Source organism: Halogranum amylolyticum, assembly GCF_900110465.1.
Classification (GTDB): Archaea; Halobacteriota; Halobacteria; order Halobacteriales; family Haloferacaceae; genus Halogranum; species Halogranum amylolyticum.
The window spans coordinates 1-43,611 of the sequence record NZ_FODV01000027.1; the positions used below are offsets into that span (position 1 = coordinate 1).

A 43,611-nucleotide genomic window follows, 5' to 3' on the forward strand; every position below is an offset into this window, starting at 1 on the left:
TGCTGTGTTGAATAGGGGTACGGCGTCGGGATAGACCGTCAAATCAGTAAGGATGAAGCCGAGGAGGTCGGGTATGGTGGAAGTCGATCTCCTCGACTTCGTTGAGTGGTTCAAGCGCCTAGCCAAACAAGCCTTGGGAAAGCACGCGGGCGAGCCCGCCACCGGCGGGTTCGCCCGCTGGAAGCACGTCGTTATTCATGGGTTTCGGCTCGAAGAGGAGCATAGCTTCCGAGAAACCGTAAATCGGCTGAAGTACATGGGTGACATACGGGACGTCCTTGAGTTGAACAGGAGCGACGTCCCAGATTACACGACGCTGAACAAGTCGTTCGATCGGTTCAAGATGTGGGTGTGGCGGGCGTTGCTGCGCGTTTCAGCGCAGCAACACCCGCAGTCTGGATTCGCCGCTCTCGACAGCACGTTTTTCGATCGAGGCCACGCCTCTGCGCATTATCTCGATCGGTCGAACCAGACGGTTGAGACGATGAAAGTAACGACATTGACCGATACAGTGTCACTCGCTGTTCTTGACGTGCAGTGCCACGCGCAGTGGCCGCATGATACGAAATCAGGGCCGCAGGTCGTCCGCCGGAACGCGGACGACCTGCAGACGGTCGCTGCCGATAACGGTTTCCAGGATTGGCACTCTGAATACGAGTTCTACAGCCTCAGCGTGGAACCGTTGATTCACTACCGTGGATCGTCTGCGAACGCGGTCAGCAACAACGCGCTCATTCGAGAACGTGGCTACACCCAGCGTTGGATGGCTGAAACGTCGTATTCGTCCGTGAAGCGCTCGCTCGGCGATGCCGTGCGAGCGCAAACCTGGTATCGAGAGTTCCGTGAAATCGTCCTGATGTTCGCCATCATCAACATCGAACAACTCTGTGATCCGCTCTGATCCCGACGCCGTACCCCTATTCAACACAGCACTTGATCCAGCTATGGGGTCGGGACATTTCCTCACAAAAGCTACGGGCTATCTGACTGAGCAAGTGATGGAGGTGGTCCGTGAACAGGAAATCCAGAGTTACGACGAGCAGGATCTTCGTCGACAAATCGCCAAGGAGTGTATCTACGGCGTAGACGTGAACGGCATGGCCGTTGAGTTAGCGAAGCTCTCGATGTGGCTCGAGACGTTGGCGGCGGACAAGCCGCTGGCGTTCTTGGACCACCACCTCAAGGCTGGGAACTCGCTGGTCGGGTCGGAGATCACCGAGGTGCTTTCCGACGACGTCGACGACGACGGCGGACAGCTAACGCTCATGCAGGCAGCGGCTCGAGTGCGCCAGCGTACGCTGGAGCACGTAATGGACTTGATGGAAGATCTGCTTGCCATCGATAACGACGGGTTGGAGGATATCAAGTCGATGGAAGAGTTGTATGAAGAGATCCGCGATGATCCGCTCTATGGGCGTCTGTTTGAATTGGCAAACGTGCACACAGCGGAGCGGTTTGGTGTGAACATACCGGATGGGTCGTACGAGAAGATGGCTGGTGCAATCGAGGACCCAGATGAATGGAATGAAATTCGCAAACGAAACTGGTTCGCGACAGCGCAGACGGTAGCTACCAAGGAGGACTTCTTCCATTGGGAGCTAGAGTTCCCGGAAGTCTTTTTCGGGGATGAAGGTGGAAAACAACCGGATGCCGGCTTCGATGCAGTAATCGGAAACCCACCGTACGTGCGTATCTATGGCGATACGCTTCCCGAGGACTACGTTGAGTATCTTCGTGGAGTGTATGAAACCGCACACATGAAGTTCGATTTGTATGTCGTCTTTTCCCAATTAGGAATCGAACTAACACGCGAAGGTGGTACATTCTCGTATATCATCCCAGACAAGTTCACAAGTACACCGTACGGTGAGCCCTTGCGCAATCTGATCTTGGAAGAGACCGAGATGCTCTCAATCTTGGATCTTCGAGACCGTGACGTGTTCAAAGGTGTTTCTGTCTCGAACCTTATTCCGGTATTACAGCGGAGTGAAGCGACTAGTGAAGCGATTGAGATTCGGTCGCTCGACACAGCAAATACCGTTGAGGCAGCTGAGCTCAGTCACGATGCCATCGTTGGTAATGGAGACAATTCGTTCCGACTCGGTCGTTCAGTGGCCGACTTCCGACTGACGGAACGTGTTCGAGACCAGTCTATCAGATTCGACGACATTTTCTATACAAATTGGGGACTCAGGACGGGAACAAAGGAGAAAACAGAGCAATTTGTCGTTGAGGAGTCCTCAGATCCACGCGCGGAGCCGATGATTCGAGGAAAAGATATTATGGGTCGTTATCAGTTGCGAGACCCACAAGAATACATCATCTATGAAAAATCGGAGCTGTACAATTCGATGTTCGAAGAGCTCTTTGAGAGTGATAAGCTCGTCTTCCGGAAGATTAGTGGAAGCGGGTTAATGGCAGTAAGCGATGAAGAAGGCTACTACTGCTTCTCCACACTAATCCCATGCGTTAACATCCAAGATGTGGCTCACGTGGACCGAGCGGGGATTCCCGAAATCACCGACGAGTCAAAAGCCTACGATGATATGTACTACCCGCTTTCGGTAGTCAATTCAACCCTTATGGAGTGGTTCTACGGGGTCAATCTTTCTGACGATCTAAGCGTCGTTCCTGGCCACATTAACGAACTCCCCATACCAACGATCGAGGACATCGATTCAGAAGTGGACGACGAGACCTACGACAGCCTCCACCAGACCGGACTCGCAGGCATCCGCGCAGAGATGCAGATGAATGAGGTTGTTGAATCGGTTCGCGAGAGAATCGAAGCCTCAGATCGATTTGGGCACGATTTACTCGCTGACCTCGGTCGTGAGATGATGAAGTTGAACACGAAACATACCAATCTCAATCTCTCACTCCCTGACCATCTTGGGAACTACGAAGATGGTGCTACCCTTGCGGATATCGGGTTCACACAGCCGCCAAAGAACGCTGCAGACTCGATTCTCCAAGAGACAACAGAACAGAAGCCAAACCTCCGCGTTGGTCGCGCTGCGGTCGCTCGAGAATCTGATTCGACCGTCGAAATACAGCTGACTGCACGCTACAAGCCAGATAACGAGACTGCTTACGTAACCGACCAATGGGGCTACACTGAAACTGATGCCTTACCAGCACTCCGGATTACAGATCTCACAGCTGCCGAGGCAGACCTGATTGAGGCATTCGTCCCTGTCGCCGTCGACGAGGCAGGAGGATTCGCTGGCTTCCGCGAGACTGCGACAAAGACCAACTCATTGATTGACCGACTTCGGAAGCTCACCTTGCCGAAGATCGCCGATGTCGAGGCAGGCCTAGCGGATTACATGGCGACCGTTGAGCGAGCCGAGGAACTAGAGGCGAAGATTGAGCGCACCGACGCCCTCATCGACGAAATCGTCTATGAGCTGTACGAGCTGAGTGAGGAGGAAATCAAGATAGTCGAAGAGACAGTGGGGGAATGAACGAGAAGAGAGGGCTTTCCAGCCTTGAGCCGGATTCCGTCATCGCCGAACGAGTGCGCCAACAACTCTCGCCGTTCCCGGAGAAGTTTCGAGACCTCGGTGAGCCCGGCGAACTCCGACGTATGTTGACGGGGACGAAGACGCTGAGTGGGCCGCGAGTTCGGCAACAGCCGGAGGATTTTACCGAGCAGTATCTCATCGAACCAGTGTTACATGGCCTCGGATACTGGAATCCGATGTCCAAAGAGTACGAGAGTGGGAACCCGCATTTCGTCAGGCAGCCCTCGGAATACCGCAACGTCGAACCAAAGCGCCCCGACTACAAACTAGAACACGTCGGCGACTCCGTAGTATGTCTGGTGGAGGCGAAGGCAGCAAACAACGAGCAGGTCGACGGCGCAAAGCAACACGCCACAGCGGACGTGAAACAGTACCTCCAGTCAGACACGTTCTGTCGGGTACTGCGCGACCAAGAGCACGAGTATCTGGTCGGCATCGGAACCGATGGACTCCGGTGGACACTCTGGTCGAAGCATCTCGCCACCGGGGAGATCATCGGTGAGCGTCCGAAAATCGACCTTGCCGCGGTTTTGAAAGCCAATGCACAGCGACAGGGGACCATCGAAGGCAACCCAAGGATGTCCAGACCTGAGCAGCGACGGAAGCTATCCGATACGCTGGTTCCTGCTTTTGCCGCGCGAAATCTTGAGCAGCACGTGCGTTGATTGTGGGACGACGAGTGAGGCGATTTAGTACGGCTGTTCGCCCGCTTCAGTCACATAGACCTCGTTTTCCCAATCGTCGTTCGCGAGGAGCCACTCACCGTCAGCAACCAGCGCTTCGAATTCGTCGCGGTCGTACTGGTAGCTTTGTCCTGGCGACGGTCCAACGAGGCGAACGGTTTTGGCGTCGACTTTGAGTTCGTAGAACAGCGGTTCGGCGTCGCTTTGCGGCCCAAGGGCTCCGTCCCAGTCTGTGAGTTGTGTTGGTGTCTCAGTCATGAATTCGTTGAGTGAAGTTGTGGTAGTCTCTTGGATAAAGTATCCGGGTCTGTCAGGTTGCGCTCGAGTGAACGAATTGTCGGAGAGAACTATCTTGGTCACTTACGAGTCGGTCGATGACGTACCTTTGTGTGGACTAATTACACCATCTCCATTCGGGAGTTCTACCTCGTTCATCTCGCTGGAGTTGGCGAGTAATTCTTTCAAGGTAGCTTCCCAGAGTGCTTCAAGCTTCTTGATATTATCATGGAAGTGTGAAAAGTCCAAATGTTCAGGATGGTTCGCTTCAAACAGTAATGACCGCGAATAGTCAAGTTGGGTACGGACAAGATGCGCGTAGCTATAGAACTGAATAAGCGCTTCAGTTTCCGACTCCGTTAGCAGCCCGATCTTGTCCGAGTTATTCTCGAAGACAACCGTCGACACAATATGACTTGTTGGGAGTTCTTTGGGCGAGATCTTGTCTCGGTCTCGAGTCAGCCCTGTCATGGTCGCCATCTCTGCGATGAGCGCCCGTCGGAGCCTCGCTTGCTGTGTTCGTTCTCGTTGCCGATGGCGGAGTAATCGCACAGCGTATGTCCCGAAGGCCCCAACGATACCACCCAATCCAGCAGCCAAGAGCGTTTGTGATACCACTACTCGAAACGCTTTCCCGCAGAACCATATATCGGACTCACTCATAGCAATCTTCGGAGTAAGTCAGCGGACTGCACGCTTCTATACAAACGTGCAACTAGTCATCGATAACCTCGTCTTGGCACGAAATCTATATGTTGGTATAGATATGATTATTTGGTATGGGACAGGACAGTCCAGAATCCGAGGAGACTGTGACTAAGTTTCTGGACGAGCAGATGGAAGACGCTCGTCTGATGATTCGCAAACAATCAGATTACGCTACCGAGTATGCCAAGCAGGTGAAGAAGACTCGGAGCGAGATACCCAAGCGGCCGTGAAACTGTCTAGCCATCCAGTTTTCTGACAAGCAAATCTCGTTGTTCTCAAACGTTGATTCGCCCATTCTGTGCGAGTATGGACGTGTACGCACAGAGGACCCTCCATCCAACGTGCTCCTACACAAACACACGCAATTGAAAGAGTGGTGGCTGTCCCCCCTCTGTTCGGTTGACATCGCTTCTGACACTTCGAATAACACAAACAGCGACACGCTGAGATGTCTAAGTGGGTTTTAGCCGAAAGTATCCTTACTTCGACCCCGGTAAACTGGATTCCGACTCTCCCAGGATTTCTGCGCCAATATCGAGGCAGAAGTCTCAGACAAGCTGACCCAGAAGGCCAACCACAAAGCCTGCCACCAACAATACCATTCCCCAAGTATGCACTATACTCGTTTGTATTCACGCACTGCCTCTGGAAAGCGCCCATTCGGAATCTCTGTTCGAATTACAGGGTCCTGACCTTCGTCAACGTCGAGAACCGATTCAAGCGACTCCATCCTCTTCTTTGGCACCATCCAAACCGAAAAGTCAGAATCACTCAGGAATTCATCCCCCTGTTTCTCAATTCTAAACACCTTGCATTCCTCAAAATCAACGTGCACCGTCCCATTCGAAGACGAAAAATCTGCTCCGTATTCACGAAATGAGCCATATTCGCTCGTACTGTCATACGGCTGGGAACTCTCCATGATTGTGGTCACCATCTTCCCGAAACCTACGTCCCCTTCAGTGAGTTCTTCACCCTGATCGTATAGTCGCTTCTCGGCCTTCTCGACCGTACAGAAAGGCGGGACATGATGCAGTAGATTGTACAGCTGAGGCATGTCGGGGAGAAGCACTACTGCACCACCCAGAAATGTTAGAACTAACCCAATCAGCGTAAGCATGAGTTTCATCAGACCATTGAATCAATGAGCTATTGTATGTACCGAAATCGAGATTAACAACACAATTAACACTCCAAAGAGGCTAATTTCCAAATATTCTATCCGTTTTCTCTCGTCGACCGCGAGGAAAGTCGCGGTTGATTCGTCCAGCCCGTGCAAATAGGGACGTTAGTTCCCAGGGAGTTGCTCTCCTATTGGCAAAGAGCTTATTATAACTGAATTGAATGTTCGGTCATGGTATCTGGCAAGGGAGTAGGAGGGGCAGTACTGTCTCTCGTACTGATACTGGTTGTGGTGGGGACAGCCTTTGATTACCCGATTCTGGCAGAGATAGCCTTAGAATCTGCGCCCCTATTCGGGGTTGAAATCATTCGGCCAACAGGGATGCTGGCCGACTTTGCGGATCTTGCTCAGACTAAAGGACCTGCCGGCTTCGTCGGCACATTTGCGTTTTCATTCGGTGCGACACTCGCAATAGGAAAAAGTAGCCAACGTGTCTGGAACCGCATCTCGTGATCTGTTTCAGCGTTCCGGCTCTCTTCTTCTATACAAACGTGAAACCGGAGATGCACAGGTCATCGAGCACTTAGTCGGGACCAGTTTCGCCCACGCGTGCGAGAAGGGACGATCCCGCACAGAAAGGTATCTTACTTTGCAGACAATTCTCTCGTCAGATCGAGTCAGAGATAAGACAAATAATCATCTTTTGTCGCTATCACTGGGACGCGTATCTCTAGTCATCATGTGTATGAATTATCCTATATCGCAGATTCTGCAACTTCCCGACAACCACATATGTATGGCAAGATTAACACACAAGAACGTGTATTTTGTGTATTGAATGTGGGCGGAAAGATGCAACATATTGGCTAAATTGACAGGCATCAAAGCTTAATAGTTTGCACGTTTAACGGTTTATGCGATGAAAGGGTTTGATGGCTACGACACGAATGAACGCAGCCTTAGTGAACTGCTGGAAGCAGATGCACGTGGTGAGTTCGATCTACCAGATCGCTCTGGTCAAGAGCCGGCTAAACAGCCATCTAAGGAGACTGCTCCTGAGGATCGATTATTCTAAATCAATTCTTTCGTTTAACTCCGCAGGTGCAGACACATCTATTTCATTCTCGTCATAGACTTTTTCTAATTTCGCCAGCGTTTCATCTGAGATTCTAGTAGAGCGTAGACCACCTGATTCTGCAGCGCTCGAGCCAGTATGAATCTTAGCGATATCGAACTCCCGTCCGACACCGGGTGCTTGTGACGCGTTTCTTAGAGCTGCATAGACGACATACAGAGCTTCGCTGATTTGTAGTCCTTCTGAATATCTCCCAGTAAGCGTATCACGAGCCAAGCTCGCACCAGTTCCCACAGCATCAAATCCAAGTCCATCGAACGATTCTACCAACCCACCAATCTCGTCGCTATCACTTACTCGAAATGTTCTTGCACCGCTTGGACCCACGCCTGTAATCATGATATCCAAGTTCAAACTGTGCTGTGAGAATAATCGGTCCCACTCTTTGCCTCGGCCAGAATTGTGTAGTCCCTCTCGGTAGAACTGGCTGAGGCTGATTCCTCTCGGTCTCAGAATCGCGTCTTCAAACTTTTCTTGCTTGATTCTGACGTACTTGTCCCTCACAACAGTCGCCGCATGTTGTACCGAGCGGAGGTCCTCTTGATTTGTCTTCAGGTGCTTCTCTATTCTATCTGGGATTAGTGCATCTCCAGCAGAACTGAATAACACCTGCACATCCTCGTTGCCGTAGCCACTAAACTTCGGTCGACTGGACTCAAATTCAATAGGAATCTCAGTGTCTGTGACCATCCTATCAGAACCAATCACAGCACTTTGCCGGTCTTCGCATAATAAGGCAATACAGACTGTCACTACTTTCCTATTGGAACATGTCGAACATGTAGCTTTTGTTTACAGCTTCGCTTGATGCTTTGGGTGCAGCAAATGCGGATACAAAGTATTCACCAAAGGATAAGAAAACCAAGGCAACGATAGCGACTAAAATCAGAATGAGTGAAGTTTGATACATCTCGTATCGTGTGTCGTTAACACTACGGTTGTGCTTGACGCTTACCAAATACAATTTGAATATCTCATAGCTGAACATTTTTGAGTTCAACGAGAAGTATGAGAAGATATTTTCAGGCTTCTCAAGTGGACGTTCATACTCAAATGCCCGTAGCGTTCGTAGCCCTTGAGCAGCGGATCCAAGTGAGATTCCGACAATTAAAAGCTTGGACCAGATAGAGAACCATGTCGCCGTACTCACCACAGAGATGATAATTGCGTTGAGGGCCAGTAGGCCGCTCAGTTTTCTTTCGAGAGCTGTTGTCCTCGATTGCTCTCGTTCGAAGACATGCTTAATTTCGTCGAGACCATCCTCAACGGACTCAAAACTAAGGACAGTTTCTTCATCGACATCGGGAAGATTCATACTATTCGTCAGCTAAGTACGTGTTGCCGCATTCATCACAGACCTTTAGTTTCAAATCATTTGACCCACCTGTTTGTGTACTCTTTAAGAACCGCTCAGTGTCCATCCCTGGTTTACAACGAGGACAAGTTGGCATAGAGACTGAAAAGAGGTTCACGTATATAGTATTTTCAGAATTCAGTCAGGACTCACCAATTACCAACTTATGAGTCTCATCACGTCAGTGTTCGGTTGTGATATTCGCACCAGAAATACTCGAAGCCGACCCCACCGGAAGACGAGCCTATCCGACCCCCGTACCGCGATTTCTAACCCCTTTCTTAGCCCCGACAGATATGCCGCAGCGACAACGCTGGGCGAGGGGGTATCGAGACGCGGCCTCGAGTTGAAACGACGACCGGCCCATCAGCCGCTCTCTCGCGGTCACACCAGCGTTCCGGCGAACGACGACGCTCGGTCTACACAAGGGGCTGGCCCGTTCTGGGCCAGCCCGCATTTCCCCTGCCCCTTAGGGGCTTCTACTATATTCCCTATCCTGATATCAATGGTTGGTGTATAGAGGCTATCCGAGCTGACACTCGTGCATCGCAATCCGCTCCGGCAACCCGACTTTCCCACACACAGGACACTCAACGAGCGGCGTCGGCGGCAATGCCTCCGTGGACTCCAGCGCTGCGTGCAGATGCGCCTGCACCGCCGCATCCTCCGTTCGCGACAGCGCCTGTGACAGATGCATCTCTAATTCTTCGCGTGCGCTCATGCGTGGGCCTCCTTGCGCTCTGCATCAACCTGCAGGCCGAGCTGTGCGAGCTGCCCGGTCGAGTCCCACCCACGCTCCTGGGCGACGAACTCCCGCCAGTCGCGAAGCGGGCGGCCATCGAGCGGCTGGTAGTGATCAAGCGTGCGCCCGTCGAAGATGACGACGGCGTCGGCGGGACGGTAATAGTGATGCGTCGACCCCGTGGCGTCGACGCCGAGGGTGAACGAATGGGCGAGGGCAGTGGTGAGATGGCTAGCTAACGATGCGGTACGCTCTTGTGGGACGGCTTTCGTAGTTGACATTGGTCTTCTCCAATCCATCAGAAGACCGGTCCCGCGTGTTACAGCACGCGGGCATTCTCACGCCCAAGAGGGACCCGTCTTCCTTACCAATTGTTACGAACCAATAGGTGAAAAAGGTTTCCACTTGCCACCAGACAATAGGGTTATCCGACACGGGTTCAAGTGTACTGTATGGACCGTGAACGGGACAACCAAGGACGCTACTCGACGCAGATTACACCACAGCGAGTTCTCGAAGTGCTCTCCGAGGCTGACACTCCGGTCTTGACGGCAAAGCAGGTTGCCGAGTCAATCGGATGCTCTGGGGAGGCCGCCCGGCAGAAGCTCCAAGCACTCCACGAAGAGGACAGAGTTGGGAAAATGAATGTCGGGGCTCGCGCTGTCGTGTGGTGGCGAGAGGAGTAGCTAGATTTCGACGAACCTTCAGTAGGAGAAGTAAGGTTGCTTCTTCTGACTATGGGTTCTCATCCCGTTCCAGAACCTCAGCATCAAGCTCGCCGGCAAGGAATGCCCGACCAGAGTCACTCAGGCCATATAGCTCAGATTCGTCTTTTTCCAAGATACCTGCGTCCATCAGCACGCGGCATCGTTTACTCGTGTACTGTCGGTCATACCCGATGTTTACTGAGAGAACCTTTGGAGACACGAGGATATCGTGGGTCTCGAAAAACAGTAGAATCTCGTAATCAATTGGAGACATCCACGATACACGCTCAACCATCTCCTTGATGTGGCCTGTCATTCGTAAAAAGTGACCTCGGTGTGTCTTGGTTCTAACCACATTCGTAGTCTCTACAAAACTACGTTCGTCGTCAAGACTTATTACCGCCCTCCTTCTAATGAGATCCAACGGAAGCTACAGACGGATCTGACTGATTGTCGGATCCAGAATCAAGCGGACCCAGGTGCTGGAACACCGGCCCGCTGTGGCCTCCGTAAACCAGGTACGGAAGCATGTCAGCAATCATTTCGCGGGGTATTGAATGCCCCGACCGACAGATCGCATCGGCTGCCAAATTTGAGAAGTTCACGGAACGCCACAAATGAGCGCGACCACGAGTCCGGCCTTCGCCGACGAACTCGAGACGCTCAAGTCCCGCCTCGACGCCCTCGAAACGAAAAACGACGAACTCGAAGCCCGCGTCGACGAACTCGAAACCGAGAATCAACAACTCGAAGAGCGCGTCGACACCCTCGAAGCCGAAACCGACCAGCTCGAAGCGACCGTCGACGACCAGGCCGAGACGATTGAGTCCCACCACGTAGACCTCGCCGAGTACACCGCCCGCGTGCGCAAACTCGAAACGAACTACGAGTCGGCCCACGAACACCGCAAGCGACTCCAACAGCAGTTCCACGAGTTGACCACCGACGACATCGCCACGAGCGAGGACGACGTGACGTCACTCTCGCCGCTCCAGCAGGTCGTCGCCTTCTCGAAAGACGCCGTCCAGGAACTCACGTCCAACGAAAAGCGGGCTCGCTACATCGCGAAGGGCATCAGCGACTACGCGACAAAGGTCCCGGCGGGCTACACAATCGATTCGAGTACCATCAGCACCGTCCTGCGCTCGAAGGACGGCGAGAGTCCCCACACGGAGACCGTCTCAAGAGTGATGGAGTTCCTCAACCGCTTTGGCAAAGACGAGACGAAGCTCGTGAAACGCCGCGGCACCAAACGCGTCGTCTTCACCGAGCAAGCGGTCGCGGACCTCGAGTCGGCGACGAACGAGGACACACGCAGTATCACAGACGTTGTGATGTGGTGGCGACAGTGAGGGCGTGATACCCGCCGAATCACCACTACCAACACGATAGGTCACTGACACACCACGCGGGGATGCACGGTACTACTAGCAGCAGCACTCGGGAACCCCTCGGTTGTTGTAGGAGTAGTAGTGGTGGATGAAACGAGTTTGAGCCGTTCGGTCGGTCGGAGGCTATCACAACGGGTGTGATGAGACGACGGCCGAGTATCACCGAGAATCTCGACCACGTGAGATCGAACGCACCGACAGCCCTGCAAAGCACTCGACGTAACCACGAGTCGTTTCAATCATGTCGATAATGAACCAATCAGTAAATATGCCTACGAGCAATAACTTCACGTCGGGGACCAAGCCAACCCGTCAGAGGCACTCACCCACTCATCCCTTCCCTCCCCCGTTTTGCAACACGGTTCGACCCACTAACGGAGTTAGAGACCAGTGAACCCCTTCGTCAATGCGCGATGCGTTTCAGGGTTAGAAGTCATCGCCGTCGTGCGATTAAGGGCTGAAAAGCATCTGGAACAGAGTGAAACGATTCGAGACGGAGTTCTCTCTTTATTCGGTCTCCGCGACTCCAACAGAATGCTATGGCAACCAAACCATCCGACCTCGATGGAGTCACAGAAGCATGCTCGGAATGCGCACGCGAGACGCTCCACAAGGTCCGGGTGGAGCTCCGCAAAGAGAGCTCAAAGCCGAACAACGCAGAGTACTCCCGCGAGCCGTATCGCGTGGCGACCTGCATGGAATGTCAAACCGAGACGACGCTGCGGATGAACAACGCCTAAGACAGGCACTGACGCACAGCGTACCCTTTTTGAATCACATTCATGGAGAGGGCGGCGACCCAGCACTTCTGGACCGACGGCTGTATCTAACCCCAACAGTCACAGCAGCTGAGACACGATAGACTCGTCATGCGGCATTCGTCGACCCGATTGACCCCAACACAACAAACAGCCTTCGAACAGATTGAACAGGCGGTTACAACAGACGAGCCATTCACGCACGACACAGCGATTGACTGGATCAGTGCCGGCGACGTCGAGCACTCCGAGGCCGAAGCGCTCCTTGAACAGCTGCTGTTGAAGGGGTATCTCTACGAGACCGGCACCGGCCTCCGGATTACGAAGTGACAGCCGTAGCCGCCACGTGTCGTGAGCGCCTAACGCGAACGAGTGCGACCCCAACGAAGAGTGACGAATCCACTGTGCAGCGTCGCTAGACACAGTAGCGTGCCACCGTCACTACTGCGACTCGTCTCCCACTGTTCCACTCCAGAGTTGCAACCGCTGGCGCAACCACTCGGGGTCGGTCGTCTCGCCCTGTAGCGGGAGCTCGTCGAGCATCCACCGGAGGATACTCCCCATCGTCCACAGCAGCGCGAGTGTCTCGTCGTCGATGTCTGCAGGCGCTGTGTCCTCGAAGTGTTCAACGAGGGTTGCGACCTGCTCGGTCGTCGGGTCGTCTGCGTTGGCGACGTACTCACGACCGACGTCGATGAACCAGTCTCGAATGTACTCACTATCGGCGAATGAGTGGTCGCCGTCGCCGACGACCTCATTAAGCAGTTGCTCGGTCATAGTGGAACGTCTTCGAGATGGAACCTAAAAGAGTCGGTGACGGCATCGCTCTGGGATCCGCAGTGGTCGCGCGACCGAGCGACCCGTGCCCACCCCTCCGTTCAGCATGCGGTCTCTGCAGTGGACGTACTGGGTCACAGCCACCACATCGGACGAACCCTTCCACGTGGGAGAAAACACGCTGGCAGTCCTGGAAGCGCGCGATGTAATCGATATCAAGAATATTTCGGGCGGTAATAAACCAGTAGTCTCATATACATGAAGACAATACGTCATGACGGGGCAAAACAGCAACTGTCAGAGGCACTCACCCCATTTCTCCCGTCCCATCACTCCATCGCTGGTAGTTCAGTGTACGAGATGCGGGACAACGGCGCGTAAGTCGCCTGGGGGAACAATAAACCAATTAACCACCGTGCCTCGAGAGTCGCGCTGACCATCATCGTGAGAGGCCTCATCACTGCCGGAGACAACCACAACGGACACCGGGACAGCAGATCTTGTCGAAAAGTGGCGTGGAACAGATTGATAACGTACAGGCTATCACATCCGTCTGTGCGTCCATCGACGCACACCAGGTCTCTCGGCCCTGGAATCACGACACGATCGGCGCTTTTCTCGTCGGTCGTGGCCACTCCGAACCATCGCCGGCCGCCAGCCACTCCCCCTGGCGGCCGGCACTTCGTCTCGACCCCACGCAGTGAGCCTTCAGTGCGAGTACACATCGAGTCACCACACAGAATTGTTGTATTTGGGCAATCTTTCGAGTGGTGTCAGAAACAAAGAACACAAATAACCACAGTATTGCTGGTTTTAAACCGATAAGAACATATTTGAGTCACCCTATATTTTCAGATGCGGCCCACAACTGCGCACACTTGTCGCGTGGGAGAAGCCGCACGTCAGAGGCGCTCACCCATCCCAATTCGTGGCGATAATTCCGGAGTTGGCGAGTGACCGGGCACGCAGAACGACGACGAAACCGGCGTATTGACACGGTGGGGCGGGGTGATTCCATCACCCTCTCAATCAAACCTTCAGGCAGAGATTTTCACGCACCTAGAGGCTTGTCTGCTCGGAGGGTCACGTGGACGTGAAAATTGACTCCGTCGACCGAGCGCTACGAGTCGTCGGCGACGATCTCGGCGAAGGCAACGTTCTCGCGGACAGCATGAATGTCCACCTCGACTGTCTCGCCAAGCTGACCGCCGTCGACGATGACGATGTATCCGCGTTCGACCTTCGCGATGCCGTCGCCTTCCTCGCCGAGCGTTTCGATTGTTACCTCGCGGACCTCACCCTCGTCAACAGGCGGCGCCTGCGGCTCCTGTGGCGCCGCGTTCGGGGCTGCGTCCGGAGACTCGCTCGGCGACGACGCGGCGGTGTGCGTGAGCACGCCAACACGATAGAACTCGCCGACATCGAGTTCGCCGTGCTCGACCTCCTCGCGTGGAATCTCGATGCGGTACGATTCCGCTTGTTCGGTCACAGACGCAGCAAACAGACACTGCAGTGAGTCAGCAATATCGACCATCGGTGTAGTGCTCACCCGTTTGAGAGACTCGCGTATAACGGTGTGCGTCGAAGACGTCGCGAACTGCCACTCGAGAGAGAGACGTCTACAACCGGGAACGGGGGCTGTAAGAACCGAGATGACCACTTCGGCTGTGTGATCGACACCCATTAACCAACGAAATCGAGTGTGTTGGTTAATCGGCATCACGTCGATGCACAGCGACGGCAGCCAACGAGCCACTGCTGGAATCCAAGTAAACGTGACAAGGTCTCGGGCCAGTCGAACGTAGCGACCGCAGACGGGTAGATACGCTACAACCGGGAGTGTGCGCCAAAAACGACGCCGGAGAACCACGCTCTGGTTACCGGCGGATCGACTGACCGGCAACAACACGGATACCGTCACAGACACGTTCGAGGTGTGTCTCCTCGGCGACGTTGCGGCGTGCGATCGGCGTAAGACAGAGGACCTCGTTGTCTTCTGTTTCGACCCACTCTCTCCCGGTCTCGGTGTTCCAACACTGTGGTGTCCACACCCCGGATTCGAATCACTCCCAGAGGTCTACATCCCCGTAGTACTCTCCATCACTGCCGCGATAGATCGTCCCATCTCCCATGAGAAGTAGTCACGCACTTCCAGACAATAATACTTGTCACTATATTTATTTATTCGAATGGTTGAAAAGTAATAAAAAAATGAATGTCTGTGAAAATCTGTATTTGGGTTATTGTGATCAACGGCAACGACTACGAGTACCGGCAGTGGCGAGAAGACGGCAGTACCAAATCGAAGTATCACGGGCCAGCCGACGACGGGTAAGCATGGAGCGTCGGATCTTCGATGGCCCACACGAACCCTCAGGACGGGTAGATTGTGGAAAATCGAGAACCAGACTACACCCCATGTTGCCGTTGTAAACCCGGTTCTGACAGGATCTGTAGGGCAGTACGCGGCAGTACGATAATCGGGCATATTCTCAACACGGGTGTAGAACGGCGTTCAATTCGGCTAGACCACGGTAGGACCCACTCGCCGCCGAGTATGGCTGGGGAGAGGAGAGAGTTAGCCACTTGAGCAGTCGGCGACGATCTGAAGGCAGGCACGTCAAGTATAATCGCTTGGATTACTTGACAGAGAGTGAGTGCCCCAACCTTGTTATGAGACATTCTTGTAATTAATATCAATCCACACAACATACTTGCCGACGAGCCCTCTCCACGATTACTCGTGGAACATCTATACTCCTCACTTATTACACGTTCAGAAAGTCTCACCACTTCCGTGAATCCTTATCACATGTTGGGGTCGGTTCCACTCTTGGTGGGTAGCACCTCGCGCTGTAGTGTTTGTCCGCCCCTGAGGGCTGCGAGACGGCCAGTTATCACAGGTGATCCTGTTGTCTATTCACGAGTTCTCCGGGACAAGTAGCGACAGTGCGATAGACTGGCTCTAGCGTGTAACGGTGACCTGGCTAAGAGAGATTCGTTCAGACCGATAGTAGCGCTTTTATTCGTCGTTAGCCAAAGCGCGGTAAGTAGCAAACCGGCTATGACCGCCCACACATCGCTTGTCGAGCAGCTCCAATTGCTGGAAGATGAACACCCACAAGTACACACTGTGCTCTCCGTACACCACGAAGAAGTACAAACCGCACTTGAGGCGAGTTCTCGAGCCTATCCAACTAGTCGACAACTGTACGAGGGACTCGACGACCCCGACATTCACCCGAATATGCTCGCCCGAGTACTCGGATTCTTAGCCGAGATTGAGGTCATCGATACGTACACCGTTCGCTCCGGCGCGAATCGATACGACCTCCGTGAGTACGATGCTGCTCGGTATGGACGAATTGGTAAACTCCTTGTCGAGTAAGGACTGCACTGTTGGCTTTTGCTTTCTTCGACGCATCTTGCACTTTGATGCGGATCGCTCAGGCATGCTCGAGAGAGACAGTCGCCCCACCTTCGAGTCGCCTCAGAGGGTCGATATCGCTCACGGTAGCGATAACGGTTACCGGGGACGCTGCACGCGGCTCATCGTCATGACTTGCCGGAGTGGGTCCCCAAAAGAGACAGAGTGCATTCCCCTGTGGCCAGTATGCGAGTGTCCCCACGGGGACTGCCGTTTGAGTCTCTTCGGCAGCAACGTCAACCTCGGTGCTGAAATAGAGTTCGTCACCCCACCGAGCGGCCTCTCCTGTGATCGGCAGTGCCTCAGCAATCGCACTACGGGTAGTCGAGTTTGAGTCAGTCCAATCTGCGGTCAGTACCTGTGACCCAACGGTAAGACGGAGGTCTGCCATACCATGACATCGGGGCCTAGACACAAGAATCCACCATGGGTTCGAATTGGATCACTCTGCGATCGGAATTCCAGGACAATGGAGTGGTCTGTAGACGGGAGATGGGAAGGATGGGGCAAGTGAGTACTTCCTCTTGATGCATGCCACGCGATCAGGTCCCGTCTACACAGATTGTCGATAGCTCAAGAGCATCAAGACGCGCATCGAGACAATACTTGGAGTGATATCTCTGGTTTACAATCGAGCTATCGGCATTCTTGATGAACAGTCTGCTAGCGTCAATTGCTGCTACTGTGTCATCGAGGTTGTTCCTAGACCGGTCAGCCCTCGGTGTCAGGCAATTTCCGGGATGAGTGTCGAGACTGAAGTACTTCAAGGCTCCATCTTGAGATTGTTCACAGAGACCCCGTTTGCAAAGTGAGTTCGAAACAAGGTTGAGTCCCCGTTGACCCACTCCGTTTGCAAAATGAGAGAGCAGGTGAAACAACGAGCTCCTGTGCTACCAGTAATCAAGGCAAGCGCCGGGGGAATCCAATCTCGGTTCAGAAGATAGGAGACCCCCGTTTGCAATATGAGCATGTTCTAGAACAATCAAGTAGAGATTGAGCAGTAGCCACTGTCTACAAACGATTGTAACGTGACCGTGAACGGGATAGTTGGCGTCCCTCCCCCCGTTTGCAATATGAGTTGTGACTCCATAGAAGAGGTGTGAGAGAATTCAGGAGACAAAATGTGAAACAATCAATTCTTGTAGATGATACGCAACTATAACTACCGTGCGGATTTGGTTAATCTGATATCAGTATAAATCTTTCTATAATAATGTATTCTTATGACCAACCGCGAATACTACTCTCTCAACCGAGAATTCTCGGAGATCGCTTAATTTGCCTGGTATTCGGCACTAACGGCTTCCGTCTCGTGCTCCGGCTCATTTTGCAAAAGGGGGGAGAGGGTGAAGGAGGCGATCGATAAATCTCCCTTTCTATCCGACCAGGCTGACCGAACTATCTAACATCGTCTACTCCACTCTTTTTGCAGATGGTCCAAAAGGTTATTGCAATATGAGATCAAACAGCTGCATCATCATGGCGGAAGACTCGGACCACCAAGACTCAAGCCAACTTTCTATCACTGAGCAACTCTCGAGTGAGTACCACACCGTCTTCAAAGACAAGGATCTCATCGAGCCGGACACTATCGTCGACGAGGACCGCATTGTCGGCCGAGACGAACAACTTAACAAAGTTATCAATATCGTCAAACCGGCGCTTCACGGCGATCAGCCCGAGGATATGCTGCTCCGAGGTCCATCTGGTACCGGAAAAACGCTTATTGCTGGCACTGTCGCAACGAAAGCAATCAAAATTGGCCAGAAGCGCGATGTGAAGATGGAATTCGTCGAAGTAAATGGGAAACATAAGAAATCTGAACATGAAGCTATTCACCAAATCACCCATGAGTTTGAACAGTTACTCGGCCTAGAACTTACCTCGAAAACAGGCGTATCGACGAGTTCTCGATACGACCGCCTCTTCGAAATTGTCGATGAACACCTCGACATCGGAATCGTCATTCTCGATGAATTGGATCTTCTCGTTGGCGATAGTCGAAACAAAAACGAGGCACCTGCGTTCTCGGATATCCTCTACAAACTTTCGCGGGCCAAACGAATCGGGAAGATGGACAGCTCATTCACCCTCATTGTCACGACTAACAGTCCGAACAGTTTGATGAACGGGCTTAACTCACGAACGGCCAGTACGTTCAACCCTACCGAAGTCGCGTTCGCTGATTACAACGCGACTGAACTCCGAGAAATCCTCAAACACCGGCAAGACGCGTTTTACGAGGATACACTTGTGGACGATGTCATTCCGTATACTGCTGCTGTCGCTGCTCAAGGTGAAGGAGATGCCCGATTTGCAATTGATCTGCTTCGGGAAGCAGGGAACATCGCTAACCGTCGCGAGGAGCGAACGGTTACCACCAACCACGTTGAGGAAGCAAAAAACCAGGTTGAGAAGAACTATGTCGTTGATGTCATCGAAAATGTCTCCTTCCAGAAGCAGGTTTCACTCTTTGCTGCCGCCGTTGTAAACAAATACGGTCAAGAACAACTCAGCCGTTCCGAATTTCTCAGCGATCGGTCGGCACCTGCCCCAGTCGCGCACACGCTTTATAAGTGGTTTACTGACTACCAGAATATTGAACGGCGGTCGAAACACAGCTATTTGCGGTGGATGCGGGAGTTAGGTACCTACGAGGTTATCGAAGTTAATCGAAAGGGTCGAGGTAACGAGCGAGGGGTGTTTGGGGAGTACATATTCCACAATCTTCCCGCTGATGTCATGGTTGAGACGCTCGTCGACAAGGACGACCGATTCCGCGAAGCATTGGACGATGAGGAACTCATTCGAAGTGTTGTCCGAAACAATCTCAAGGATTTTTGAACTGTGTACTCGTTTCCACTTATGATTAGCTCATATTGCAAACGGGGTCTTGCCACTTCGTTATTTCTGAAAAAGCGGGATTAGCTCATATTGCAAACGGGGCTCTGATACCTCTCTCAGAGCCGAGACAAGTGGGATTAGCTCATATTGCAAACGGGGTCTTGCCACTTCGTTATTTCTGAAAAAAGGGGGTGAGCTCATATTGCAAACGGGGCTCACTTTGCAAATGGCGCCGTTTTGTTAGTGGCTGATAACACCGAGTGAGCACAAAACACCACTCTCACTAGCTATAAATCTCGGATTTTATTGAGATCTCACATCTGTATGATAGAATAGTCTCATTTCCGTATCACAGTCACGGGACGTGTACTCGTCGCCTCGCGTGGATTAGCCCTGAGTACACGAGTGCGGGCATACAGAACGTGCGAACCGTCATAAGAAGCAGTTCAAGTGTCACTCGTATTCCCATCAAGACCACTCTGACCGTGGTGCAAGCGTCAATATCATCGTGAAAGGCATCAAGAAACCCGATTGGAATGTTCGTGTTCTCAACAGCCTTCCCGTTGTTCGGGAGGTGCGACGGCAAAGCATCGGGGGTTGTGGACGCTCGACCGTGACCTACCCGACCGCACGAGGCTATCAGGCCGACGGTCGGATGGGAGTATCTGATTAAACCACGGGAAGCCTCGGGCTTGCCCTTGAGGCTGTTCACGGTTTGCAGAGCAGTTAAGATTACTTCCACTTTCGAAGATTGCGGCCGACCATCAACCGACTCGTGTACTCTCCCTGTTTATTGCTACATCTCTTTAACTCAGTGAATCAGTGAATTTGTGAATCTATGAATCACTGATTACTGTCTTGGGCTGCTAGTTCGCGAATCTTCTCTTTCGTTTCTTCCCGGTGTTCACCAAACGCCACTTCGAAGATCCCACGGTAGAAATGCTTGTTCTTCTCGAGGATGATGTTCTCTCGTTTCAACTGTTTTTTGAGCCGGGTAAACGTGACCTCGATATCCTCGCTTTGTTCGGGCTCGACGTAGATCGTCGCCGAATCCCAATCCTTGCGAATATTCAACGGCTCTTCAGTGCTCTCGCTTTCCTCCTCGGTTGTTGAATCAACTTCAGCTGAGGAGTCTGTCTTCTTCTGCTTCGACCGATTAGTAATCGCAGCTGTCCGATCTTGGGTTTCGGATTCCGATAGAGCCTCTGTAGTACTCTCGTCGTCAGTGTCGGCTTCCTCCGCGTTCGTTTCATCTGAAGGGTCTTCGAACCGCTCATCCATTCCTCGGGGCATTTATGCCTCCACCTGCGCCTTATCGAAGGCACGTTCCATCGTCTCTGCGATTTCCAAGAAGAGGTCACGCTCTACCTGTTGATCGTTCGCGTCCTCCCACTCGAAAATATCGCGGCCGTTGTCCCAGGCGCGTTGAATCGCCACTCGCATTGGGAGTTTGAAAATCGGTGCCATCGACGCGAAGGATTCGTTGAACGCGTTCAGGAATTTCTTCGACTGGCCATCATCTCTGTACATGTTCGCCAGTAGCCCAACGATTGCAATCTCAATCTGCTGGTTATCCTCGATAGACTCCAGTTGGTCCCATAGATCATCGAGTGCATCTCGTGATGTTGCCTGGGTTTGTGCAGCAAGGAAGACGTTCTGCGCCGCGATGAACGCTGCGTCAGTCAAAACTGATAGGTCTGGTGGACAGTCGATTACAATAAAATCGTAATCGTAACCGTCGTCAACCAGTTCCTTGAGAGCAACTTTCAGTGCGAAGCGGGCACTTGCGTCATCCATCCAATCCCGTGCGAGCCCCATGTCCTTGTGACTCGGAACCAGATCGAAGTTCAGATGCTCATACTCATCGCTCTGGATGAGGACTTCTGAAAGAGTTGTATCGTGCGTACGCGGGTTATCCACAAGGACGTCGAGGAGATTCCCATCGTCAGTAACGAGTGTATTTGGCAAGTCGTTTTTCGGATTTGAGGGGTCGTTGTTGTCGCCTGGACCTAGCCCGAGCCCTTTCGTCATATCGGCCTGTGGGTCCATATCGATCGCGAGGACGTCGTGGCCACGAGTGGCCAATGCCGCTGCACTGTTAATTGTCGCTGTTGTCTTCCCAGTCCCGCCTTTCTGATTGCCAAAAGCAACCGTTGGAATTCCGGTCGATGGTGTGACGCCCCATCCACGAGGTGTTTCGGCCATACTCTAATCACTGAATCACTGAATCATAAATCTACGTCAGACACTTTCTGGTGTTTTCTATTCTTATTCCGTCGATTCCACCGCTTAGACTGCCAATGTTGGCGTATTCTCAATCCCGTTCTTGATTCAGTGATTCACTGACTCATTGAGTCAAATTTATTCGTGGTTTCTAGATTTGTGGACTCATTGAATCATTGACTCTATGTTTCATTGATTCAGTGATTTGTGGATTCATTGATTCTATACTGTCCGAGGCTCATCTTGATTCGGGATTCAGTGAGTTCTTGATTCAGTGGTTTGTGAATTCATTGATTCTATACTGTCCGAGGCTCATCTTGATTCGGGATTCAGTGAGTTCTTGATTCAGTGGTTTGTGAATTCATTGAATCAATGAACCAATGATTCTAGATATTAAGGAATATAAGATGTATTGAATCCATGACTCATTGACTTATGATATCCGTTCGATTGGACTCTACTCAATGAGTCTCCGATTCCATTATTCAAAGAATCATGGAATCTAAAACTCATGGACTCCATGATTCAAAGATTATTCCTTTTTAGACACGGGTATCAGCTGTTAACCTCTTCAAACGCAGCGGTGAGCTGTTCACGCATATACTCGCGCCGCAGTTTGCGCGCACGCGTGTCCGAGAGATAGTTCTGTAGGACGACATCGGCACTCGCACTTCCTTGTTCGGCGGCAATCTCGTCGAGACTTCCGAGCACGACGTCGAGTGACGACGAATATGCGTCGTACCAGAATCGACGTCCCATCTTCGGCGATGGGTTTTCACCGTCGATTGTCTCGGGCAATCCAGCACGATCGGCAAGCTGTCTGAACCGGTTCCAGACTGTCCAACGTGAAATGTGTCCTCCCGACGCGTGCGGCGACGGAAAGAGATAGCCATTCCACTCGTCGCTGTCGGCAGCCGCAGCGAGGCGGTCCTCGAGGACTTCCCGCCCATAGAGAAGCGACACCTCCCCGGGGCCGTTCTTCCGCTCTTCGAAGGTGATGAACGGGACGTCCTCGTCATTCGGATCGAGAACGAACTGTCGAGTGTGGAGTCGAGCGACCTCACCTGGTCGAAGCCCCCACGCACAGAGTGCGAGTACGAGTAGTCGCTCTTCGGCATCGGTTGCTGTCTGGTAGAGTGCTCGAACGTGCTCTACGTCGAGACAGGGTGTATCGGCGTCGCTGCCACCGTTCCCGTTCGACCAGTCGAACTCGTCGTCGAGACCGTCGGCAGGATTGATGGCGGCCCATTTTCGCCGCACTAAATGCGCGTACCAGTTCGAGACTGCGAGATGGATGCGACGTTTGGTCTGTCCGCCGTCGAGGTCGTCGTGAAGTCGATCGAACGCCGCCCAGCAGGCATCGACCGCTTTGTAGGCCGGGACATCACTCTCGCGTGCGATTGGCGTCACAAGATCATCCGTCTCGTTCTCGTCGCGATAGGCATTGACGTAGCGGTTCAACCGATAGCGAAGGGTATCGATCGACGACTCGGCGAGTCCTTTACGCTCGCGACGTGAGGACAGGAATGACTCGAGTGCTTCGATGGTCCGTTCGTGGTTGGTCGCCCAGTTGTAACCTGTCTCTTCAGGCTTGAGCCCGAGGTCGTCGGACCAGAAGTCTCCGAACGTGATGTCGTGGTACTCTCGAAGGGTGTAGAGCAGCGGCCGGAAGTCGTGTTCGCGCAACCAACTGTGCGTTGGCTTCTCCTGTGTTGAATCGAGGCCATCAGCTTCCATGGCTGGAGCGATAACGGCCCAGTATGCGTCGACGAGTTCCTCGCGCTTGAGGAGCGTCCACGAAACGTCGTCGACATCGTTCCACTCTCGGTTTTGTGGTGTATTTGTGGGCTCACTCACGGTGGACACCCCACCGTTTCCAGTAAAGTTGGGCCCGAATCCGGGGGAAACGCCCTGCTGAGGGGGTTCTTGATTTTAAGCTCGTCATTTTCTGGGTAGAGAGACTTTCAGTCGGATATAGTATATGTTTTGGGGACTCACTGACGGTGACAGTCTGTGTGAACACCGGAAATAGGCAATCCGAACGGTTTCTCGCAGGTAAACTCCATGTCGCTACATGAAATATGGGAGAATACGATCCTCGCGTTCGGAGCCCGTAATCTGCTTTGAGACGAGTAGTTCACATTCAGATTCGAGAGTGTCTGAAAAGCCCGCATGGAATCGAACTCCCAATCACAGAGCACCGAGCTCTACGAATGTATCGGTTGTGTATGCCTATCTTTCTCGCCTGACAAACAGAGACGGTTGAAAGTAGAAAGACACTAAGATTCACATAGCCAGCGTCGTAAAGTGCATTACAATACTAGTATTGTAACTATTGCTGTGCTCTAACTATCTACTGCTGAGATATTTTTGAGAACGCCGATAGCGGCTGCCAAGAGTATTGGAATACTTGATTCGCCTCTCAAGTCTCGTGTTGAATAGATGCTGAGTCATGGTTATAGCGGTTTACACAGCGGTTCTATGCTGATGAGGACGAACACAGGATGATTTCGATAGAACTGTCGATACCAGCTGAGCGCTCGCACGGCATCGCCGAGCAAGCGTTTCGTGTCGAGTAGGAGGCCGCAATCATCCAGCGCTGAGAGTATCTGGATGAGTACGTTATGTCATACCGTAAGCGGTGTCGACCCACGCTGTAAGATGAGTGGATCGACACCGAGGCCGTAGAACTCGTATTTAGTGACCCAGCTGTAGAAAGCTTTGTCCGCTGCAACGGACAGCAGGCCGTCCGCGCTCCGGCAGACGACCTGCGGCCCGGTCTTCGTATCGTGTTTCCACCGAGCAGAGATAGGGACGTCAAGGACAGCAATAGACTCTAGGTCAGTTGACATCGTGACTTTCAGTGTTTGAACGGTACTTCCTGATCGCTTAGTACGACGAGGCAGAGCAGCGGTCGAAGAACGTGCTGTCGAGTGCGGCGTGGCCAGACTGCGGGTGTTGCTGCGCTGAAACGCGCAGCAACGCCTGCCATACCTACATTTTCAGCCGGTCGAACGACTTGTAGACCGTGCTGTAGTCCGGGAGATCGTCCCTGACTGTAGGGATAGATTCGCCTCATGACCGACCCAATTGGGAATCTGAGTAAAACTAATCCAACAGTGTTGGATAACTCTGAATTGTAAATTATCAATTGATTGTCTACTTTCTGATATCCTGTAACGACTAGTCGGTCGAGGTCGGTCACCAAAACATTGGTAACCCAGGAGTGGAAACACCTGATTGCAATGGTAACAGAGTATGGTAACTATGTCGGTGGAGAGTGGACCGACTCGGTATCCGGCGAGACCTTCGAGGTACGGAACCCCGCGGAGAGCAGTGAAATCGTCAGTCGGTTTCAGGATTCGACGGTCAGTGACGCCGAGAGCGCGATCGACACCGCAGTCGCAGCACAAAACGACTGGGCGACAGTGCCTGGCCCCGAACGCGGCAGTGTCCTGAACCAGGCGTCGCAAGCGCTTGAAGACCGGAAAGCGGAGGCGACAGAGACGCTCGTCCGCGAAGAGGGGAAGGCATGGTCAGAGGCCGCTGGCGAGGTCCAGCGCGCCATCGACATCTTCGCCTACTACGCACAGAAGGCATTCGACCTCGGCGGCGTTGTCAAGTCTTCCAGTGGACGAGACAAAGAGCTCTCGACCAGACAAGAGCCTCTGGGAACGGTCACCCTCATCACACCTTGGAACTACCCCATCGCTATCCCGGCGTGGAAGCTCGCACCGGCGCTGGCGGCGGGCAACACCGTCGTCGCCAAGCCGGCGTCAGTAGCTCCCAACTCGACACGGATTCTCTTCGAGTGTCTTGACGAGGCAGGCCTTCCCGACGGCGTCGCGAACTACGTGACGGGCTCAGGGAGTGTCCTCGGCGACCCATTGACCACCCACGAGGACATCGATGGCGTTTCGTTCACTGGCAGCACCAGCGTTGGAACGAGCGTTGCACAGGCCGCAGCGGAGGGACTCAAGCGCGTCCAGTGTGAGATGGGTGGGAAGAACCCAACCATCGTCATGCCGAGTGCTGATATCGAGGAAGCCGTTGAAGCGGTCGGTATTGGTGCATTCGGGACGACCGGCCAGTCCTGTACGGCTGCTTCACGGGCAATCGTCCACGAGCAGGTGTACGACGAGTTCATTGAGGCAATTGCCGAGTACGCCGAATCGCTCGACGTTGGCCCCGGCCTCGATGACCCGGATGTCGGCCCACACGTCTCGAAAGGCGAACTCGAATCGACCCTCGACTACATCGACGTGGGGAAATCCGAAGGTGCAACATTGGAAGCCGGCGGCGAACAGCTCACCGGAGAGACGTACGACAACGGGTACTACGTGCGGCCGACGGTCTTCTCTGACGTGGATAACGACATGCGCATCGCGCAGGAGGAGATATTCGGACCGGTCCTGTCAGTGATTCGGGCCGGCGACTTCGAGGAAGCGCTGGCGCTTGCGAACGATACCGACTACGGTCTGTCTGCCAGCATCATCACGCAAGATCTCACCGAGGCGAACGAGTTCCTCGACCGTATCGAGGCCGGCGTCGCCAAGGTGAACGAGAAGACGACCGGGCTCGAACTCCACGTCCCCTTCGGCGGGTATAAGCAGTCGTCGACGAACACGTACCGCGAGCAGGGCGATGCCGGTCTCGACTTCTTTACGGCCACGAAGACCGTCTATCGGAACTACTGAACAAACCGCGCAGCCTATTCAGTGGACTTGCGGTACACGGCCCACGGACGGACATAACGAGCGGAACTAACCTCCGTCCCGTGTAACCGTCCAACACGGACGGAGGTTTTATGAGGAATCACAGCAACCATGTAGTTGATGCCGTTAGCAGAAAGCGAGGTTAAGGAGCGACTTCGGGGTGTTGCCGCCGGGCTTCTTACACCGTTCGACAAGACTGGAGATATCGAATACTGGAAGATTACTGAGAATGCGGAGTCACTGTACGAGAGTGGCCTCCGGACGTTCCTCGCGGCCGCGAACATAAGTGAATATCACTCGTTGTCGCAGACCGAACGGACAAAGGTCACTGAGGCGAGCCTCGAAGGAGTACCGTCCGACGCGTGTGTGTTAGCTGGAGTCGGCGGCAGTACTGACGCAGCTCAAGAGCTCGTTCACGCCTATGACCGTCTCGGCGTCGACGCACATATGGTCATGCCACCGGACCACACTTACGTCCACGAACTCGGTCTATTGGACTACTTCGACAAAATCGCCGCCGAGACGGACACGCCGTTTGTCCCGTACATCCGCGGCTTCGACCCATCGGTTGAGTTCCTCGCCGACCTCACGCGACTAGAAAATGTTGTCGGAATAAAGTATGCGATAAAGAACCCGGTCAAGCTTGGTGCGGCGATCGCTGCTGGAGCTGACGACGTGGTCTGGGTCAACGGGCTCGCCGAACCGTACGCAGTGAGCTATTGGGCCGAGGGAATCGAGGGGTTCTCTGCGGGCGTCAGCAACTTCCGGCCGGAGGTCGGTCTGGAACTATTCGATGCCCTCACTACCGGTGATTGGGAGCGCGCGCGTTTGCTTCGGAACGCCTGTCTTCCGTACCAAAACTTCCGGGACCGACCCGGACAGAACAACACGCTCAGCGGGGCAGTTAGCGTCCCAGCAGTGAAGTTGGGTCTCGAACTCGCTGGCCTCCACGGAGGGGATGTCAGAGAGCCGATTCGACCGCTTGCACCCGAGGAAGAAGCCGAACTCGAAGAAATCTACCACCGATTGGACGACGACATCGAACGACTCATCGGTTGAGTGAATTCGGACGGACGCATCGAAGCGGTGGGTAGTCGTGCGTCGACACTGTCTTTTCTACGCATACGCGAGAAACGTGAAAGCTCGCAGTGAGGAGTGGCGGTCTTAGTAGGACGAACGCGGAGAAACGACGATGAGCGAGCGTTAGCTACGCTGGACACTGTCGACGACACCGCGGAGATAGCCGATGGTGAACCCGCGTGCGCGGTGACGCCAGTCGTCGTCACCCTCCATTTTCGGGACGTGGTCGGGGATGACCACCCCGTCGAATCCAACGTCGTCGAGCGTCTCGACGACCTCGGTAGTGTTGAAGTTCCCCTCATCGACGAACGTCTCGTTGAACTTCGGGACGGTGCCGACGACGTCGCGGAAGTGGATGAAGACTATCTTGTCGTCCTCGGCGAAGCGTCGAACTACCGCGTTCGCATCCTCACCCATCTGAGAGAAACAGCCGAGACAGAGCTTCAGGCCGTGGCTATCGCTTGGGACAAGCTCCATTGCACGTTCGAAATTCTCGACGTTGCGGAAGAGTCGGGGAATGCCACCCAACGACTCAATGACCGGCGGGTCAACCGGATGGAGCGCCATCCTGACCCCAGCCTCCTCGGCGACGGGGAGCACTTCCTGCAGGAATCCTTCATAGTTGTCCCAGAATTCATCCTCGGTGTACTCGCGATCAATCCCTGGGGCGAGCGCGTCGGGATTGTCGACCTCATCAAGGTTGAAAGCGGTCCCCTCGGCCCCACCACGGAGTTCCACTGGTGTCGTCCGCATCGGGACAACCCCACGGGGATTCCACTGATAACCCAGAACCGGGATGTCTGCCTCGCCGAGGTTGCGAAGCAGCGTCTTGATCTGGTCGAGCGCCTCTTTTTCCCCCTCGCGTCCGAACATGATATCACCGTAAAGCGAGTACGGCAGCGACTGGATGCCAGTGAGCGTCAAGCCGTGGGACTCAACACGCTCTTTGGCCGCTTCCAACTCTGCAACCGAAGGAATGGCATCCCGGCCGACAGCAACAGTGTCCGCGCCGTCGCGGTCGTTAAACTCGTCAGGTTCCTCCTCGGTGTCGGCGTGATCGACGAAGATGTCGGTTGCACCCAGTTGGCGGATGTACCGCAGTCGAGCGTCCGAAAGCGTCCGTGTTCGCACACCGACTCGGATGGTTCTTGCAGTTTCATCACTCTGATGAATAGTGGGCTCAGTCATGTAAGTATACTCCACGCTGAGCCAATATAAAATTCGGGGTTGGAGTGCGTACTGCTCACTTGTCAGAGACGGCTGTCCGTCTCGAGGTGGTTCACCAAAATCGATCGGCAGCCCGTCGTGCTCATTTGGATCTGTAAGATCGCTCCCCTGACTGAGGGATCCGGTACTTCGAGAGTTGGTATCGATTTGGGAGTGCTCAACGGCTTTCGTTGGGTGCCGGTGTTTTCAGAGACGAAGACCACTGTCTCTGACGGAAACCGCCTTACGATACCATGAAAGGGGCGATGGTTGCTGTTCGGAAACTGAACCCGTGTCCGTCAGTCACTTGCAGATGCAGCGCCCAAGCCTGACTTCGTCCGACCGATCAACCAGAATCCGTATAGGGCGACAGCGATCATCCCAAGAAGGATTCCGGCGATTCGGAGCATCCCGAGACGGCCATACATACCGATGAGAGGGTCGGGAGCGAATGGAGAGAGCGCGAAACCACCGTACATGAACATCGTGATACCACTGAGGGCGCGTCCGCGGTATCTCTTGTCGACGATTGATGCAACCCAGTCGTTCGCAGTCGGTAGGAAGACACCGAAGCCAACCGCTGAACAAAGGACACCGGCGTAGACTAGCCCGAATGCATCGAACGTGGTGATGATTAGGAACCCTGCCGACGCGATAGTGAAGGCGATCGCCAATATCGCCACGTGCGAGAGAAATTGCTTAAACTTACCATACAGTAAGGCCATAACGAATGCAACGGCGTAGACGGTGGACAGCATAAATCCGACCATCGAGTCACTCACCCCAAGGTCCGCAGTGAGGTAGAACGGAACCTCGATGTTGATGAGATTGATTGTGAGCATCCCGAGAAGGACAAGTGCGTAGATCGATATCAGCAACCAAGCTGGATTATCACGAACGATGTTAACTGCCGCTTCGATTCTCCCGACTTTCTCACTGTTGGTCTCTTGGGTTACTTCTGGCTCAGAGATGTAACGAAGGATGAACGGCACGAACAGGAGTGCACCGGCGAATACGAGGAAGATATACCGCCACCCGAGGGTGCTAGCAATATATCCGCCGAGCAGCGAAGCAACGACACCTCCTCCCGACGATGCCGCGCTAAAGTACCCCATAACTGATTCGCGACGCTTTCCCGAGTAGTAGTCCGCGATGAGTGTCGGAACCGTGACCATGAGCGATCCAACAGCGATCCCATCGAAGACCCGCGTCAGGAGGATCAGGTAGATCGAGTCGAGGAAGAACGCCATGCTCGTCGCGACTCCATACGTGATGACGCCCAAAAGCAGGACAGGCTTCCTGGCATACTTATCGAGGAGATATCCCGTGAGTGGTGCCACGATCAGCACGATCCACGCCGAGAGAGAACTGACAAGCTGTGCGAGCGTTTCTGAGTTCGGTACGTGTGAATACGTGTTCTGGATCGCCGGGATTGTGGGGTTGATCAATGCCCCGGAAAACGCCGGGACCAACGCAATAAGTACGAGCGTGAGTAATCTCCCGTACGTGACTGATTGGTTTTTTGCTGACATTTTTGGTTAGTCTCCTACCACTTCAGAGTGGTAACGCTATCTGATTTGGCCACTATACAGTGGGGCAGCATACACTATCATCATCAATAACACCATTGATAAATGTTGTGCATTAGCTTCACGCTCCCTCGAACATCGCGACCCGGCTGATTTCACGAGTACGATCGTCTCGGTCGGTGACAGCCAAAATCCATAGATAATAGCGTCACATCGCCTTCTCTGTCGTGCTCTTATCACGACTTCCCCTGTCGGACACCCACAAGTTCGATGGACCATCGGACTACAGACTGAGGCCAGCGTTGGGGAGACAGTAACGGATTATACGCTATTCACCCACCGAGCGCAAGAAGAGTTTCCAAGCTCAGCGTCTACCGAACCCATATCCGAGAGGAAGTGAGAAAGATTGCTAACTCGAAAACGCGCGATAAATTGGGTATGTGACAACTGCCATATTATTCACACCCTGGTACAAGTCAATCGAGCCACATCACGCCTGCTCGAGGAGGCCTTTGATGTACCCAATGGCGAAGAGTCGGCCGTTCGTGTGGTAACCGGGGTTGGAATTGTCTTCGCCGGCCATTGTCGGCACGTGGTCGGGTCGGAGCGGGACGTCCTCGTCGACAGCCTCCTGATACGCACGCATTGCTTCGAGCATGTCAGTCGGCCCGTCGTCGTGCCACGTTTCGACGAAGTTGTCCGCTTCTCCACGAACGTCTCGGAAGTGAATGAAGTTGATCCGGTCGCCAAAGTGCCGAATCGTAGCTGGAACGTCGACACCCATCGCCGCGAAGTTCCCCTGACAGAAGGTGATACCGTTGTGTGGACTGTCGTACGCGTCGAGAACGCGTTCGTACGCCTCGGGACTGTTCACGATGCGCGGAACGCCTTGGACGGATTCGATGGGCGGGTCGTCGGGATGCAGTGCCAGTTTGACACCCGCTTCTTCGGCGACGGGCGTAACCTCCTCTAGAAAGTATTCGATTGCTTCCCACAGTTGGTCCCGCGTCACGGTCTCGTCAGTACCGTTGCCGGTCATTTTGGCATCGTTATAGCCGGTGACGAGTGACTCACCACGAGATTCGATATGTGCGCCAGTGCGGGCCCAGCGGACTTTCGCCATCCAGTCATAGCAGACCACGGGAATCCCAACGCTGCCGCAGTCTCTCAAAAAGCGTTTGAACCGATCAATATCCTCGTCTCGCCCTGGTTTTCCGAGGCGGATACGGTCCGTCAGTGGGATACTACCCTCGATTACGCTGAGCTCTAAGTCGACCTCTTGAAGCCAGTTTGAAAGGTGGAGGAGTTCGTTGTAGTCCCAGTCTGATTTCCCGTTGCCGATCTCTAACGGGTGGATGACGGCCTGTTCGACGCCCATCTGTCTCGCGAGTTGCCACCGAGTGTCTGGACCCGGCGGTAGGATCAAAGCTGGCTGAACCATGCACTTACAAAAATTACACAACGGTATATATCTTTTGCACACATCTCCTGCAATTCTATTGTATTCTGTGCTGTGAGTCCTTCTACCTGGGACATACTGGCGTCGGGCCTCCAACAGACTTTTTCCCATCTCGATTTGCACCCCACCTCGTCCAATACTGTTGGTACTAGTTAGCCATTGCAACTGCCGCTATCAACCGTGGTATCCGAGTAGTACAGACCGTTTAGACTGTGGGTGTTACAAATATAGCTTTGTAATATCTGTACTCTCAACCTTGTCAACAGTATTGGATTGATCTATCTCGCTACGTGATTTCGGTTGAGGGTAAGACGGATCGTTCGAAATTCTGGTACCTGGTGTGGGTTGCAAACATGAATCCAATAGATATCTCGCTGACGTGTAACTTTTCTACACGTTCGATCACGCCTCCGTTGATACCACCAAAAATTATTAGTATTATCGACAATGACTGTGACGGTGTAGCATGACTGCCCAAAGTGGCGTACAACGACGAAGAGTCATCCAAGCAATGGGTGCGGCCGGTGTCGGTCTTTCAATTGCAGGATGTACCAGCAACGGTGGAGATGGTTCAACCACAAATACCGGTGGTAACCGTTCCAGTGGATCGACGACGGTTACGATGAACCTCCTCAGCCGTACACCGAAGAACGCCGTCGAACAGTTCGAGTCGATGTTGCATGAGGCGGGACTGTCTGAGGATATCAGCGTTGAGGTCAGCACAAAGTCACCCGGAACGCTCGAAGACCAGTATCGACAGTGGCTCAACGCAGGTCGTGGCAAACCGGATATCCTGACCATGGACGTCGGATGGTCGATTCCGTTCATCCGCCGTGGTCAACTCCTCAACCTCAGTGAACATCTCCCAGAGGATACGTTACAGACGATAGAAGACGACTTTAACGATGCCAGCGTTGATTCGAGTCGAGGACGGGAGGGCGACATCTTCGGCGTTCCGTTCATGTTTGACGTCCGAGGACAGTATTACCGTCGAGATCTCGCAAAGGAGGCCGGATACGATCCCGAAGGCGAGAATTGGAGCACTGAGCCAATGTCGTGGGCGCAGTTCTCTCAGATTACGGCGGATGTTCAGCGACAACAGGGTCTCGAGTACGGCATCACGATGCCCTTCGAGCTCTCACAGACGGTAACTTGCTGTACGTTCAACGCAATCATGTCACAGTGGGGTGGCGCGTACTTTGGTGGCCGAGATTACTTGTTCGGTCCTGTCGGTGACCGCCCTGTCACTGTTGACGAAGAACAGGTTCTGGATGCTCTCCGGATGCTCCGAACGCTTATGTACGGACACGACGACCAGCACGCACTTGACGACCAGTCGTTCGCTGGTGGTGTCATCCCCACGGACGTCCTCGGCTGGCGGTACACCAAGGACCTCGACGCGTTCCTTGGTGGTAATGCGTTCTCATACACCGCCGGGCTTCCTGCGATCGCCCAGTTGGGTGCCTCCGACGACAACTTCGGTGAGAACGTCACCGAGAAAGTCGGGATGATTCCGAAGCCGTACGGCATCACGGAAGCTGACTCAAAGCATCAAGGTATCGGTGGAACGATGTCTCCCCTTGCTGGGTACAACCTCTCGATCAACCCGAACTCCAACAGTCGGGAGGCGGCCATCGAGGTGATTCAGACGATGATGAAAGACGAGTTCCTCACGAAATGGTTCAACGTTTCAGGATATCTCCCTCCGAAGACTGCGCTCCTACAGTCGGACGCAGTCACGAGTCATCCACTGCTCGGACAGTACATGGACACGCTTTCAGTCATGGCCGAGAACGTCATTCCCCGTCCAGTCACACCGATCTACTTCCAGGAGTCGAAGGTTATCTCACAAGAGGTTCACAACGTTGTCTCCCAAAATAAGGCTCCCAAACAGGGGATGACCGACCTAAAAACGCAATTACAAGACATTGAGGAGAGCTATGGCCAGTAGTCGATCCACAGCCCAGCAGTCGTCGATTGTTCCGAATAGGATGTGGAGCATCGGAAACTCTGTCAACGACTGGGTAGAGAACCTTTCAGAGACGAAGTTCGCGTATCTCGTGCTTGCGCCAACCCTCATCATCTTCGGAGCGATAGCGCTGTGGCCGATTGTCTTCACCTTCCAGACATCGATGTTTGCGGATAGCTTCAGCCAGTTCCGTGGTGGATTCGTTGCTCTCGAGAACTATGTCTCTATCCTGACTGGTAGCCGAGACCCGATGCTTGTCCGTCCATTCATCGACCTGAGCCGACCATTCCAAAGCGTTCTCCCGACGACACTCATCTTCACGGTGGTCAGTGTTGTGTTCATTACAGCACTCGGGTTCATCCAGGCGCTTGTCCTGAACAAGACCTTCCGTGGGCGTTCTGTCGTTCGTACGGCAGTCTTGATTCCATGGGCAGTCCCGATCGTCATCCAAGGGATGATCTTCTATCTCCTGTTCATCCCTGGTGGCTTCGGAACCCAGTTGCTCAACGATCTCGGCCTTGTCGGTCCGCGGCCACTCAGCAGCAGTGCCTCGACAGTCGGCATCGTGACGCTAGCAGCCATCTGGAAGCGGTCGGCGTATGTCGCACTCATCGTCCTCGCTGGGCTCCAGAGTATCGACGAGCACCTCTACGACGTGGCCCGCGTGGCGGGTGCTTCTCGGTGGCAACAGTTCCGGATGATTACGTTGCCACAGGCGATCCCCGTGTTGATGATTGCGATGCTCTTGACATCTATCGGCTCGATGCGTATCTACGGACAGATCGATGCTATCTCCAATTGTAGCACGATGCCGTCGATAACGTGCGCGGTGGTCGGTACGTTCAACGGCAGCCTCTACGGTACCGCATCAGCGTTAGCTGTCCTCACCGCAGTGCTAATTGGATTGGTTTCGTTGATTTACCTCGGTGTGCTTAGCAGATCGAGAACGGGGGGGTTCTGAGATGGCTGTTGACTCGTCGACTGACGACGGGAAATCGAAGGCTAGCCGGTGGTTTGCCATCGGCCTTGCAGACTCGGACGTGACCTTCCGGTACACGTTTTACGCGACTACGGCGACGATTCTGCTCGTCTCATTGTTCCCATTCTACTATCTCGCCATGCTTGCACTCTCTGAGCCTGGGAACACGACGGCGGCTGGACTACTTCCTGCCGGTTTCGATCCGAGTTCGTTCGTCCAGGCCTTTGAGGTGGTTCCGTTCCACCTCTACATGCGAAACAGCCTCATCATCGCGACAGGCGTCACTGCGTTCGTACTCGTGTTCGCGAGTCTGGCGGGGTACACGTTCGGCCGGATGAAGTTCCGGGGGAAGCGGCCGCTCTTCCTCCTCTTGATTTCTGTCTCGTACTTCCCCGGGGCGACGTTTATCGTCGGCCTGTTCAAACTGCTGACCGGCAACGTGACTGTTCTTGGTGTCAGTAGCCCGAACCTGTTCAACACGCCTGCAGCCGTCGGTTTACCATTGACCGCACTATCGCTCCCGTTTGCGATTCTCCTCTTGACAACGTTCTACGGACAGATTCCCGACGGCTTAGAAGACGCTGCCCGTGTCACTGGTTCCACTAGAATCGGTGCGCTCTACCGTATCATCGCACCACTCTCCGCACCTGGACTTGTCACCGCAGGCATTCTCACCTTCATTACTGCATACAACGAGTTCTTCTTCTCACAGCTGATGACGACCGGCTCGGTACAGGACTGGTCACCAATCGTCTGGGGATTACTCAGATACCAAACGGAGGTCTCGGTGCGATACGATCTGATGGCAGCGGCGAGTCTCATCGGCGTCGTCCCTGTCGCACTCATTGTCCTCCTCGCACAGCGAAAGATCGTGAGTGGCCTCACATCGGGGTCGCTCAAGGGATGACACTGAACTCACAAATAACACCACTATGACTCACCTCAAACTTGAAAACGTAACGAAGCGGTACAGTGACGTCGTTGCTGTCAACGGCGTGGATATCGACATCGAAGAAGGCGAATTCGTCTCGCTCATCGGCCCATCCGGCTGCGGTAAGTCGACGACGCTCAAGACCATTTCCGGGCTGACGAAGCCGTCCGATGGTCTCATCGAGATCGCCGGACGGGACGTGACGAACCTCCCACCGAAAGACAGGGATATCGCGATGGTCTTTCAGAACATCGCGCTGTTCCCCCACATGTCTGTCCGGGAGAACATCACGTTCGGCCTCCGACTGAAGAACTATGATTCGGAAGAGATCGCAAAGAGGGTCGACGAGGCAGCAGAGATTCTCCAGATCGAGGGGATGCTCGATCGGATGCCCGATGAACTGTCCGGTGGACAACGACAGCGCGTCGCTATCGGTCGTGCCATCGTAATGGACCCAGAGGTATTCCTGATGGACGAACCGCTTGCGAACTTGGATGCGAAGCTCCGCGTCCATATGCGTACAGAACTGCAGCGGCTCCAGCAAGAACTCGGCGTCACAACGGTGTACGTTACGCACGATCAGGCGGAGGCGATGACGATGTCCGACCGTGTCGCTATCATCAACAGCGGCGAACTCCAACAGTTTGCTCCACCGCTGGAGTGTTACAATTATCCCACAAACTTGTTCGTTGCAGGGTTCATCGGGTCGCCAAGTATGCGATTCGTCCCCGGTATCATCGAGGGCGACTCGTTCAGTGGCCAGGGAATAGATATGAACTTACCGCTCTTCTCGGATATCCCGGTCGAAGCTAGTGCAGAAGTGACGCTCGGGGTTCGACCAGAAGACGTCTACCAGCGAGATAGCGCACCTGTTGAGGAAACTACAGACCCGATCGCACTGCAGGTTGACGTCGTCCAGCCTATGGGCAATGAACTTGTCGTCTATCTCCGTCCGGACGATTCGTCGTTCGGATTCGACACGCAGTCCGAGAATACGGAAGCGCCAGCATCAGGCGGAAATCAGCTACTCATGACGACAGAACCGAACGCAGCCCTCGAACCCGGGCAGTCCATCGAAGTCGTCCTCGATCGACAGAAGATCCACCTCTTCGACTCCGAGACAGGGACTGCGTTGGTCCACGGTGTCGAACCACCGGCTGAGTCAATCTCGAAGTGAGCCTCATGCACCCGGCTCACTGACTCACAGCGTCGCTATTTCGTTTCGTGGGCTTCGTTCCGATATCGGTTGTACCGATACCAACCTTTTTGAGAGCGTGTGAATCATACTTTTCTGTGTCCGTAGAAACGATACTACTTGGCGCCAGCGATCAGGATGTCGAACAGCTCACCGACGTCGCCATCGAGGTTGCGAAGCCGCTCGACGCGACCGTCGTCGTCGCTCATATACTCCCCACGGAGGTTAGTTCATCCACCAACACGAGCCCTGTCGTTGGAACACTCTCCCCGTATGTGGTTTCGGAAAACGAATATGAAACGTTGCTCGACGAACACTCGGTTGATGACTATCCACCTGATGAATATGCTGCCACCAACCTAGTCAGTGAGCTGTCATCAGTTCGGGAGATTACTACCCGGTTAGACGATGCTGACGTTGAGTACGACGTACGTGGTGCGGTTGGTGATCCAGGTGAGGGACTTGTCGCACTCACAAACGAGCTTGATGCTGACCGGGTTATCATCAGTGGACGGCGACGCTCGCCAACAGGAAAGGCACTCTTCGGGAGCGTCACGCAGTCCGTTCTGCTAAATTCTCCGTGCCCGGTCACGTTCGTGCGAGTTGATTGATCGAGGCGACCCAAATCGACAGCGCTCTCGATTGTTTTTCTGACTAACCCTGAACGAACACTGATGTGGTTGGACTCTCGGTTTTACCTGTAGAAAGGCGCTAAGGTCCCCTCTTCAACGAACGAGCGAAGCGAGTGAGCAGGGAGGGGAAGTAGCGTTCACAAGAGTGAAGCTCTTGTGTGCGAACGAGACACGGGACGTCTCGTTAACGTCGCACAGTTCCCTAACACGTCTGGTGCTCGACTCACAGGCCCACGCAATCGTCCCCTTTATTCGAGGTGTCCGGATTGGTAGAACTCCCGGAGAACGTGGAAGGCCTTCTTTTTCCGTCCGTGTTGGTCCAGCACGCCCTTTCGGTTGTAGCCCCGCTGGAACTCGTTCTGCCGCATGGGCGCGCGGAAGTCGAAGAGGATCCACGGCGATATCCCGACAATTTGATCGCTGTCTGCGACTGCACTCGTCTGGCCACGGTAAATCGCCGCTTGGTACTCCTCGGTCCAGCGTTCGTCTTCGTCGCCGTGATGTCCCCATTTCGCTCCACCACCAGTCTCCGAGATAACTACTGGAGTACCGTTCGGATCCTCCTGGAAGTGCTTCATGTTGTCCGAGTCCCCGTAGTACCAACCGTGGTACTCGTTGATTCCGATGACGTCGAGATGCTCTTCGAGTGGATCTTTGAGAACGAGTCCCTCGTCATCGTCCTCGTCGACAAAGCAGGCTGCAGTCACGAGTCTACTGCTGTCGAGTTCGCGGACGTAGTCGGCCATCTGCGGGAGCACCTTATTTCTGGTGTCATTGGTATGGTCCGTCTCGTTCGCAATCGACCACAGTATCACCGACGCTCGGTTCCAGTCACGCTGGATGAGTTCGCGGAGCTGCTGTCGGTACAGTTCCTGTACGTCTTCGTCGCCGAAGTTGATGTCCCAGTATGCGGGAACCTCTTCCCACAGCAGTATCCCTTCCTTGTCGGCCGTCCGTGCCATCTCCTCGGTGTGGGGGTAATGAGCCAGTCTGGCGAAATTACAGCCGAGTTCGTTAATCCACTGGAACCGAGTCGCCACGTCCTCGGAGTCGAGTGCACGGCCTTTCCCGGCGACTTCTTCGTGCAGTGCAATCCCACGCAGCTGGAGTGACTCTCCGTTCAGGAGAATGTCGCCATCGGCCGCGTGTACCTCTCGTAGTCCAACCTCATCGACGACAGCATCGTCGTCGGTAGCCACTCGAATCGTGTACAGCTGTGGGTCCGACGGTTCCCACAACGAGACCTCGTCCGCGGTGAACGATAGTGAACCAGTAAATTCATCACTCTTGTCGGCAGGTGTTAGTTCGAATTCACGGTCTAGTTCGGGGAACGAGACGGAGACCGCTGTCTCTGTCTGCGGATTGTCGACCCAAGCGGACACGTGCACGTTGACTTCGTCGTCGAGCGAGGTCTCGACCTTGTAATTTCGGACGAACGTCTGTGGAACGGTTACGAGTTCCACGGATCGGTTGATTCCTCCGAAGTTGAACCAGTCTGTCCCCTCGTTCGGGATGCCATCCTCGTACCGCTGGTTGTCCGCCTGTACGACAATCGTGTTCTCGCCGTCCTGAAGCGTCTCGGTAACTTCGAAACTAAACGGCGTGTACCCTCCCTCGTGAGTCCCCAACAGCTCCCCGTTGAGCCACACCTTGGCTTTGTAGTTAACCGCACCGAACCGAAGAAATGACCTGGCACCGGATTGTTCGGTGTCGCAATCGAAAGACTTCGCAAACCAGACCCAGCCTTCGTAGTGGCGGAATTCAGGTAGCTCTTCACCCCAGCTAGATGGTATCTCGACAGACCGCCCGTCGTGGATATTGAAGTCGCATGGCTCGTTCTCGACAGAGGCCTCCGGTTCGTAGATCGGTTTCGGTGCAAACCCGGTGGGCATATCGTCCTCACCATCTCCGAAGAAGTCCTCGAAGTACCCCTCGAAGTTCTCGTATTGGTCTGGAATCGCTTGCCACGTTCCATCGAGTGACGTTGTCTCTCGTGGGTATGCTAGCAACTGCATGCTTCTCCATAACAAAAGCATGCTATTAAATATTGTGTCGAACAGCGAGGGACTACCAACTACTCTTATACTATACCTGCCCAGGTTGAATCAGAGCTACCTACTGGTCGGTATCCACTGCATACAAACTGGCTCTGGAATGGATAGGCGCTCTTCTACTGGAGTCAACGTTCCAGTACCGGGATCGATGCTCAATACGTTAATCGTGTTGCTGTGTCTGTTCTCTACGTAGAGGAACTTTCCTTGTGGGTCAATGGTAAAGTGACGAGGCCATTTCCCACCAGTCGGTGTAAAGTCAACACTAGAGAGACCGCCGTCATCAATCGCGAATGTAGCAATTGAGTCGTGCCCGCGATTCGATGCAAACACGAACTCTCCTGAGGGATGAGCGACGATTTCAGCGGTCTTATTCTCTCCTTGATAATCTGGAGGAAGCGTGGAGACTGTTGCACGTTCAACTAACCCACCAGTCGACTGGCGGTCGAAAGTAACAATTGTCGAGTTGAGCTCGTTGATCAGATACATCTGCTGACCATGGGAACTGAATGAAACATGACGTGGACCTGAGCCTGGTGTAACCTCGATCACCTGATGCTGTATAAGCGCTCCTTCAGCTGTATTGACTTCATAGATTACGACCTCGTCGGTACCGAGGTCGGGGACATAAGCGAATTGTCCATCTGGGCCGAGAGTAATCGAATGTGGGTGCGGCTGACTTTGGCGTTCTGCATTGATACTAGAGCCGGAGTGATTGACAACCGCAGTAGGAGAGCCGATATCTCCGCTATCATCAATCGGTAACATCGAGACGGCACCCCCGTGGTAATGTGCCACGAGTAAAAATTCCCCATTGGAACTCACACTGCAGTGACATGGGCTAAGTGCTCCACTCGGAGCAGAGCCAACCGGGCGTAATTCACCTGTCTCGTGATTGACCTCGAGGACCCTAATACGTCCTTCATCGTCCTCACGCACAGCGGCGTAAATATACCTGCCACTGGGGTGGGACGCGACAAACGTTGGATCAGGCCCGACCACTGTTCCGTCGAGAAGTTCGAGAGCTCCTGTTTTAGTGTCTATCTCTACGGTATACACTCCTTCTGTGTCTGAAGCACTATACGTTCCTACCGCTGCTAGATATGATTCTTGCGCCACAAGACATGACTTATACTCTGCTCTATTTGTTGTTTGGGGTTCTTGTAGACGTGCTGTAGGCTATTGCTCGAAGTCACGTTGGGGGTTCGTTCCACTCTTCACCGTTATCTTGGGGGTGATAGCCGATTTGATCGTGCGAATGCTGTATCGAGAACCACCGACGATCGTTATTACTGACACCATGGAAAATAGAAGATTCCACTGTCTCGTCTTCGAGGCAACATTCGATCAGATGGGCAAAATCACGACGAGAATTCCAAGTCGCTTTTGTTCGGTCAACTATCCGATGATACTCCTCTGTTCCTCGTTCGATATTGCCTTGTTCGACCTGTTGCTCTGCTGCTCCATACGGATGATCAAACTGTCTTGGAAGCACCGTACAGATACGCAGTGCGTAGAACTGTGACGGATAGTCGTAAGTCTCGGTGTAATAGTGACCTAAATCTTCGCCAAAGGACTTCGTCGCACCATAGTACGAATCAGGGCGAGTGGGGTCAGAAGGCTCAAGTTTGAGGGGGTAATCAGGTTGATAAATCTCTGGTGCATGTTCTTTCTCATATCCGCCCATCACGTGATTCGTCGATCCAAACACGAACGAGCCGACCTCAGCGTCTCGAGCAGCTTCGAGCACGTTGTACATTCCGGTGATGTTGGGTACTAGTACATCATCCCAGGATCCATCCGTATATGGATACGCTGCAAGATGGATAACGGCATCTTGACCGTCAAACGCGGGACGAATGTCTTCATAGTTAGCAATGTCCGCGACGTAGGTGTCGAACTCTCCATACCGATGGTGCGATGGTCGGTCAGACCGATTCAGATACGTGAAATTGTAGTCTGGATTCTCATGTAGGTGATCGATGATTGCGGTCCCACATCGACCGTAGGCACCTGTAACTAGGATGTTCACAGCTATCAATATCCAAAACCTCATAAATAAACTTTCGGTGTGATGTTCTCTCGGCTAGAAACCGCTATCCAACACCACTGAAATGGCTGTTGAATACAAATAGTACCTATTGTTTGAATAGAGTCTGCTAACCATGCTAAGTTCTGCGCCTGCATCGGAAAGAGAGAAGTTCGTTCCGCGGAACGAGTCCCGGTTCGTGAATTCGTCAGTGAGTGTTCGATACTGGATTGTCTTCAAAGCCTGTCTTATCGGATGATTCCACCCGATGTTGAGCGTCGTCAATGTATGCTGACGTCATTCTAAGGGACTAACCGACGTCACAAGCTAACCGACACCGACCATCTAATCGAGAAATCTCATGTATTGGCCATTGTTTGCATTGAGTCTAACAGTATTAGACCTGTCCGTCCAGTTAAGACACGGTAATGGCATTCCTCGCTTAGTGGTTGACCGGCATGTATTGAATCAAAAATGAATATGGCTTTTCGATACGCCTCCGCCGGGCACCAACTACTTGCTGGGTTCATACTTGCCAATATTGTTGGATGGCGGTTTTTAGAACAATTTTCCATGATATACTCTGATGGTGCCGGAAAATATAGTCCTGCTACTCTGGAGATTACAATACTATTTCTGTAATGAACAGCTGCTTCTCCGTTATAATTCTGTCTCCGTAATTTCGGCAGCTAGCCGACTACATCTCCCCCACAGATTGGGAAAGTGGAGCGATACCATGATCTTCACCTTCTATGTTCGATTCTTGGCAAACCACTCTGTCTAATAATATTGGACCAATCGGGGTCACCACCTGTCTGCCTCATTGTTGGAAGGCGTCCATCCGTTGAATTCTGTACAACATGAGCCAGCGGCCCACGTACTGTCCAATGTCGTAGATGGATACATCGAGACAACTTGGTCCAGAACCACTGTCCTACTACGGACTCAGGTGTTGACTTCTAGTTCTCACGGGCGACGGTTTTTTATATTCGCACGCACAACCAACCCAATATGGAATTTGTTGGTGACAACTATCTACTTGAATCAGATTCTGCGAAAGAAGTGTATGCAGAAATCGAGTCACTTCCGATCGTAGATCCGCACAACCACGCTAATTTGGCAGAAATCGTAAACAACGACGGATGGAATGACATTTGGGAAGTTGAAGGAGAGACGGACCACTACGTCTGGTCAGTGATGCGAAAGAGGGGAGTTCCAGAGCGCAAAATCACTGGCGGAGCTTCGAACAAAGAAAAGTGGCTTGCTCTGGCGGAAATCTTCCCTGAACTAGCAGGAAACCCAACATACGAATGGATTCATCTGGATCTGAAGCGACGATTTGGAATCGATGAGCCCATCTCAGCGAAGACTGCTAAAGATATCTGGTGGAGAACTAAAGACCAGCTGTCTAAACCATCGATGAAGCCCCAACAACTTCTCACGGAGATGAACGTTGAGGTGCTTTGTACCACAGACGATCCCACTTCTGATCTCGCGAACCACGAGAAGGCAGAGACAGCGATTGATGGGATTCAAACGAGACCAACGTGGCGTGTTGATCGGGTCATGCATGTGGGTGAGGCAAACTGGCACGAGTTCGTAGATGAACTAGCGTCTGCCACCGGTATCGACACGTCAGATCTTAACGGATTTTTAGATGCACTGGCAAGAACACACGACTACTTCGATAAACGCGGATGTCGAGCAAGCGATCTCAGTCTCAAAGAAGTGGTGTCTCGGTCGGTAAGCCGACAGCGCGCGCGGGAAGTCTACCAAAACGCGATTGATGGAGCGAAGCTATCTCACCGGGACGTAACGGATTTCAGGGCGTTCATGCTCGAGAAGATTGGAGAACTCAACAGAAAAAAAGACTGGGTAACACAGCTTCACATCGGACCTGTGCGTGATTACCGGGAGTCGCTGTACGAGCGTGTTGGTGCCGACGCTGGTGGGGACGTCTCAACGCAGACGGTTGAGCTAACCGAGAACCTGAAGTACTTTTTGAATACGTTTGACGGTGAGACAGAGATAGTCCTCTACACCGTTGACCCGACTCACTATCCGACACTAGTGTTCCGTCAATCGTCAATTGAGGGGTAGAGTCGATACAATTTGATGCGAGCATCTTCGGTTGTGAATTGCCAGTTAATCTGAGACTTCT

37 protein-coding genes and 3 pseudogenes are annotated in these 43,611 nt (G+C 53.4%); 19 read left to right on the forward strand and 21 right to left on the reverse strand.

Annotated elements, in window-relative coordinates; translation table 11 throughout:
• Nucleotides 1-76 precede the first annotated feature (76 nt).
• From BSG17_RS23085 to BSG17_RS23095, 3 genes and pseudogenes are all read left to right on the forward strand, one after another.
• Complete coding sequence (locus BSG17_RS23085; protein ID WP_089827775.1) at nt 77-901, forward strand: IS5 family transposase; 825 nt, start codon at nt 77-79, stop codon at nt 899-901.
• A gap of 31 nt (nt 902-932) precedes the next feature.
• Nucleotides 933-3,467 (forward strand): annotated as a pseudogene (locus BSG17_RS23090) (Eco57I restriction-modification methylase domain-containing protein); the annotation flags it as partial.
• Nucleotides 3,464-4,192, forward strand: coding sequence for a hypothetical protein (locus BSG17_RS23095; protein ID WP_089827743.1), 729 nt, complete (start codon nt 3,464-3,466; stop codon nt 4,190-4,192). The pseudogene BSG17_RS23090 and the gene BSG17_RS23095, both read left to right, overlap by 4 nt.
• A gap of 24 nt (nt 4,193-4,216) precedes the next feature.
• On the opposite strand, the gene BSG17_RS23100 is transcribed toward BSG17_RS23095, so the two are convergent.
• Both BSG17_RS23100 and BSG17_RS27355 read right to left on the reverse strand, forming a co-directional pair.
• Nucleotides 4,217-4,468, reverse strand: a complete 252-nt coding sequence (locus tag BSG17_RS23100; RefSeq protein ID WP_139246776.1) for a hypothetical protein — start codon at nt 4,466-4,468, stop codon at nt 4,217-4,219.
• A 102-nt stretch (nt 4,469-4,570) separates the two neighbouring features.
• Nucleotides 4,571-5,149 carry a hypothetical protein gene (locus BSG17_RS27355; RefSeq protein WP_170864932.1) on the reverse strand — a complete coding sequence of 193 codons (579 nt, stop codon included), beginning with the start codon at nt 5,147-5,149 and terminating at the stop codon, nt 4,571-4,573.
• 116 nt (nt 5,150-5,265) lie between these two features.
• Here BSG17_RS27355 and BSG17_RS27360 point away from each other — a divergent pair, with 116 nt between their 5' ends.
• On the forward strand, nt 5,266-5,424 hold the full coding sequence (locus tag BSG17_RS27360) for a hypothetical protein (protein WP_170864933.1): 159 nt from the start codon (nt 5,266-5,268) through the stop codon (nt 5,422-5,424).
• Nucleotides 5,425-5,810: 386 nt separating this feature from the next.
• Here BSG17_RS27360 and BSG17_RS23110 read toward each other — a convergent pair whose 3' ends face one another.
• Nucleotides 5,811-6,266, reverse strand: a complete 456-nt coding sequence (locus tag BSG17_RS23110; protein ID WP_139246777.1) for a hypothetical protein — start codon at nt 6,264-6,266, stop codon at nt 5,811-5,813.
• 282 nt (nt 6,267-6,548) lie between these two features.
• On the opposite strand from BSG17_RS23110, the gene BSG17_RS26465 reads away from it, so the two are divergent.
• Nucleotides 6,549-6,830, forward strand: a complete 282-nt coding sequence (locus BSG17_RS26465; RefSeq protein WP_139246778.1) for a hypothetical protein — start codon at nt 6,549-6,551, stop codon at nt 6,828-6,830.
• 553 nt (nt 6,831-7,383) lie between these two features.
• Here BSG17_RS26465 and BSG17_RS26470 read toward each other — a convergent pair.
• The 4 genes from BSG17_RS26470 to BSG17_RS23125 all read right to left on the reverse strand — a co-directional run bounded on the left by BSG17_RS26470 (nt 7,384) and on the right by BSG17_RS23125 (nt 9,829).
• Complete coding sequence (locus BSG17_RS26470) at nt 7,384-8,205, reverse strand: Ntn hydrolase family protein (RefSeq protein ID WP_139246779.1); 822 nt, start codon at nt 8,203-8,205, stop codon at nt 7,384-7,386.
• A 7-nt stretch (nt 8,206-8,212) separates the two neighbouring features.
• Nucleotides 8,213-8,767, reverse strand: coding sequence for a hypothetical protein (locus BSG17_RS23115; protein WP_089827747.1), 555 nt, complete (start codon nt 8,765-8,767; stop codon nt 8,213-8,215).
• Between the two features lie 562 nt (nt 8,768-9,329).
• Nucleotides 9,330-9,527: a hypothetical protein gene (locus tag BSG17_RS23120; protein WP_089827748.1), complete on the reverse strand. Its 198-nt coding sequence runs from the start codon at nt 9,525-9,527 to the stop codon at nt 9,330-9,332.
• Nucleotides 9,524-9,829, reverse strand: a complete 306-nt coding sequence (locus BSG17_RS23125) for a hypothetical protein (RefSeq protein ID WP_089827749.1) — start codon at nt 9,827-9,829, stop codon at nt 9,524-9,526. Before BSG17_RS23125 ends, BSG17_RS23120 begins: the two co-directional genes overlap by 4 nt.
• 171 nt (nt 9,830-10,000) lie before the next feature.
• On the opposite strand from BSG17_RS23125, the gene BSG17_RS23130 reads away from it, so the two are divergent.
• Nucleotides 10,001-10,234 (forward strand): response regulator of citrate/malate metabolism, encoded by a 234-nt coding sequence (locus BSG17_RS23130; protein ID WP_089827750.1) that lies wholly within the window; start codon nt 10,001-10,003, stop codon nt 10,232-10,234.
• A 49-nt stretch (nt 10,235-10,283) separates the two neighbouring features.
• Here BSG17_RS23130 and BSG17_RS23135 read toward each other — a convergent pair whose 3' ends face one another.
• On the reverse strand, nt 10,284-10,571 hold the full coding sequence (locus BSG17_RS23135; RefSeq protein ID WP_244531688.1) for a MarR family transcriptional regulator: 288 nt from the start codon (nt 10,569-10,571) through the stop codon (nt 10,284-10,286).
• A 301-nt stretch (nt 10,572-10,872) separates the two neighbouring features.
• Here BSG17_RS23135 and BSG17_RS23140 point away from each other — a divergent pair, with 301 nt between their 5' ends.
• The 3 genes from BSG17_RS23140 (at nt 10,873) to BSG17_RS23150 (ending at nt 12,734) form a co-directional block, all read left to right on the forward strand.
• Complete coding sequence (locus tag BSG17_RS23140) at nt 10,873-11,607, forward strand: hypothetical protein (RefSeq protein WP_089827751.1); 735 nt, start codon at nt 10,873-10,875, stop codon at nt 11,605-11,607.
• A gap of 578 nt (nt 11,608-12,185) precedes the next feature.
• Nucleotides 12,186-12,386, forward strand: coding sequence for a DUF7835 family putative zinc beta-ribbon protein (locus BSG17_RS23145; RefSeq protein ID WP_089827752.1), 201 nt, complete (start codon nt 12,186-12,188; stop codon nt 12,384-12,386).
• Nucleotides 12,387-12,515: 129 nt separating this feature from the next.
• Nucleotides 12,516-12,734, forward strand: coding sequence for a hypothetical protein (locus BSG17_RS23150; protein WP_089827753.1), 219 nt, complete (start codon nt 12,516-12,518; stop codon nt 12,732-12,734).
• A gap of 111 nt (nt 12,735-12,845) precedes the next feature.
• Here the strand turns inward: BSG17_RS23150 and BSG17_RS23155 are convergent, their stop codons facing one another.
• The 3 genes from BSG17_RS23155 to BSG17_RS28805 form a co-directional block, all read right to left on the reverse strand.
• The gene (locus tag BSG17_RS23155) at nt 12,846-13,181 is read right to left on the reverse strand and encodes a hypothetical protein (protein ID WP_089827754.1); all 336 of its coding nucleotides are present in this window, start codon (nt 13,179-13,181) and stop codon (nt 12,846-12,848) included.
• Nucleotides 13,182-14,301: 1,120 nt separating this feature from the next.
• Nucleotides 14,302-14,715, reverse strand: a complete 414-nt coding sequence (locus BSG17_RS23165) for a TRAM domain-containing protein (RefSeq protein WP_089827756.1) — start codon at nt 14,713-14,715, stop codon at nt 14,302-14,304.
• Nucleotides 14,716-16,627: 1,912 nt separating this feature from the next.
• Complete coding sequence (locus BSG17_RS28805; RefSeq protein WP_089827758.1) at nt 16,628-16,999, reverse strand: cyclophilin-like fold protein; 372 nt, start codon at nt 16,997-16,999, stop codon at nt 16,628-16,630.
• A gap of 1,088 nt (nt 17,000-18,087) precedes the next feature.
• Between BSG17_RS28805 and BSG17_RS23185 the strand changes: the two genes are divergently transcribed.
• Nucleotides 18,088-19,452 carry a Cdc6/Cdc18 family protein gene (locus tag BSG17_RS23185; RefSeq protein WP_170864934.1) on the forward strand — a complete coding sequence of 455 codons (1,365 nt, stop codon included), beginning with the start codon at nt 18,088-18,090 and terminating at the stop codon, nt 19,450-19,452.
• 380 nt (nt 19,453-19,832) lie between these two features.
• Nucleotides 19,833-20,125: pseudogene (locus tag BSG17_RS28810) on the forward strand (RNA-guided endonuclease TnpB family protein); the annotation flags it as partial.
• Nucleotides 20,126-20,295: 170 nt separating this feature from the next.
• Here BSG17_RS28810 and BSG17_RS23190 read toward each other — a convergent pair.
• The 4 genes and pseudogenes from BSG17_RS23190 to BSG17_RS23205 all read right to left on the reverse strand — a co-directional run.
• Complete coding sequence (locus BSG17_RS23190; RefSeq protein WP_170864935.1) at nt 20,296-20,733, reverse strand: DUF8160 family protein; 438 nt, start codon at nt 20,731-20,733, stop codon at nt 20,296-20,298.
• A 12-nt stretch (nt 20,734-20,745) separates the two neighbouring features.
• A complete protein-coding gene (locus BSG17_RS23195) occupies nt 20,746-21,657 on the reverse strand; it encodes a ParA family protein (RefSeq protein WP_089827761.1) in 912 nt (303 codons plus the stop codon).
• Nucleotides 21,658-22,230: 573 nt separating this feature from the next.
• The gene (locus BSG17_RS23200; protein WP_089827762.1) at nt 22,231-23,532 is read right to left on the reverse strand and encodes a tyrosine-type recombinase/integrase; all 1,302 of its coding nucleotides are present in this window, start codon (nt 23,530-23,532) and stop codon (nt 22,231-22,233) included.
• A 599-nt stretch (nt 23,533-24,131) separates the two neighbouring features.
• Nucleotides 24,132-24,729 (reverse strand): annotated as a pseudogene (locus BSG17_RS23205) (transposase); the annotation flags it as partial.
• Nucleotides 24,730-24,920: 191 nt separating this feature from the next.
• On the opposite strand from BSG17_RS23205, the gene xacF reads away from it, so the two are divergent.
• Together xacF and BSG17_RS23215 are read left to right on the forward strand one after the other, a co-directional pair.
• A complete protein-coding gene (gene xacF, locus BSG17_RS23210; RefSeq protein ID WP_089827763.1) occupies nt 24,921-26,372 on the forward strand; it encodes a 2,5-dioxovalerate dehydrogenase in 1,452 nt (483 codons plus the stop codon).
• 138 nt (nt 26,373-26,510) lie between these two features.
• The gene (locus tag BSG17_RS23215; RefSeq protein WP_089827764.1) at nt 26,511-27,449 is read left to right on the forward strand and encodes a dihydrodipicolinate synthase family protein; all 939 of its coding nucleotides are present in this window, start codon (nt 26,511-26,513) and stop codon (nt 27,447-27,449) included.
• A 144-nt stretch (nt 27,450-27,593) separates the two neighbouring features.
• Here the strand turns inward: BSG17_RS23215 and BSG17_RS23220 are convergent, their stop codons facing one another.
• The 3 genes from BSG17_RS23220 to BSG17_RS23230 form a co-directional block, all read right to left on the reverse strand.
• On the reverse strand, nt 27,594-28,658 hold the full coding sequence (locus BSG17_RS23220) for a mannonate dehydratase (protein ID WP_089827765.1): 1,065 nt from the start codon (nt 28,656-28,658) through the stop codon (nt 27,594-27,596).
• Nucleotides 28,659-28,975: 317 nt separating this feature from the next.
• Complete coding sequence (locus BSG17_RS23225; RefSeq protein WP_089827766.1) at nt 28,976-30,208, reverse strand: MFS transporter; 1,233 nt, start codon at nt 30,206-30,208, stop codon at nt 28,976-28,978.
• A 487-nt stretch (nt 30,209-30,695) separates the two neighbouring features.
• Nucleotides 30,696-31,646 (reverse strand): mannonate dehydratase, encoded by a 951-nt coding sequence (locus BSG17_RS23230; RefSeq protein ID WP_089827767.1) that lies wholly within the window; start codon nt 31,644-31,646, stop codon nt 30,696-30,698.
• Between the two features lie 529 nt (nt 31,647-32,175).
• On the opposite strand from BSG17_RS23230, the gene BSG17_RS23235 reads away from it, so the two are divergent.
• The 5 genes from BSG17_RS23235 to BSG17_RS23255 all read left to right on the forward strand — a co-directional run bounded on the left by BSG17_RS23235 (nt 32,176) and on the right by BSG17_RS23255 (nt 37,349).
• The gene (locus tag BSG17_RS23235) at nt 32,176-33,615 is read left to right on the forward strand and encodes an ABC transporter substrate-binding protein (RefSeq protein WP_170864936.1); all 1,440 of its coding nucleotides are present in this window, start codon (nt 32,176-32,178) and stop codon (nt 33,613-33,615) included.
• Nucleotides 33,605-34,594, forward strand: coding sequence for an ABC transporter permease subunit (locus tag BSG17_RS23240; protein WP_089827769.1), 990 nt, complete (start codon nt 33,605-33,607; stop codon nt 34,592-34,594). Before BSG17_RS23235 ends, BSG17_RS23240 begins: the two co-directional genes overlap by 11 nt.
• Nucleotide 34,595: 1 nt before the next feature.
• Nucleotides 34,596-35,519 carry a carbohydrate ABC transporter permease gene (locus BSG17_RS23245; protein ID WP_089827770.1) on the forward strand — a complete coding sequence of 308 codons (924 nt, stop codon included), beginning with the start codon at nt 34,596-34,598 and terminating at the stop codon, nt 35,517-35,519.
• A gap of 25 nt (nt 35,520-35,544) precedes the next feature.
• Entirely contained in the window at nt 35,545-36,720 is a 1,176-nt protein-coding gene (locus tag BSG17_RS23250) for an ABC transporter ATP-binding protein (RefSeq protein WP_089827771.1), read from the forward strand.
• A 116-nt stretch (nt 36,721-36,836) separates the two neighbouring features.
• Nucleotides 36,837-37,349: a universal stress protein gene (locus BSG17_RS23255; protein ID WP_089827772.1), complete on the forward strand. Its 513-nt coding sequence runs from the start codon at nt 36,837-36,839 to the stop codon at nt 37,347-37,349.
• A gap of 269 nt (nt 37,350-37,618) precedes the next feature.
• Here BSG17_RS23255 and BSG17_RS23260 read toward each other — a convergent pair whose 3' ends face one another.
• The 3 genes from BSG17_RS23260 to BSG17_RS23270 all read right to left on the reverse strand — a co-directional run bounded on the left by BSG17_RS23260 (nt 37,619) and on the right by BSG17_RS23270 (nt 41,453).
• Complete coding sequence (locus tag BSG17_RS23260; RefSeq protein WP_089827777.1) at nt 37,619-39,385, reverse strand: glycoside hydrolase family 2 protein; 1,767 nt, start codon at nt 39,383-39,385, stop codon at nt 37,619-37,621.
• A 96-nt stretch (nt 39,386-39,481) separates the two neighbouring features.
• Nucleotides 39,482-40,540 carry a lactonase family protein gene (locus BSG17_RS23265; RefSeq protein ID WP_089827773.1) on the reverse strand — a complete coding sequence of 353 codons (1,059 nt, stop codon included), beginning with the start codon at nt 40,538-40,540 and terminating at the stop codon, nt 39,482-39,484.
• A gap of 73 nt (nt 40,541-40,613) precedes the next feature.
• A complete protein-coding gene (locus BSG17_RS23270; protein ID WP_089827778.1) occupies nt 40,614-41,453 on the reverse strand; it encodes an NAD-dependent epimerase/dehydratase family protein in 840 nt (279 codons plus the stop codon).
• Nucleotides 41,454-42,461: 1,008 nt separating this feature from the next.
• On the opposite strand from BSG17_RS23270, the gene BSG17_RS23275 reads away from it, so the two are divergent.
• On the forward strand, nt 42,462-43,550 hold the full coding sequence (locus BSG17_RS23275; RefSeq protein WP_089827774.1) for a glucuronate isomerase: 1,089 nt from the start codon (nt 42,462-42,464) through the stop codon (nt 43,548-43,550).
• Nucleotides 43,551-43,611 lie beyond the last annotated feature (61 nt).

Coding starts and splice junctions, on each gene's coding strand:
- BSG17_RS23095 (WP_089827743.1), top strand. CDS start 3,464: ATGAACGAGAAGAGAGGGCTTTCCAGCCTTGAGCCGGATTCCGTCATC.
- BSG17_RS23100 (WP_139246776.1), bottom strand. CDS start 4,468: ATGACTGAGACACCAACACAACTCACAGACTGGGACGGAGCCCTTGGG.
- BSG17_RS27355 (WP_170864932.1), bottom strand. CDS start 5,149: ATGAGTGAGTCCGATATATGGTTCTGCGGGAAAGCGTTTCGAGTAGTG.
- BSG17_RS27360 (WP_170864933.1), top strand. CDS start 5,266: ATGGGACAGGACAGTCCAGAATCCGAGGAGACTGTGACTAAGTTTCTG.
- BSG17_RS26465 (WP_139246778.1), top strand. CDS start 6,549: ATGGTATCTGGCAAGGGAGTAGGAGGGGCAGTACTGTCTCTCGTACTG.
- BSG17_RS23115 (WP_089827747.1), bottom strand. CDS start 8,767: ATGAATCTTCCCGATGTCGATGAAGAAACTGTCCTTAGTTTTGAGTCC.
- BSG17_RS23120 (WP_089827748.1), bottom strand. CDS start 9,527: ATGAGCGCACGCGAAGAATTAGAGATGCATCTGTCACAGGCGCTGTCG.
- BSG17_RS23125 (WP_089827749.1), bottom strand. CDS start 9,829: ATGTCAACTACGAAAGCCGTCCCACAAGAGCGTACCGCATCGTTAGCT.
- BSG17_RS23130 (WP_089827750.1), top strand. CDS start 10,001: ATGGACCGTGAACGGGACAACCAAGGACGCTACTCGACGCAGATTACA.
- BSG17_RS23135 (WP_244531688.1), bottom strand. CDS start 10,571: ATGACAGGCCACATCAAGGAGATGGTTGAGCGTGTATCGTGGATGTCT.
- BSG17_RS23140 (WP_089827751.1), top strand. CDS start 10,873: ATGAGCGCGACCACGAGTCCGGCCTTCGCCGACGAACTCGAGACGCTC.
- BSG17_RS23145 (WP_089827752.1), top strand. CDS start 12,186: ATGGCAACCAAACCATCCGACCTCGATGGAGTCACAGAAGCATGCTCG.
- BSG17_RS23150 (WP_089827753.1), top strand. CDS start 12,516: ATGCGGCATTCGTCGACCCGATTGACCCCAACACAACAAACAGCCTTC.
- BSG17_RS23155 (WP_089827754.1), bottom strand. CDS start 13,181: ATGACCGAGCAACTGCTTAATGAGGTCGTCGGCGACGGCGACCACTCA.
- BSG17_RS23165 (WP_089827756.1), bottom strand. CDS start 14,715: ATGGTCGATATTGCTGACTCACTGCAGTGTCTGTTTGCTGCGTCTGTG.
- BSG17_RS28805 (WP_089827758.1), bottom strand. CDS start 16,999: ATGGCAGACCTCCGTCTTACCGTTGGGTCACAGGTACTGACCGCAGAT.
- BSG17_RS23185 (WP_170864934.1), top strand. CDS start 18,088: ATGGCGGAAGACTCGGACCACCAAGACTCAAGCCAACTTTCTATCACT.
- BSG17_RS23190 (WP_170864935.1), bottom strand. CDS start 20,733: ATGGATGAGCGGTTCGAAGACCCTTCAGATGAAACGAACGCGGAGGAA.
- BSG17_RS23195 (WP_089827761.1), bottom strand. CDS start 21,657: ATGGCCGAAACACCTCGTGGATGGGGCGTCACACCATCGACCGGAATT.
- xacF (WP_089827763.1), top strand. CDS start 24,921: ATGGTAACAGAGTATGGTAACTATGTCGGTGGAGAGTGGACCGACTCG.
- BSG17_RS23215 (WP_089827764.1), top strand. CDS start 26,511: ATGCCGTTAGCAGAAAGCGAGGTTAAGGAGCGACTTCGGGGTGTTGCC.
- BSG17_RS23220 (WP_089827765.1), bottom strand. CDS start 28,658: ATGACTGAGCCCACTATTCATCAGAGTGATGAAACTGCAAGAACCATC.
- BSG17_RS23225 (WP_089827766.1), bottom strand. CDS start 30,208: ATGTCAGCAAAAAACCAATCAGTCACGTACGGGAGATTACTCACGCTC.
- BSG17_RS23230 (WP_089827767.1), bottom strand. CDS start 31,646: ATGGTTCAGCCAGCTTTGATCCTACCGCCGGGTCCAGACACTCGGTGG.
- BSG17_RS23235 (WP_170864936.1), top strand. CDS start 32,176: ATGGGTGCGGCCGGTGTCGGTCTTTCAATTGCAGGATGTACCAGCAAC.
- BSG17_RS23240 (WP_089827769.1), top strand. CDS start 33,605: ATGGCCAGTAGTCGATCCACAGCCCAGCAGTCGTCGATTGTTCCGAAT.
- BSG17_RS23245 (WP_089827770.1), top strand. CDS start 34,596: ATGGCTGTTGACTCGTCGACTGACGACGGGAAATCGAAGGCTAGCCGG.
- BSG17_RS23250 (WP_089827771.1), top strand. CDS start 35,545: ATGACTCACCTCAAACTTGAAAACGTAACGAAGCGGTACAGTGACGTC.
- BSG17_RS23260 (WP_089827777.1), bottom strand. CDS start 39,385: ATGCAGTTGCTAGCATACCCACGAGAGACAACGTCACTCGATGGAACG.
- BSG17_RS23275 (WP_089827774.1), top strand. CDS start 42,462: ATGGAATTTGTTGGTGACAACTATCTACTTGAATCAGATTCTGCGAAA.